The sequence below is a fragment of the Pseudomonas sp. fls2-241-R2A-110 genome (assembly GCF_030209165.1).
Classification (GTDB): domain Bacteria; phylum Pseudomonadota; class Gammaproteobacteria; order Pseudomonadales; family Pseudomonadaceae; genus Aquipseudomonas.
The window spans coordinates 1-57671 of sequence record NZ_JARVSN010000008.1; the positions used below are offsets into that span (position 1 = coordinate 1).

Here is a 57671-nt window from a genome sequence, read left to right on the forward strand (position 1 = left end):
AAGCGCTTGGTTACTTGGCGCTTCTCCAAGTGACCCGCTGTAAGAGCGGAACCAATAGCCGCCGTTACCGCAAAAACGGATATACCCCCAATCCCAATCCCAATCCCAATCCCAATCCCAATCCCAATCCCAATCCCAATCCCACCAAGACCGACCCGTGACCGATGGTCGATGAACCCGTCTCCCCCGGCATTTTGCGCTTAGCTGTATGGATAACCCAAGCGCGCATCGCCCACTTCATCACCACAGCGACGCCCCTCCAGAACACCGTGAGTCTGAGGAAATTCACAATGCTGACCCTGAACATCAACGGCAAGGACCAAGAACTCGATGTCCCCGCAGACATGCCATTGCTCTGGGTCCTGCGCGATGTCGCGCACCTCACCGGGACCAAATTCGGTTGCGGCATGGCCCAGTGCGGCGCCTGCACCGTACATGTCGACGGCGCACCACTGCGCTCCTGCATCACCCCCGCTACGGCAGTCGCCCACGGCCAAAAAATCCTCACCATCGAAGGCCTCTCCTCCGACGGCTCGCACCCAGTGCAGCAAGCCTGGGCCGAACTCGACGTGGTGCAGTGCGGTTACTGCCAGTCCGGGCAAATCATGTCCGCCGCCGCGTTGCTGGCCAAGATCCCCAAACCCACCGACAGCGACATCGATCAGGCGCTCTCCGGCAACATCTGCCGCTGCGGCACCTACCCAAGGATCCGTGCGGCGGTCAAACGCGCCGCCGAGATCGGTTGATGCCACGTTGAAGGGAGTCTGAACATGAACAGCATCAATCCTGTATCACGACGTAGTTTCCTCAAAGGCAGCGCCGCCTTGGGCGCGGGTCTGGTGGTGGCGTTCGTCATCCCCGGCGCTCACCGCTTTGCCCTGGGTGCGGAGAATGAAGGCAATGTTTTTGCGCCGAATGCGTTCCTGCGCATCGGTAATGACAACACCGTCACCGTGCTGCTCGGCCATTCGGAAATGGGCCAAGGCATCTGGACCGGCCTGACCATGTTGATCGCCGAAGAACTGGACGCTGACTGGTCGAAGATCCGCGTCGAGCATTCACCTGCCTCGGCGGCGGACTACGGGATGCCGGGGTTCGGCGGGATGCAGATCACCGGCGGCTCGACCTCGACCTGGATGGAATTCGACCGCTATCGGCAAGCCGGCGCGGCGGCGCGCTTGATGCTGATCCAGGCGGCGGCCAAACGCTTCAACGTCGCGCCCTCCGAGATTCATACCGAATCAGGCGTGGCGTTTGCCGGCGACAAGCGCGCGACCTACGGCGAGCTCGCGGATGACGCCGGCAAGCTGCCCGTGCCGGATCCAGCGTCGATCACGTTCAAAGACGCCAAGGACTGGAAAGTCATCGGCAAACCCACCAAACGCCTGGACACCCCGGAGAAAATCACCGGCCGCGCCAAGTTCGGCATGGACGTGCAGTTCGACGGCTTGATGACGGCCATGGTGGCCCGTTCGCCGGTGTTCGGTGGCAGCGTCAAGTCTTTCGAAGGGGCCGAAGCGCTGGCGGTGCCGGGGGTGCATAAAGTGGTGCAAGTGCCCACGGGCGTGGCGGTGATTGCCGATCATTACTGGGCTGCGAAGCTTGGGCGCGATGCGTTGAAGGTCGAGTGGGACCTGGGGCCGAACACCGGCCTCGACAGCCAGCAACTGCTGGAAAGCTTCCGCAAGCTCGCGGCCACTCCCGGCACCTCGGCCAGCAAGGCCGGCGATACGGCCGCCGCATTGGGCAAAGCGGTCAAGACCATCGACGTCGAGTACAGCGTGCCGTACCTGGCCCACGCACCGATGGAACCGCTCAATTGCACGGTGAAAATCAGCAAGGACAAGTGCGAGATCTGGACCGGCACGCAATTCCAGACGCTGGATCAGATGATCGCGGGCAAGATCACCGGGCTCAAGCCGGAACAGGTGGAAATCCACACCGAATTTCTCGGCGGCGGTTTCGGCCGCCGGGCCAATCCGACCTCGGATTTTGTCGCTGAAGCCGTGCAAGTGGCCAAGGCCGCAGGTGAACCGGTGAAAACCGTGTGGTCGCGGGAGGACGACATTCGCGGCGGCTATTACCGCTCGGCGTTTTTGCATCAGGCGCGAATCGGGCTGGACGCCGACGGCATGCCCCTGGCCTGGAAGCATGTGATGGTCGGCCAGTCGATCATGGCCGGCACCATGCTTGAAGCAACTATGGTCAAGGACGGCATCGACAAGACCTCGGTCGAAGGCGTCGCTGACAGTCCGTACCTTGAAGGCCTGGCCAATCACCAAGTGGAACTGCATTCGCCGAAAACCGGCATCAACGTGCTCTGGCTGCGTTCGGTGGGGCACAGCCACACGGCGTTCGTCATGGAATCGTTGATCGACGAAATGGCGGAGGCGGCCGGCAAGGACCCGGTGGAGTATCGACGCACCTTGCTCAAGGCGCATCCGAGGCATCTGGGCGTGCTCAACCTTGCCGTCGAAAAAGCCAACTGGGCGGCGCCTCTGCCGGACGGCCACGCCTTGGGTGTGGCGGTGCATGAGTCCTTTGGCAGTTACGTGGCGCAGGTGGCTGAAGTGTCCCAGGACAACCTGGCGATTCGAGTGCATCGGGTGGTCTGCGCAGTGGATTGCGGGATTGCCGTCAACCCGATGAGCATCGCCGCACAGATGGAATCCTGCATCACCTTCGGCCTCGGGTTCACCTTGCACAGCAAGCTGACCCTGAAGAACGGGCAGGTCGTGCAGTCCAATTACCATGACTATCAAGTGCTGCGGCTGAACGAAATGCCGGTGGTCGAAGTGCACATCGTACCGAGCACCGAAAGGTCCGGAGGGATCGGCGAGGCCGGCGTCCCACCCACGGCGCCAGCGGTGGCCAACGCGGTGTTCGCCCTGACCGGGCAACGCCTGCGGGAACTGCCGTTGCAACTGTCGGGGGTGTGACATGAGACGACATCTGATTCTGGGCGCGGTGATGCTGGTCGGTCTGGTCAGCTACGCCGAGGACCTGTTCGCCGATGACAAGGAAGCCATCAAGGCCTTCGAAACGGTGCAGAAAGTGTTCCAGAGCCCGCGCTGCCAGAACTGCCATATTCCGGGGGACTCACCGATGCAGTTCGACGCGGGCACCCCGCATGCGATGAATGTCGTGCGCGGGATGGACGGCAAGGGCGCGGCCGGCTTGCCCTGTGCGACGTGCCATGCCGATAGCAACCCGCCCGCCAGTTACGGGCCCCATGCTCCACCGGGAGCGCCGCATTGGAGCTTGCCGCCTGCGGCGCACAAAATGGCCTGGATCGGGCTGCCGGCCGACCGCTTGTGCGCAATGATCAAGGATCGCGCCAGCAATGGTGATCGGGATTTCGCCGCGCTGATCAAGCATGTCAGCGACGACAAACTGGTGCTGTGGGGCTGGAATCCGGGAGAAGGAAGGGCACCGGTGCCGGTGCCGCACGACATTTTCGTCACCCAGTTCAAGCTCTGGGCGGAGGCGGGAGGGCCATGTCCGGTGGTGGGCAGCTGACCGGCGGTCCGTTATCAGGGAGTCATACCGGGTATGCACCACTCTAAAGTACATACCCGTCACTGGAGTGAGTCATGCTGATCCCAGGCAAACCGGTCAAAAACGGCGCGTGCGCAGACACATTGCGTTCGCCACAACAGGAACGCCAACAGCTGCGTGACCTGGCCCGTAAGGCCGAGCAGGAATTGATGGGCGTGCAGATGGCGAGCATGGACGAGTTGACGCTGCTGCCCAACCGTCACGGCTTCACCGTGCTGGCCGAACAAGGGCTGAACGCCTGCCAGCAGTTGGGCAGGCCGGCCACGCTGCTGCTGTTCAATCTCGATGACTTCAAGCACATCAACTACCTCTACGGACGCGCCGAGGGCGACAATGCGCTCAAGACCTTCGCGGATGTGCTGCGGATCGCCTTTCGCGAAAGCGATGTGATCGGCCGGCTCGGCAGCGACAAATTCGTGGCCTTGCTGACCGGCTCGAGTGCCGTGGAAACAGCAGCTATCAGGGCGCGCCTGGAAGAAATACTCGAAGAGCGCAACGCCACGGTGCACCGCGCTTATGACCTGCACTTCAGAATCGGCCAGATCGAGGTCGACCCGTTGCTGCATGACACGGTGGATCAACTCCTGGCCGCGGCCGATGCGTTCACTTGGCAAACAGTTGGCTGATGTCTTTGAATGCCTTGAATTCCAGCGCATTGCCGCACGGGTCGAACAGAAACATTGTCGCTTGCTCGCCCACCAATCCCTGAAAGCGAATGCCCGGTTCGATCACGAATCGGGTGTCGAGGGCTTTCAATCGCTGCGCCAGGGCTTCCCACTCTTTCATACCCAGCACAACGCCGAAATGCGGCACGGGCACGTCGTGACCGTCCACGGCATTGGTGTGCGCCGCTTCCTGAGAAGCGTTTTTCGGCGCTAGGTGAATCACCAGTTGATGGCCAAAAAAGTTGAAGTCGACCCAATGGTCACTGGAGCGGCCTTCTTCGAGTCCAAATACTTCGGCGTAAAAATGCCGGGCGGCGGCCAGGTCATAGACCGGAATGGCCAGGTGAAAAGGGGAGAGCTGCATCGGTTTTGCCTCGGATGTGTCTGGAGTGAAGCTGAGTTTAGCGCTGTGCTTTTTGATTGAAAGACGATAGTTTTTGCGTCGAGCTCAAATTATTTCGATCAATCGAGAACGCCATGCTGCGCGAACTGAAAACTTTCATCGCCGTGACGCGCTTCGGCACGTTCGCGGCGGCCGGAATGCACATCGGGCTGACGCAGTCGGCGGTCAGTGCGCAGATGCGCAATCTTGAACAGGCGCTGGGCATTCGTCTGTTCGATCGCACCGGGCGCCAGGCGATCCTCAACGCGGCAGGGCAGCGGGCGTTACCGATGGCGCGGGAGATCCTCGAAACGTTCAGTCGGATGGCGGTCAGTGATGATGTCAGTGAATACCGAGGCGAATTGAAAATAGGCGCGGTGGCCACGGCGCAGACCGGCTTGTTGCCGCAGGCATTGTTGCGGTTGCGTCAGCAGGCGCCGTTGCTGGAGCCCAAGCTGGTGCCGGGTGTCTCGTTGAATTTGTTGAGCCAGGTGGACACCGGAGAGGTGGACCTGGCGATTCTGATCAAGCCCCCGTTCGACTTGCCCAAAGAGCTGTCCGCGCAGGTGATCCGCCGGGAAGCCTTTGTGTTAATCGTGCCGCCGGACCTCGAAGGCGATGACCCGTTGCAGATGCTCGCCAGTCATCCTCATGTGCGTTACGACCGCAATTCGTTTGGTGGGCGCCTGGTCACGCGGTTTCTGCGTGAACAGCAGATTGATGTGCAGGTGGCGCTGGAACTGGATGAGCTGGAAGCCATTGTGAAAATGGTCGAATGCGGGCTCGGCGTTTCGCTGCTGCCCGAAGCGGGGTTGTGGCTGGACTATGGCGCGAAGGTCAGGATCATCCCGCTGGGCGATTTGACGTTCTATCGCGAAATCGTCCTGTTGCAGCGCTACAGCCAGCGCACACAGCCGATCCAGCAGCTGTTCGCCGAGTGCCTGAATGCTGCGTCAGTCAACCATGATGCTGCCATCGGCCTGCTGACGGTAGAGGGTGTAGGGCAGCAGTAATGTATCGAACGCACCGGATAGAACGACGTCGATCAGCACAATGGCCGGAGCGTTGTCATGTACTTCGGCATCCCGGCCTTTTTCCAGGGGCGCATTCAGTATGCAGAAATCGTAAGTCACACCGCTGTAGATTCGCGGAACGGCGCCGCAGTAGCTTTTGCGTTCCTTGAGACTCTTCGCCGCCACTTCGTCACCGCGCATCACTGTTTGTACCGTACCGCAACCCGCGAGCATCAATGCCGCGAGTAAAACCGCCTGAGTTTTCATACCGCCAATCCTTCGCCGGAAAACCGTCAATCTACGCGTATCACATCAAAACTTCACTCACGCCATCGGCGGCAAGCGGCGTTTGACCGGGGTCTTTTTGACGATAGCAGTGTTGGTTTCAGCATGGGTGTTGAGGCGGTCGAGCAGGGTGTCCAGTTGCTCCATCGAACGCACATGCAGGCGCGCGATGAAGCAGTCGTCGCCGGTGACTTTGTCGCATTCGGTGAATTCGGGGATCGCCTGGATTTGCCGTTCCACTTCCTGCAACTGGCCCGGCAGTGGGCGGATGCGCACGATGGCCTGGAGTTGATAACCAAAGCATTTGGGATCGATCTCGACGGTGTAGCCCTTGAGCACGCCACGTTCTTCAAGACGGCGCAGACGCTCGGCAACGCTGGGCGATGACAGGCCGCTAAGGTGGGCCAAGGCCTTGAGCGAGCGGCGTGAGTCTTCCATCAAGGCGCTGATCAGCACTTGGTCGATGTCGTCGGTCATGGCAAAACCCCTGTTAGGCGATTGGCTGAATATGCCTTGATAAAAAAGGCAGAAACCGAGTTTAGCCTGCTTTTTGCGCTGGAGAAGCCCTCCGCCGGATTGGCATACTTTGGCCTCAAACAGAGGAGTCTGATGATGGACAAAACAATACGTCGCGGTTCATTTGAAATGACCGCCGCCATGCTGATTTCCGGGACCATCGGCTGGTTTGTGCTGGTGTCCGGGCAACCGGTGCTGGACGTGGTGTTCTGGCGTTGCGTGTTCGGCGCCGGCACGCTGTTGCTGATCTGCGCGGCATTCGGCTTCCTGCGTCCAGGCATCCTGACCCGCACCACATTCTGGCTGGCGGTGCTCAGCGGCGTCGCGATTGTCGGCAACTGGCTGCTGCTGTTCGCCTCTTATTCCCGTGCCTCGATTGCCATCGGTACGGCGGTTTATAACGTTCAGCCGTTCATGCTGGTCGGGTTGGCCGCGCTGTTCCTCGGCGAGAAGATCACCTTGCAGAAACTGTTCTGGCTGGGCGTTTCGTTTCTGGGAATGCTGGCGATTGTCAGTGCTCATGGCGAGCAGGGCGCGGGCGGCAACGATTACCTGATGGGGATCGGTCTGGCACTGGGGGCGGCGTTTCTTTACGCGATTGCAGCACTGATCATCAAGCGCCTGACCGGCACGCCACCGCATTTGATCGCGCTGATCCAGGTCAGCACCGGCGTGCTGTTGCTGGCGCCATTCGCGCACTTCTCAGCGTTACCGCAAACACCTAGTGCCTGGGGCAGCCTGGTGACGCTGGGCATTTTCCACACCGGCGTGATGTATGTGCTGTTGTACGGTGCGATTCAGAAACTGCCGACGGCACTGACCGGAGCGCTGTCGTTCATCTACCCGATTGCGGCGATTTTCGTCGACTGGTTTGCCTTCGGCCACCGCCTCGATCCGCTGCAATGGATCGGCGTCGCGGCGATTCTGCTGGCCGCTGCCGGCATGCAGCAGGGCTGGGGCCTGAAGGTTCGCCGGACGGTCACCTCATAAGCAGGCATCAGATGCTCCAGCGCGGCGCAGTCTTCGCCAGGCGCTGGCGCATCTCGCCGATATTCAAGGCGAACTGACGGATCAGTAACCGATAGCCATCCAGCGGGTTGTACACCGGTGCTTCGAGACTTGAATTAACCGGCAAATCGATAGGGCGATTCAGTCGCTGTGACGCGCCGGTTTTCAGTGCCCGGGCCATGCCGATCAACTGCACCCGAATCTGCCGGTGTTCGGCTTTCAATGACGATTGCAGGTGCGCCATGGCGTCCGGGTCATTGGCATCCGGTCGGGTGTTGCCGAGGATTTCCAGGGTGCTGACGCACATCCGCAAGTTACGCTGGATCGCATCGAGTTCGGTCATGGAAATCTTCACTTCCTTGGACACCGACGGCATCAGCGAGCGCAGTTGCACCATCACCGTGTTCAAGCGATTCATCAGTTTGAGGTGTTCGTCGTCACTGACCGGTTGGCCATTGATGATGCGCCCGTAAATCGTCGCGCAATCACGCAGCGAATCGGCCAGGTTGTAGCGCCAGGAATAGACCGCATACAGGGGCAGGGCGAAGGAGAATGCCAGGGCCAGGGCAATGCCGATCAGAATATCTACCCCGCGCCACAGGCCATCGGTGACAGGGTTATCACCGTGCCCGGCGACGATAAACACGGTAATCGCCGACAGCAGCGCCGTGTAACCGCCCTTGCCAATGGCGTGGTACGAGAAGAACCCGCACACCACCGACATCGCAAAATAGGTCAGCCACGGCATGCCAAGCCAGGCCTGTTGCGCCACCAGCAAAAGCCCGACGCCCGCGCCGATCAAGGTGCCGATGGCGCGTTCGGCGGCTTTCTTGCCGATGTTGCCGTGGTGCTGCAAGCCGCCGATCACCACCAGCATCGTCACCGACGCCCACTCACCGTGGGGCAGGTGGATGCCAGTGGTCAGCAGGATCGTCGCCAGCAACCCGAGTGAAACGCGCACCGCGTGGATCAGTTTCGCGTGGCGATAGCGCCGATACGGGTCCAGCAACGGACGTAGTAAACGGCGCAGCAGCGGTGGGAATCGGTTGGCTCTGAACGTGCTCAGGCTAGGTGTCCTCAGAAAATGTAATCGGTGGTCAGGAAGCTTGAGCTGCGTCCGCTGATGATCTCGCTGATGAGTTCCTTGTTGGTTTCCTGGAACTTGGTGGCTACCAGCGTGCGGATCGAGAACACCCGCAGCGCATCATGTACCGACAGCGTGCCTTCGGCGGAGTTCTTGCGGCCGTTGAACGGGTAGGTGTCCGGGCCGCGCTGGCACTGGGCGTTGAGGTTGATCCGCCCGACCTGGTTGGCAAAGGTGTCCACCAGGCGCCCGACGGCCACCGGGTTGGTGCCGAAGATGCTCAGCTGCTGGCCGAAGTCAGATTCCAGGACGTAGTCGATTACCGTGTCCAGATGGCGGTAAGGCACGATGGGCACCACCGGGCCGAATTGTTCTTCCTGATAGACGCGCATCTGCGGCGTCACCGGAAACAGGACGGCCGGATAGAAGAACGACGCCCGGGCCTGGCCGCCGTTTGGATTCACCACGGTGGCGCCTTTGCTCACCGCATCCGCCACCAGCGAATGCAGGTAATCGACCTTGCTCGCTTCCGGCAATGGCGTCAGGGCCACGCCGCTGTCCCAGGGCATTCCCGGCTTCAGGGTGGCGAGTTTGGCGTTGAATTTCTCGATGAACGACTCGACCACATCTTCATGGACAAAGAGGATTTTCAGCGCCGTGCAACGCTGGCCGTTGAACGACAGCGAGCCGGTCACCGCTTCGCTGACCGCGTTGTCGAGGTCAACCTCCGGCAACACGATGCCCGGGTTCTTCGCATCCAGCCCCAATGCCGCGCGCAAACGGTGCGGTTTGGGGTGGAGTTTTTTCAAGTCGCTGGCGGCTTTGTTGGTGCCGATGAACGCGAAGATATCGATCTTGCCGCTGGCCATTAGCGCGCTGACGGTCTCGCGACCACTGCCGTAGATCACGTTGATCACGCCTGCCGGGAAGCTGTCACGGAAGGCTTCCAGCAAGGGCCGAATCAGCAGCACGCCGAGTTTCGCCGGTTTGAACACCACGGTATTGCCCATGATCAGCGCCGGGATCAACGTGGTGAAGGTTTCATTCAGCGGATAGTTGTAAGGCCCCATGCACAGCGCCACACCCAACGGTACGCGGCGGATCTGCCCGAGGGTATCCTGCTCCAGCTCGAAACGGCTGGAGCGGCGGTCGAGTTCTTTCAGGGCGTTGATGGTGTCGACGATGTAATCACAGGTGCGGTCGAACTCTTTTTCCGAGTCCTTGAGGTTCTTGCCGATCTCCCACATCAGCAGCTTGACCACGGCCTCGCGTTGTTCACGCATCCGGCTGAGGAAGGTTTCGACGTGCTGGATGCGTTCGGCCACCCGCATGGTCGGCCACAGACCCTGGCCACGGTCATAGGCGCGGACGGCGGCATCGAGTGCGGTCAGTGCGGTCTCGGCGTCTAGCAGCGGCGTGCTGCCGAGGATCACTTGTTCGTCGCCATTGGCTCCGGTCAGGTAAACCGGGCTGCGAACCTGGGCGAGGGGCCCGGACCAGGTTTTCAGTTCGCCATCGACCAGGTATTCACGTTGCTCGGTCTGGCCGTCGAGGCGGTATTTTTCCGGAATGTCGGCGTGGCTCGGAAACAGGTTGTCGAGAATATTGGCTGTGCTCATGTCGCTACCCCGTCTGGATTGGGTGACTGATGAATCGTTTTAGCAGACCTCGGCCCCGCTTGTCATGACTCATCTCATCGTTTTGCGGCTCAGAGTTCCAACCCTCAACCCACTCGCGTCGGTGCCTTCGTGTTGACCTGTGCTTGAGCACAATGAAAAAGGTGGCCCCGTCGAGGGATGCCGTCAACCTGCAAATCCCCTATGGGTGCACACAAATGCTCATCCCCCGGTTAAACTCAGCGCTCTTTTTAAGGAGTTCATATGAGTAATTACCAGCCGGGCATTCTCGCCACCCCTGTTCCGCCACAAGCCCGTCATATGTTCTTCGCCCTCGAATCCGCCGAAGCCTTGCCGGCCGCGCTCGATAACCTGACGCAACTGGTGGACGGTAAATCGGCGGTGGTCGGCTTCGGTGAGTCCCTGGTCAAGGCGCTGCACGCTGAAGTCGAAGGCCTGCGGGCGTTCCCGGCGCTGGCCGGTGTCGGTGTCGATAACCCGTCGACCCAGCACGCGCTCTGGTGCTGGTTGCACGGCGTCGACCGGGGTGAATTGCTCAATCGCAGCAACGCCATCGAAGCCGCGCTGGCACCGGCCTTGCGCCTGGTGCAGATGAACGAAACCTTCCGCCACCAGACCGGCCACGATTTGACCGGTTACGAAGACGGCACTGAAAATCCCCACGATGAAGCGGCTGTGGCTGCCGCGCTGTTGGGCGAAGGTGCAGAAGGCCTGGTCGGTGGCAGCTTTGCCGCGATCCAGCAGTGGCAGCATGACCTCAAGGGCTTTCACGCCATGCCGCCCCATGAGAAGGACAACATCATGGGCCGCCGCCTGATCGACAACGAGGAAATCGACGACGCGCCGATTTCGGCTCACGTCAAACGCACCGCCCAGGAAAGCTTTGCCCCCGAGGCGTTTGTGGTCCGTCGTTCGATGCCGTGGATCGAAGGTGATCGCGCCGGCCTGATGTTCCTGGCATTCGGTTTTTCCCTCGACGCCTTCGAAGCCCAATTGCGCCGCATGAGCGGCCTGGAAGACGGCATCACCGACGGCTTGTACCGTATCAGTCGCCCCATCACCGGCGGCTACTACTGGTGCCCGCCGCTCAAGGACGGTCATCTGGACCTGCGCGCGCTGCGCATCGGCTAACCATGCTCGGCATGTTGAAACCGATTGGGTGATGGACCAGATCCTCAAACGCACCTGAACCTGTGGGAGCGAGCCTGCTCGCGATGAGGCCCAGACAGTCAGCACGCCAAGTTGCCTGTTATGACGCCATCGCGAGCAGGCTCACTCCCACAGGGGATGTCCGCGCGAATCTAACCTTATGCTTAATCAGTATTTCTCAATCGCCGTACCGGCTCACTAAGATCACGTCATAACTCGTTATAACAAGTGATCTTCATGACCGATAACGTTCTATCCCTCAGCCCGCTGTCCCACAGCAGTATTCCTCTTCACACCCAACTGCGTGATGTGCTGCGCGCCCGTATCCTCGATGGCGAATACCCGCAAGACAGCCAGATGCCCTCCGAAAGCGAGCTTGGCACGCTGTTCAAAGTCAGCCGCATCACCGTGCGCCAGGCCTTGGGCGATCTGCAAAAGGAAGGGCTGATCTTCAAGATCCACGGCAAGGGCACTTTCGTCGCCAAGCCCAAAACCTTCCAGAACGTCAGCACCTTGCAAGGCCTGGCCGAGTCCATGACCGGTCGCGGTTACGAGGTGATCAACCGCCTGCGCAGTTTCAAATTCATTGCCGCCGACAAACTGGTCGCCGAGCGTTTGCATGTCGCCGAAGGTGAAACCGTGGCGCAGATCAAACGGGTGCGGCTGATCAATCGCGAGCCGATTTCGCTGGAAATCACCTACCTGCCCAAAGCCATCGGTGAGCGGCTGGAGAAGGCTGATCTGGTGACCCGCGACATCTTTCTGATCCTCGAAAACGACTGCGGCCTGGCCCTCGGCCACGCCGATCTGGCTATCGACGCGGTGCTGGCCGACAGCGACCTGACCCAGGCGCTGAACGTCGAACCCGGTTCGCCGATCATGCGCATCGAGCGCCTGACCCACGACGCCAGCGGTCAACCCGTGGACTTTGAACACCTTTACTACCGCGGCGATGCCTTCCAGTACCGCTTGCGGATCGACCGGCAAAAAGGGGATCAGGCATGACCCACAGCTCTATCACCAGAAGCACTCTTGAGCAGGAATACGACATCGTCGTGATTGGCGGCGGCACCGCTGGCCCGATGGCGGCGATCAAGGCCAAGGAACGCAACCGCGATCTGCGCGTGTTGCTGATCGACAAGGCCAACGTCAAACGCAGCGGCGCGATCAGCATGGGCATGGACGGCCTCAACAACGCGATCATTCCCGGCCATTCGACGCCGGAGCAGTACACCAAGGAAATCACCATTGCCAACGACGGCATCGTCAATCAGGCGGCGGTCTATGCCTATGCGACCCACAGCTTCGAAACTATCGAGCAACTGGACCGCTGGGGCGTCAAGTTCGAGAAGGATGAGACCGGCGACTACGCGGTGAAAAAGGTCCACCACATGGGCGCCTACGTGTTGCCGATGCCGGAAGGGCATGACATCAAGAAAGTCCTGTACCGCCAGTTGAAGCGGGCGCGGGTAAATATCACCAATCGCCTGGTCTGCACGCGATTGCTGACGGATGAAGAGGGCGCAGTCAACGGCGTGATGGGCTTCGATTGCCGCACCGCCGACTTCCATGTGATCAAGGCCAAAGCCGTGATCCTGTGCTGCGGCGCGGCCGGGCGCCTGGGGCTGCCAGCCTCCGGCTACCTGATGGGCACCTACGAAAACCCCACCAATGCCGGCGACGGCTATGCCATGGCCTATCACGCCGGGGCCGAACTTTCGAACCTCGAGTGCTTCCAGATCAACCCGTTGATCAAGGACTACAACGGTCCGGCCTGCGCCTACGTCACCGGCCCGCTGGGTGGCTACACGGCGAACAATAAAGGCGAGCGCTTCATCGAATGCGACTACTGGAGCGGCCAGATGATGTGGGAGTTCCACCAGGAGCTCGAGAGCGGCAACGGCCCGGTGTTCCTCAAGCTTGATCACCTGGCCGAGGAAACCATCCAGAACATCGAAGAGATCCTGCACAGCAACGAACGCCCGAGCCGGGGCCAGTTCCACGCCAATCGCGGCACCGATTACCGCACGCAAATGGTCGAGATGCACATCTCGGAAATCGGCTTTTGCAGTGGGCACTCGGCGTCCGGCGTGTGGGTCAACGAGAAGGCCGAGACCTCGGTCAAGGGCTTGTACTCGGCGGGGGACATGGCGGCGGTGCCGCACAACTACATGCTCGGCGCGTTCACGTATGGCTGGTTTGCCGGCACCAACGCGGCGGATTTTGTCGCTGGGCGCGAGTTTTCGGCGGTCGATGCCGAGCAGGTCGAAACGGAAAAACAACGGGTCTACGCACCACTGGACCGAGAACACGGACTGCCGCCCGCGCAGGTCGAATACAAGCTGCGGCGTTTTGTGAACGACTACCTGCAACCGCCGAAAGTGACCAAGAAGATGCAGATCGGCCTGCAACGCTTCAGCGATATCCAGCGCGATCTCGATCAGATCAAGGCCCACAACGCCCACGAACTGATGCGCGCCATGGAAGTCAGCATGATCCGCGACTGCGCTGAAATGGCCGCCCGCGCGTCCTTGTTCCGCGCCGAAAGTCGCTGGGGGCTTTACCACTATCGCGTTGATCACCCGCAACGCAACGACAGCGACTGGTTCTGCCATTGCCACCTGAAGAAGGATGAAAACGGCTTGATGACCAGCTTCAAGAAAGCCGTCGAGCCTTACATCATTGCCCTCGATGCCGAAGAAATGCAGGCCTATGACCGGCTGCGGGTCGGTGCCTTCGCGGCCTGAGCATCACTAAAAGAGAGACCGCCAAATGGCCTATCAACCCCAGGAAATCTTCTTCCGCTCCAACGCGCCGGTCACGGTCGATGAAGACCTTTGCATCGCCCATAAAGGCTGCACCGTGTGTGTCGACGTCTGCCCCATGGACCTGCTGGCCATCAACCCGGCCACGCAAAAAGCCTACATGGCCTTCGATGAATGCTGGTACTGCATGCCCTGCGAAAAGGACTGCCCGACCGGGGCGGTGAAAGTCGAAATACCGTATTTGCTTCGCTAACTGAAAGGACGCTATCGCTGGCAGGCCAGCTCCCACAGGAATTTGCAGTGGGACACAGATTTCGCTGGCGACAGAGAACCTTGTGGGAGCTGGCCTGCCAGCGATGAGGCCCGCCCAGACAACTAAAAGCCATCCGGAAACACCGGACGCTGGATTCACCCAACACCCCTCGTTTCCCACCACGCTCTGATCGTGGCGGAGACGAACATCCTATAAATGATTCGAGGGGATTCACTATGCTATTGCGAGCAGCATTTGCCGGTCTGGTACTGGCTTCATTCACCTTGTCGGCCTCGGCCGAGACCATCCGCATCGCCATCGGCACCCAGGACACCACAATCAATTGCGCCGCCGGCGGTCTGTTGATTCGCGAACTCGGCCTGCTCGACAAATACCTGCCCCACGACGGCCCCTACAAGGACGCCAACTATGAAGTGGAGTGGAAGAACTTCACCAGCGGCGCGCCCCTGACCAATGAGATGGTTGCCGGCAAACTCGACTTCGGCGCCATGGCCGACTTCCCCGGTTCGTTCAACGGTGTGGCTTTCGAGACCGCCGGCAAGCACAGCCTGTTTATCAGCGTGTTGTCGGGCAGCATCAAGGGCAGCGGCAACGGCATCGTGGTGCCAAGCGCTTCAGGCGTGCAGTCGCTGGCCGAGTTGAAGGGCAAGACCATTTCCGTGCCGTTTGCGTCCACTGCCCACGGCATGTTGTTGCGGGCCGTGGCTACGCAAGGCTGGGATCCGCTCAAAGACGTGAACATCATCGCCCAACCGCCGGAGGTGGCCGGTTCCGCATTGCAGGCCGGGAAGATCGACGCCCACGCCGACTTCGTGCCCTTCGCCGAACTGTTCCCGAGCCGAGGTTTCGCACGCAAGATTTATGACGGTTCACAGGCCAACACACCGACATTCCATGGCGCCTTGGTCGATCAGGCCTATGCGAAGAAGTACCCGGAAATCGTCGTTGCCTACCTGCGAGCGAGCATCGAGGCCAATCAACTGCTGGCGGCCGAGCCGGAGAAATACAGCGAGCTGATTGCCAAGGTCTCCGGGGTCGACGCCGAGGTCAATTACCTGTTCCACGGTCCGCTGGGCGTGCAAACCCGCGACCTGAGCTGGAAGCCGGAATACCGCCAGGCCGTCGGCACCGCCATCGATACGCTCAAGCTGTTGAAGAAGGCGGATCGCGGTCTGGATCTGAATACCTTCATCGACGACCAGTACATCCGTGCCGCGTTCAAGGCCTCGAACCTGGACTACACCGCGCAATTGGCCAATTACGGGCAGACGCCGCTCAACGCGGTGGATGCGGCCAGTGGCAAAGCCATCACCGATTTTAGTCATGTGGCCGAAATCTGGGTGCGCGGTGAACCGAAAGTCCGTCAATACGCCTCGGCCGAATCGGCGTTCACCGCATTGGCCAGTTTGAAGCAGGAAGGCAAAAACATTCGCGCGGTGTATGCCCAGGCGAGCGACAGCGGGATCAAGTTGCTGGCGGATCAGGCGTGGTTTGCCAGTGATGCGAAAGGCCGCTTGAGTGCCTTCCTGCTCAAAGGCCAGGCCCAGCAATTCGCCACGGCCCAAGGTGGAAAAGTCTTCGACTTCACCGACGCCACCACCCAGGCAGTCGCCATCCGCTGATTTTTAGATATAGATCGTTCCCACGCTCCGCGTGGGAATGCCTCAATGGACGCTCTGCGTCCGCTTTAGATGTGACGCGGAGCGTCACGGGATGCATTCCCACGCGGAGCGTGGGAACGATCAGAGGTGATATATGTTTTTGCGCTGGATACCAAGAGCCGCCTCGCTGCTGCTCTGCCTTTTATTCTGGCAATTCGCCGCCAGCCACCACTGGAACCTCGGGCTGGTGACCTTTGCCAACGTGCCTACGCCGCTGGCGGTTATCCAGGCTGCCTTGGGCCTGGGCGACTCCGGCAAGCTTGCCCAACACCTGAGCAGCAGCCTCGGCCGGGTCTTCGCCGGTTACCTGGTGGCGATGATCATCGGCATCGCTTTGGGCCTGGCCATCGGACGCTCGAAATGGGCCGAAGATGTATTGCTGCCACCGCTGGAAGTCCTGCGCCCGATCCCGGCCGTCGCCTGGATCCCCCTGGCCATCCTGATGTTTCCGTCCTCGGAATTGTCGATGGTTTTCATCACCTTTACGGGCGCACTGTTCCCGATCCTGCTCAACACCGTGCACGGCGTCGAAGGCGTCGACCCGCGCCTGATCGCCTCGGCGAAAAGCCTCGGGGCAGGGCGTCGGGCGATGCTGTGGGAGGTGATTGTGCCGGGCGCCGCGCCGAGCATCATCACCGGCCTCGCCATCGGCATGGGCACCTCGTGGTTCTGCCTGGTGACCGCCGAAATGATCTCCGGCCAGTACGGCATCGGCTATTACACCTGGGAGTCCTACACCCTCCAGAACTACGCCGACATCGTCGTCGGCATGTTGCTGATCGGTGTCCTCGGGATGGGCAGCAGCCTGCTGATCAAACGTCTCGGCGGGCTGTTCACGCCATGGCACCGACCACGAGGAAAAGCCTGATGAGCATGCTGCAAACCCCTGAAGGGCGGATCGACATCCGCCAGTTGTCCATTGTGCTCGGCGAAGCGCAGCACGCCTTCGAAGCCGTGCAAGGCCTCGACTGCCAGATCGAACCGGGGCAATTCGTGTGCATTCTCGGGCCGTCCGGTTGTGGCAAATCGACCTTGCTCGGCGCGCTGGCCGGGCACTTGCAGCCGAGCGCCGGCAGCCTGAAAGTCGATGGCGCGCACGTCAGCGGCCCATCGCCGCAACGGGGCATGGTGTTCCAGCACCACACGCTGTTCCCATGGCGAACCGTGCGCGACAACGTGGCGTTCGGTTTGAAAATGCGCGGCATCGGCAAAGTCGAACGCCATCAGGCCGCCGAGGACATCCTCGCGCTGGTGGGCCTTGAAGGCTTCGCCGAGCGTTGGCCGGATCAGCTCTCCGGTGGCATGCAGCAACGGGTGGAGATCGCCCGGGTGCTGGTCAACCGTCCGCGCCTGTTGCTGATGGACGAGCCTTTCGGCGCCCTCGATGCGTTGACCCGGTTGAACATGCAGGAGCTGCTGCTGGACATCTGGACGCGGATTCGCACCACCGTGGTGTTCGTCACCCACGACATCGACGAAGCGCTGTTCCTCGCCGACCGCCTGTTGGTCATGAGTTCACGGCCCGGTCGAATCATCGAGGACCTGCGCCTGGACTTCCCTCGGCCACGCACCACCGAATTGGTCACCAGCCCTGAGTTTTCCCGCTTGAAACGCCATTGCCTCGAATTACTGCGTCACGAAGACGGTCGGCAGTTGCCACGCCTGAACCCTCTCGGACTGCCTCCTGAAAACAAACTGCCGCGATTTGCCCTATGACCTCTCTATTCGATGTAACCGACAACGACGACATTCTCGCCCTGCAACCGCGCTTGACCGATGACGACCCCGGCATGCGCCGGATCGCCCTGATCGAACTGGCCGACCTTGAAGAACCGGACGGTCTGCTGTGGCTGGTCAATCGACTGGCTGAAGACCCGACCGAAGAAGTCCGCGCCGAGGCCGCGCGCCTGCTCGAAGCCTGGGAGGACACGCCGGTGGTCGAGGCGCTGTGCCAGGCCCTGACCGATCCCTCTTTGGCCGTGCAAGCGGCCGCCGCGCAAAGCCTGAGCCTGCTCAAGAGCGAGGCGGCGGGCAGGGTGGTTCTGCCGTGGACCGGGCATGCTGACGCCAATGTGCGCATCGCCGCGTTCAGGGCGCTGCGTGAATTGCGTTTCCCGGGTGCCGCAGGCGCTGCTGCAGCGGCATTGAACGATGAAAACGCCAGTGTCCGGCGTGAAGCTGTGGGCGTACTCGGCTGGCTCAAGCAACTCGATGCCTTGCCCGCCCTGGCCAAACGGGTCAGCAATGACCCGGACACCGAAGTCCGCCGCGCCGCCACCGGGGCCTTGGGCCTGGCTTGCGATGCTCAAGTGCTGCCAGCGTTGCGCCAGGCGTTGCAGGACCCGGCCTGGCAAGTGCGTGAAGAAGCCGCTACCACCCTGGGCAAAGTCGGCCACGCTGAGGCCGGTCCCGCCTTGGTCGAAGCTTTGAGCGATGATTACTGGCAAGTCCGCCTGCGCGCCACCCGCAGCCTCGGTCGTTTACGTTACGTCCCGGCGCTCGACGCGCTCATCGACACCCTCGGCCACCGCATCAGCAACCTGCGCAAGGAAGCCGCGCTGGCCCTTGGCGAATTGAACGATAAAGGCGCCATCGCCCCCTTGCAGGCCGCGCAAGACGACGGCGACCCGGAAGTGCGCAAAGCCGTGCGCATCGCGTTGAGTCAACTGCAATGAGTCCGGTGGCGGTGGGCAACTCCCAAAGCAAACAGCAGCTGCGATTGAGCTGGCCGGATGGTCGTGAGCAGCGGCTGGATCATGTTGAGTTGCGACGCCAGTGCCCATGCTCGCAGTGCCGGGCGTTTCGGCTGCAAGGGTTGACGGTCAAAATCGACGAGCGCATCCGCGTCATTGAACTCAACCCCCAGGGCTACGGCCTGCAACTGATCTTCAGCGACGGCCATGAGCGCGGTATTTATCCATGGCCCTACCTGGCACAACTTGCCGGTGAGATCGGCTGAACCCCTGTGGGAGAGAGTCTGCTCGCGAAGGGCCTTCGGATCCGTCGCGGTTTATTTCAACGCAGGGTCTCCCATGTTCATTTTCTTCCAGGCCTGCAACAACACTTGCGCCTTCGGTTCCTGCCCGCTGTCGAGGTAGTACTGGATCAGTGACAACCGCGCATTGCGATTGGCAGGTTGTACTTTCAGCAGTCGTTCCAACTCTGCGCACGCTTCATCAACCTTGCCGCTGTCATGCAACGCCACCGCCAGCACATAGCCGTACTGGCCGTTTTGCGGCTCCAGTTGCGCCGCTTTGCGCAAGGCCGGCATGGCTTGGGCCGATTTCCCCGCACGTACCAGTGACAAGCCTTGGGTATGTTGCAACAGGGCGGCGTCGGGATGTTCCTTGAGGCTCTGCGCCAACAGCGTTTGTGCCTCTTGACCGCGTCCGTTGGCCTCCAGCCATTGCACCAGCGTGACGAGGGCCGGGTAGAAATCCGGATCACGCTTGAGTGCGCTACGCAGCAGCGGTTCCACTTCGCCAGTGCGTCCGCTGGCCTGATACAGCATCGCCAGATTGAGGTTGGCCTCGGCGCGTTCCAGCAGGCTTGTTTGCACCGCCTCGTACTCGGCGATGGCCGCTTCCCAGTTCGCCTGGGCGCTGCCAAGACCGTTGCGGGCGGCGCCAAGCAGATCCCGAGCCGCGCCAATGCGCACAGCCTTCACCGGGTCTTTCAGCAAGGGTGTCAGCAACGGTGCACGCTCAGGTGGCGGCAGCAATGCGCTGATCGCCCGCACCGCGCTCTCACGTACTTGCGGTGCGGAGTTGCCAAGGTCTTTGGTCGCCAGTTTCAGCGCTTGCTCGCTCGGATACAGCGGCAGTTCACCGAGCAGGGTCGCCCGTTGGATCGCCGGCAAATTGCTGCGCTGCAGTTGCTCGTACAAGGCTTGCGCGGCACCGGGCTGGCCGTTGCGAATCAACCACAGGCTTTCGTCGTAGCGCGGGGCGGCTGGCGCCGACGAGCTGCTGCTCCACAGCTTGAACTGCTCGGTGACCTTATCGCCGGCCTTGCCCTGGTGACAGGTCAGGCAAGCGTCCGGCGTGCCGAGTTTTTTCGCCCGCTCCGGATTGGGAATGCTGAAGCTGTGGTCATGCCGAAAGTCGTTGCCCATGTAGAACTTGCCGGGCATGTGGCAATCCACGCATTGCGAACCCGGCTGGCCCATGGTGTGGCGGGTGTGTTCGATCGAGTCGTAGTTCTTCGCTTGCAAGCCCTTGCCGTCGACACCGGCCACCGAGGTCTTGCCGGCGCTGTTGTGGCATTGCAGGCAAACGCCGTTGCCCGGCGCCTTGAGCTCGGTGCTGTGGGGGTTGTGGCAGTTGCTGCAGCGCACGCCTTTGTCGAACATTTTGCTTTGAGCGAAGGAGCCGTGCTCGAACACCTCGTCCTTGATCTTGCCGTCCAGCGCGTACAGCTCGCGGGTCAAGGTGCTTGGCAGGTAGTCGTCCATCAGGCGTTTGCCGACGGTGTAACCATCGTCCAGCGGCGCGCGGCGGGAGTGGCAGCGGGCGCAGGTTTCGATTTCGACGGTGGCGTCCTTGTCCTTGAGGTCCACCGCAAAACCCGCGTGGATCAAGTCAGTCTTTTTCGCCGTCCATTCCAGGTGATTGGAGGCCGGGCCGTGGCATGCCTGACAGCCAACACCGAGGCTGTTCCATTGACTGTCAAAGGAGTTTTTGGCGGCATCGAAATTGCGCTTGTAACCGGTGGTATGGCATTCGACGCACATGAAGTTGGCGTTCTGGCTCGGTTTGCTCCAGTGCAGAGGATTCTTGAAATTCACGCCCTGGCCCGGATAGAGGTGAAACCAGTGGTGTTTCTCGGTATCCCAGGCCACGCCCAGCGCTTGCAAGCGCCCGTCGCCGACCTCGATCAGGTATTGCTGCAACGGCGCGATACCGAAGGTATAGGCGACCTTGAAGTCGGCATTCTTGCCATCGATGCCCGGCGTGTTGACCCAGAATCCGTCGTCCTTGCGCGAGAAACGGCTGGTTTCGTTTTCTGCCTTGAACGTGACGTTATTGAAATCACCCAGCATTGTTTCGGCATTGGCCGGCTGCATCGCCAATTGGTGATGGGAGCCTTGCCAGTCTTTCGTCTGCTCGCTGTGGCAGCCTTGGCATTGTTGCTCGTCGACCATCTTCGCCGGCGCCAGGCCGACGGGTTGTGGCTTGGCCGGCTTTGCGGCCGGCGCGCTGACGGGCACGGGTTTGGGCAGCACTGGCGAACTGCTGAACAGGAACCAGCCGATCGCCGCCACCGCCACCAGCAATAGGCCGATGGTGACGGGAAACAGATAACGATGGATCAGGGATTTTGGCGAATCAGGGGTTGGCTGTGCTGCTTTATTTTTATGAGTCGGCATTACGACTTCCGTAGTCCAGGTGCGTTTGCCGTCAGGCGCGCGTTCAAGCATGTTGCAGCTTTGCCGCAGGATCGGCGTCTGTCAAATGGCGGCTGTGAGCGAAACTGCAGCGAGCAATGAATTTTGTGTGTTTTCAACAACTGCTCCAGTGTCGATAGACCCAATCCTCAATACTCAGCCCGCCCCAGTCGGTTGTAATAGCTGATCAGCGAGTCATACGCTCGCGTCACCGCAAAAAAGTCATCGCTCAATCGCTGTGGTTCAGCCTTGTTCTGCCAGTCCTGGTGCAGAGCATTCAAGGTATCCAGATACGTCTGGGTCGGCCGGGCAATGTGTGACCAGAGATAACTGGGGACTTCGTTACGTTTTTCCGTTTCCGGCAACTGACTGTGGTTGAACTGCTGCCGATAGTCCCAGGCCAGTTGCAGTTCAGCGGTGGTTCTGGCCAGGGCCTGGGGTGTCAGGGTTCGATTTTTAACGCCCTCGGTGATCAGGTTCAGGGTATCTCTGGCCTGGATCATGTAAGCCAGCAAATACCAGTGAATGTCCTTGCCCAGACGCGCTTCGATCAGATTGAGCTGCGCGCGTCGCTGTTCAAGGTCCAGCGCTTCGACGTGCTGTCTGAGCAGCGCCGACGCCGCGAGGTAGTCCTCGGCCTTGGGTCTGAACTGGTCGGCAAACGCAGGCTGCACCTCATTGATGACGGTCGAAAAGCGCGCCTGCCGGTAAAAAGTGATTTGCTGCGTCAGGGGCATCACTTGCTGTAACGCCTGCGCGTAGGCATCGGCTTGTAACGCCAGCGGTGGGTCGTATTCGAGCAGCTTGAGTTTTTCGCTGATTTTTGCCGAGCAGATGTCCCTTTGGAGGTAGGACGCATCACTGGCACCGTTGTCGTCGAAGTCATGCTGGCGGGTGATCCAGTCAAGCACCGGTTGCGCAGATTGCTGCGGCGATTTGTACAGTTCGTAGGCCACTCGCCAATGCACGTCGACGCGATTGATGCAGTCGATCACCGGGCTTAGCGCATTGGCCTGGGCGGTGAGCGGCGCGTCGTGTTTATCCAGCCACAAGTCGATGCGGGCGACGAATGTCGAGGAGCCGGCCAGCCCCATCAAGATAAGCATCACGACAGTGGCGATGGGGAACAGCCATTTCGGGTTCATGGCTGTTTCTCCTGGCCGTACCACTGCTCGACGGTGGCCGGTGCGTTGCATTCGCTGGTGGTAACCGGCATGCGGCTGCACAAGCGTTCGGTCCATTGTTGCAGGCCCTGGTTGCGATTGACCGTGCCTTGGCTCGAGATCACTTTGAACACGCCGAGTATCAAGACCAGAACCAAAATGCCCGCGCCCATCAAACAGCGTTTGAACAAGGGGCTGGCGTGCTGCCAGGAAACGCGCGGCTTGACCTCTCTGCGGCGTATCAGCCCGACGGTTGCCAGCGTGCTCACGTAAACGAGGCTGCCAACCACGCCATAAACACTGCCGATGCCTGCTGTCATGACTGCACAGGGAATCAGGTCGCGCAGCACGCCAAACGGCAGGGGGCCGCGCCAGGGCGAAAGGCGCGCACTCAATCGATCGTCCAGCAGCCAGAAGCGATGGGCGACTTGCCCTGTCATCCAGTTGAGTACCCAGCCGCCAGCGGCGAATATCATCGACCAGAACACCGTGACGCCAATCAATGCGCCCAGCCGTGTGCCTAACGGCGCGAATTGGATAAAGGAGCCGACCAGACAGGCGAGGACAATGGCCAGGTACATCGGCCAACTGTCGTAGACGAATTCCCAGTCCCGCCAGAAGAACGGCGTGCCGCCGGGCAGATTTGCGCAGATATCAGGGTGGTGGGCATGCAGCGCAGAACTCAGCTTGCGGCATTGCACCCAGTCTTCGTTGCGCAAGCGTCGAGCCAGGGCGCGGCGTTGACTGAACCCCAGGGGGGCCAATAACAGGCGTGCGGCGCGATGTTGCGGCGTGGCGGCGGGTTCTGTCGCCAGGCACTGGTGCCAGGCCAGAAAGATCGGTGCTTCACGACGCTCGGCGATGCGCTGGCGCTGCTGCTGCAACTGTTCGATCAGGACTTCATCCAGCTCCAGCCGCTGCTGATAGCTGAACCAGTGAAAGGTCTCGATCGCCCACTCGATCAGGTCTTCGCAGGTGGCAGCGTGCTCGACGCAATGCCTTAGCACCGCGTCCTCCATGACATCGACGGCGCCATGCGCTACGGCGGTGGCATGCCGTTGTTCGAACTCTGCACGGCTAACGTTGTGCAATGAGCGCGTGACCACGTGCAGTGCATCAACCTCGACCACTGACAGGCCGCTCAAGTCCCACGACTCTTCAACGCTGGAGTCTTCCTCGCGCAAGCGCTCCCATTGCTTGATGTTCAGCGCTTGTTCGTAGGCCTCACGCAGACGCTGGAAACCTTCCGGGTCTTCGTCTGGACGTGTCTGTTTGAGCAGTGCCGCATATTGGCGTTTGATTTGGCGCGCATCGGCGTCGGCCGGCAGGCCAAGGACGGTCCAGCAACTCATTGCGTGTGCAACTCCATGAAAACCTGCGACGCGGCAACATCCCTGTAAACGGGGCGTAGTGGCAATTTGATTTTGCGCACACTACCTGTTTCGCGTCGAAAAGTCCTCGGGTCTCACCGTCAATCGCCGACAAACCAGCGGTAATACGGATTGCCACCGTCGCCACGCATCACTTCGCGTACGTCCCTGGCCCAGGCATCGCGGTCACCGTCATAGGCATGCAGGCTCGCCCGATAGAACTGCATCAGACGCTGCTGATGGGCGTTCATGCGTTCGATGAACGCGGCATCGGCATTCAACAGCAACGGCGGCTGGCGCAGGTCGAGCAGGGTCGGCAACACGCGACTGATTTCCCCTGCGCGCACCCATGGCGCGTACTCGATACGCGGCTGATCGTCGGTCACCGGCAGCGCATCGGCGGCGAACCGTTCCAGGCCGGCACGATCGGTTACCCAGGTCGCGAGCAGTGCGGCGGCCGAGCCGATGCCGACGTCCTGCAAGGTGCTGCGTACGCTGTCCTGCTGGAAGCGTTGGCTGATTTTCGCCGCATCCAGTTCGATCGGTTCCAGCGAACCCACCAACAGCATTTCGTGGAACTCGCTGGTCCACAACGTCGCGTAGGGAAAGACCTCTAGGAAGCTGCGCACCAGCGAACGTGAGTCGTCGATGTTCTGTGTCGGCAACGGTAGCCACTGTGCGACCAGGCCTTTTTTCTCCAGGCGGTTGGCGGCGAGCTGGTAGAAGTCGCGCGAATAAAGATTCACCACGCCAGCGGCGGAGGGCGGTGGTGGTTCGAGGGTGATCAGGTCGTAATGTTGCGGGCTGCGCAGCAGCTCCTGGCGACCGTCACGCAGGCGGACGTCGACAGCCGGGTCGGCGGCAGCATTGAAGTTACCCTTGAACAACGGTGCGGCTTTGATCACTGACGGCAGCAGTTCGGCGACCACCCGATGTTCCAGCCCCGGATAGCGGGTCAGGGCACCGGCGGTGATGCCCGTGCCGAAACCGATGACCAGCGCCGAGCGCGGCTCGCCGTTATGGATCAACAATGGCAACAACGCCTGAACACGCATGTAACGCAGCGATGGCATGGCGTCGCCGGTGTTGGAAACGCCCTGGATATACAAGCGTTGAAAGGTCTTCTGGCCCTTGCCCTGGGTGACCACGGCCACGGTGCCGCCGCGTCCTTCTTCGTAGAACGCCAGCGTGCCGTTACGGGCGCCGGGGAGCAGGCTGGCCAGTTTGTCGACCGGGGTGAAAATCGCCACCATTACCGACAGCAAGCCGATGGCGACGACGCCCTGACGCCGGCCTTTCTTGACGTGATGCCCTTTGCGCACGGCGAAATAACCAATCCCGGCGGCGATGATCGCCAGCAGACCCAAGGTGCGCACCAGCCCCAGCAGCGGGATCAGCAAGAAGCCGCAGAGCATCACGCCGATAATCCCGCCCAGGGTGTTGAAGGCGACCACGGCGCCGACATCCTGACCGATTCGCTCACGGCCCACGCTCAAGCGCAGCGCCAACGGGAACGCCGCACCCAGGAGCAGGGTCGGCACGAACACCATGCTCAATGCAGCCACCGCAAAGCGTGCGCTCATGCCCATCAACTCGCTGCCACCCATGGCCAATGCCACGGTCTCAGCCTGGGATTGCAAGAACACCAGCCAGCGCCCGAGAAAGGCGACTTCCAGCAGCGCGATCAGCCCGGCACCGGCAATCAGCAAACCAAACACGCCCCAGGGATCTCGAATACGGTCAACCCGACGGGCCAGTAGCGCACTGCCGAGGAACAGTCCGGTGAGGTACGTCGCCAGGACCACGGCAAAGGCATAGGTGCGGGTGCTCATGAATTGCACGATGGACTGCGACCAGACCACTTCGTAACCCAGCGCCACGCCGCCCGCGACGGAATACAACCACAGCGCCAGGCGATCCGGGGCTTTCTCGGCGTGGTGTTTCACCGGCGTATCGATGGGCGATACACGGTGGCGTTGAAACCACAGCGCACCCGCGGCCGCCAGCAGGTTGAGCATTGCCGCCGCCAAGGCACTGCCGCGCACACCGAGGGTGGCAATCAGCACGAATGCGGCGAGCAGGGTGCCCGCGATAGCACCGGCGGTATTCGCGGCATAGAGTTGGCCGCCAGCCTTGCCTGAGTGCTGCGGGTCCGCGGCCAATGAGCGAACCAGCACCGGCAGCGTGCCGCCCATCAGCAGCGCCGGGATACCGACCAGTGCAAACGGCAGCACCCAGGCAACCAGGCCGACGTGCTGTTCCAGCCAGGCGAACGGGCTGGCGGCGAGGCTCATGGCGAAGGTCGCGCCGACTCCGAGCACGGCCACCAGCACTTCCAGCCCGGCATACAGCAAAACCGGTTGCTGCAAGCGATCGGCCCAGCGCCCGAACAGCCATCCACCCAAGGCCAGGCCGGCAAAAAACGCGCTGATGCCGGTGGTGATGGCATACACCTCGACGCCGACCACCAGCGACAGCTGCTTGATCCACAGCACCTGATACACCAGTGCTGCAGCACCGGAGACGAACAGCAGCAGGGCGGGGATCAGCAGCGCCGGGGACGCAGCGGCGTGGGAAGAAGGGAGGGCCGACGACTTGCTGGCGACACGTGAGGACATTGCGGATTGCCTTGTTCCAGTTCAAAAAAGCCTGTGACGACACTGGCCTCATCGCGGGCAAGCCCGCTCCCACAATGGATCTGCGGTGCGACACAAATCCCTGTGGGAACGGGCTTGCCCGCGATTGGATCGACGCGGTCTCAAGCCCAAAATAAGTCCGCTCGCCGGTGAGGGCGAGCGGCGGTCAAGCCGTCTTACTGTGCAGGCTGGTTTTTCATTTTCTCGGCGATTTTTGCATCCACGGCAGCACGGACCTGGTCAATGCTGAAGCTGGCCGGTTTCTGGCTAGGTGGGTACTCGACGAAGGTTTCCAGGAATTTCGCGGCCTGGAAAGACGCTAGCGAGATGAGATACGCATTCTTGCTTGTCCAGTCGTAGTACTGGTCGGAAACCACGTCGGCGCGTTCGTACGGATCCATGCGCAAGTTGAAAATTTTCGGCACGCGCAGGCAAACGAAGGGCTCGGCCCACACCTCGAAACCACCCGGCTTGCGCTGTTCGCAGAACACCGCTTTCCAGTTTCCGGAGCGCATGGACACCAGCACGCCATCATCGTTGAAGTAAAAGAACTCCTTACGCTCACTCTTAGGTGACTGGCCCATCAAGTACGGCAGTTGGTTGTAGCCATCCAGATGCACCTTGAAACTGGTGCCGCCCGACGTCGGTGCCCAGCCTTTGAGCAGCTTGTCTTTCACGCTGGTGTCGCCAGCGGCGGCCAGCAGCGTCGGGAACCAGTCCAGCCCCGAGAACAACTCGTTGGAAACCTCGCCCGGTTTGATCTTGCCCGGCCAGCGCACCATCGCAGGCACGCGGTAAGCGCCTTCCCAGTTGGAGTTTTTCTCGTTGCGGAACGGGGTGGTCGCCGCGTCCGGCCAGGACCATTGGTTCGGACCGTTGTCGGTGGTGTAGACGACGATGGTGTTGTCGGTGATTTTCAGGTCATCAAGGGTTTTCAGCAGTTTGCCGACGTCACCGTCGTGTTCAAGCATGCCATCGGCGTACTCGTTGCCCGGCATGCCGCTCTGGCCTTGCATGGATTCACGCACGTGTGTGAAGGCGTGCATGCGCGTGGTGTTCATCCAGACGAAGAACGGTTTATCCGCCTTGGCTTGTTTCTCGATGAACGCTTGCGCGGCAGCAGTGGTTTCGTCGTCGATGGTTTCCATGCGTTTTTTCGTCAACGCACCCGTGTCCTCGATCTTGCCGTCGGCGAAGCTGTGGATCACGCCGCGCGGGGAGTTGGCCTTGACCCAGTCGGGATCATCCTTGGGCCAGTACGGACGCTCGGGCTCTTCTTCGGCGTTGAGGTGGTAGAGGTTGCCGAAGAACTCGTCGAAACCGTGGTTGGTCGGCAGGTACTCGTCTTTGTCGCCCAAGTGGTTTTTGCCAAATTGTCCTGTCGCATAGCCTTGGGATTTAAGCGCCTGTGCAATGGTGATGTCTCGTTTCTGAATGCCGACAGGTGCGCCCGGAACGCCGACCTTCGACAGACCGGTACGCAACGGTGTCTGGCCGGTAATGAACGACGAGCGTCCCGCCGTGCAGCTGTTCTCCGCGTAATAGTCGGTGAACATCATGCCTTCCTTGGCAATCCGGTCGATGTTGGGAGTCTTGTAGCCGACCACCCCCATCGAATAGGCACTGATATTGGTCTGGCCGATGTCGTCGCCAAAGATCACCAGAATGTTGGGTTTTTCAGCGGCCCCGGCTGTTGCCGAAATCGCCATCACCGAGGCTGCCACCAGGGCAAATTTCGGTAGCCACTTGTGCATGCGAGTCATCTGACTTGCTCCTTTGCTCTCTAGCGTCGCTCATGCGCGACAAACGTTTATCGCAATCCTGCATTACGCTTTCTTACTGCACTTGCTCGGGTGTGGTGGCATCGAACGGGTAGATCCGGCGCCATTCGGCGGCCATATCCACGATAGTCCAGCCACGGGATTTTGCTTCGTCCAGGGCCTTGTCCAGACGACCGATGTCGGATTGGCGGTCATAGGCCCATTCGCGTTTGGCGTCGGTGTGATGCACCAGCCCCATGAATCGTTTGCCCGGCCCTGCGGCCGTCCACTGCAGCATTTGCAGATCGCCATCGGAATTGCCGAAGGCGAGGATCGGCCGCTTGCCGATGACGGCATCGATGCTTTCCGGTTTGCCAGGGCCGTCGTCGTTGTGCGCCAGTTTCGGCGAGCGAATGATCGAGGCTTTGCCGTCCTTGTACTGAAACGCTGTGACGAACGTGGTGCCGATGACCTGCTCCGGCGGGATGCCGTAGACCTTCTCGGCGAAGGCGCGCATGAAGCCGGTTTCGCCGCCGGAGACGATGTAAGTCTTGAAATCCTGGCTGCGCAGGTAGTCGAGCATTTCCAGCATCGGCTGGAAGATCATCTCGGTGTACAGCTTTCCGGTCTTGGGGTGTTTGGCCTGGCTCAACCAGGTTTTTGCGTAGTCATCGAAGGTCTCGGTGGTCATGCCGGTGTGGGTGGCAGCGAAGATTTTCATGATCCCGCCCATGCCGGAGGCCGCCAGCGCCTTGTGATCGTTTTCCAGTACGGCCTGGAACGGCTGGGTGGTTTTCCATTCCGGGTGTTGCGGCGCGGTGCGCTTGACTTCTTCCAGGGCAAACAGCAATTCGAAGTACATCGGCTGTTCACTCCAGAGGGTGCCGTCGTTGTCGAACACGGCAATGCGGTCCTCGGCTTTGACGAAGTCCTTGCTGTTCTGGTCGGTGACAGCCTGGACGAACTCGATGATGTTTTTCTTCGATGGCCCGTCGTTCCAAGACGGCAGGGGCTCGGCGGCCAGCGCCAGCAGCGGCAGGCTGAAGGCCAGTGCAAACAGCAGTTTCCACCCGTGGCGTTGGCGGATCGATATCGGACTCGTCATGGGAAATCCTTCTCTCGGACAGGGTTGAGTGGTCGTAATGCTGGAGGGCAGGCCGCATTGCGAGGTTCGGCCTGCTTTTGCAGCGTAGCCAAGGATTTCTTCAGTTGGCGCAGCGCCTGATCTTCGGTTGATTGCCGGCTGTAACAGCCGCGCAACAGGTCGTGCAGGCGCGGGTCGAGATTGCCCAGTTTCAGGCCCAGTCGACGGCGTCTGGCCCAGAGGTACAGCGCGCTGAGTTGCGCCGGTTTGCCTTCGATCTGCGCCGGTATCTGGCGCCAGGCGCAGTCGGCGGATTGCAGCCAGGCTGTATGGCGGGCGCGGCGTCGGGTCTGTGCGGCGAGGTAGGCACGCTGGATGAACGGACGGCTAAACCAGCCCGCCAACCCCACGAGCAACAGCAGCGCCAACAGCCCCAGCCGGTGCCCGGAAAGATGCAGCCGGCTTTGCTGGCCAAGCTTTTTCAAATCATCGGTGATCGAGAACACGGGTTTGTAAGCACTGTTAGCCGCCGCCTCGAAGGTCACGGCCGGGACTTGGGCAGTGCGGGTTTGCTGGCTGCTGGCATCCCACCATTTCAGGGTGATTGGCGGCAGCTCATGGTGCCCTTCGGTGTCAATCCGATAGGTCACGGTGTCGATCCGTTGGCCGCCGATGAAATTACCGCGACCATCGTCCAGAGTGCTGATGTGCGGGTTTTTCGGGTAACGACTCAGCCCGGTGACATCGGCCAATGAGGGTGCAGGCAATGCCATGGCCAGCGCCCCGTCAGCCTGAAGTGTGAGCTGGCGGGTGATGCTGTCGCCAACCTTCAGGGGCGTCGCCGAGTTGACGACGGTTTGGGTGAAGCGCAGCCCTTGGGCCACCAGCACCGGTTCCCCCGGGTTGAACCCCGGCGGCTGCGCGGCGGTGAAGTGCAACGGCTGGCTCTGCGCGCTCAGCTGAGTGCTGGCCTGCCCGGGGGTGGCCTGCACCGTCAGCGGCGGAATGTCGAAACCCTGGGCCAGATTCGGGGTGATCCGATAGCTATAGCGCATGCCGTTGAACGACTTGCCATCGAGCGTCTGGTTGATGTGCTCGGCATGACCGTCCGGTGGCAGCACCAGTGCACCGGGCAGTTTCAGGACGGGCAGGGTGGGGGCGTCGGTGAACCAGCTGTCGGTGAGGACGTCGAGTTGCAGTTCGAGAATGCCGCCGACCATGACTGAATCTGTGGGTTGCAAGCGGCTCTGGATACGCAGATCGGGCTCGGCGGCCAGGGTTGTTGTGGTGATCAGGCAGAGGAGCAGGCCTGTGAGTGTTGTCGTGGATGATCTGTCGCTATCGCGGGCAAGCCCGCTCCCACAGGGGATTTGTGGTGTGCGCAAACTCAATGTGGGAGCCAGCCTGCTGGCGATGGCCGCGACTCGGTTCATGGCTGTCCCCCCGCCTGATCCTGCAGACTGAATTTCTGCTTCAAGAACTTCGCTGGCGATGTACTCAAATTCTGCAGCCATTGCGCATCCGAAGCCGCTTGCTCGGTCTGGACCGATTTGCTCCGACCCTTGCCCGGCGCCTTGTCCATTTTGATTTCGTCTGGCTTGACCTTGGGCGCGTTCTGTTCGGCGCTTTCGGTGTCTTTCTGCAAGGCAATCGCCAGGGCCAGATTGGCCGTGGCCTGCGGGAACTGCGGCTGCAACTTCAAGGCCTGCGTGTAGGCGGCTATCGCCTGATCAAACTTGAAGCGACGCACGTAAATATTGCCCAGGTAGAAATACGCCTGCGGCGTTTCCAGGCGCGCAAAACTCGCGAGCGCCAAGTCGAAATCGGCCGCATTGTAGGCGGCAATACCTTTCCAGTACGGGTCGGAAAAGCGCGCCGCCGCCTGCGGAAAATACTCATGCTCGAAGGCCCAGCGACCTTGCTGGTCGGGGGTGAAAAACGCATCGGTCAATCCATTGGCTTCGGCGGGCATCGGTTGAAAGCCGAGCCCCATCGCCAGCAACAGCCCGGCCATCCAGTTCAGGCTCCAGCCCTTGCGCACGCTGAAGAAGGTGAGCAGAAGCAACGGCCAGCACAGCCAGTAACCGGCGTCTTTCCAGTGCAGTTCGCGCTGTTCGTCGCTGGCACTCTGGAAGTGTTGCTGGGCGTGCAGTTCGATCCAGTCCAGATCGTCGTCATTGAGGGTCAGGCTGCCCAACGGTGCATCAACCGCCGATGCCAGTTGCTTGAGCGCCGCCGGGTCGAAACTGCCAAGCGCGGGGCGTCCGTTGCTGTCCGTGCGCGGCTGACCATTGGCATTGCGGATGATCCCGCCGTCCTCGCTGCCGACCGCCAGAATCAACACTTGCAGCTCACTGTCGGCCAGTTGTTTGTCCAGCGCGGCGAGCTGGGTCGTGTCGGCGCCGTCGGTGATCAACAGCAGCGTCCCCGGAGTTTTCTCGGCGGCCAGCAGGCGTTTGGCTTGATCTATGACCGCCGCAACATTTTTCCCCTGCCTGGCGATCAGGTCGGTGCTCAGGGCCTGAATGAACGTGTCGAGCAGGGTCGGGTCGTCGGTGGGCGGCAACACTAGATGGGCGCTGCCGGCATACGCGATCAAGCCGCTGCGCGCACCGGAGCGCCGTGCGATCAGGTCGTGCAGCTTGTGTTTGGCGGCTTCCAGACGACTCGGTTGCACGTCGCTGGCGTCCATGGACGGCGACAGGTCGACGGCAATAATCAACGGCGCGCGGTTTTCCAGGAAGTCCGGGCGATCCTGTTCCCAGGTCGGGCCGGCGGCGGCAATGGCGCCCAGAATCAACACGGCACAGACCAGGTGCACCGGCCGCAAACGCTGGTCGTCCTGCGGGGTAATCAGCAAGTGCGGCAGCAAGTGCTCGGCAATGTTACTGCGCAAGCGCCGTTGCAGGTCGCGGCTGTGTCGCCAAAGCATCGGCAGCAACGCGGCGAAGGGCGTCAGCAACAGCCACAGCGGACGCAGGAAATGCAGGTCACTGACATTGATCTCCATCTCAAGCCTCCTGCCGCTGGCGCGCAAGTGCCAGGTGCGGACGCAGCAGGGCGCTCAAATGGTAGAGCGCGAGCAACGCGATGGCGGCGCCCAGCGGCCACCAGAACAGGTCCTTCTTCGGCTGATGACTGAGGGTTTTGACTTGATGCGGGGTCAGTGTGTCGAGGGTGCTGTAGACCTGATCCAGCGCCGTGCGGTCTTCGGCGCGGAAGAATTTGCCGCCGGTGGTGTCGGCAATCTGCTGCAAGCCTTGGAGGTTGACCCTGGCTTCACCTTCGGCGCTCGGATCGCCGATGCCGATGGTGTGAATAACCACCCCTTTGGCTGCGGCCATTTCGGCAGCGTGATCCGGGGTGATTGCACTGCTGGTGTCATTGCCGTCGGTGAGCAGGATCAGCACTTTCTCTTGCTCGTGGGCCTGGTCGAGCAGCTTGAGGCTCAGGCCAATCGCATCGCCAATCGCGGTATTGGGGCCGGCCATGCCGATGCCGGTGTCGTCGAGCAACAGTGACAGGCTGGCGTGGTCCAGGGTCAGCGGCGCCTGCGGATACGCACCGCTGCCGAACACGATCAGTCCGAGGCGATCGTCTTTGCGTTTGTCGATAAAGCCCTGCACGACGTCCTTGACCGCTGCCAGACGATTGATCTTCTGACCTTTGGCGTCGGTGAAATCGGTGGTCTCCATGGATTGGGAAAGGTCGATGGCGAGCATCAGGTCACGCACCGGTTGCTGGCGTTCGATGGGTTTTTCCACCAGCACCGGGCGAGCGGCGGCCACCAGCAACAGGCCCCAGACCAGCAGGTTCAAGGCCAGCTGCCAGCGATTGCTGCGGGTCCCGGCCTGACTCGGTGCCTGCCCGACCGCGCGGCTCATGGCACCGAAGAATGGCACCCGCACGGCGCTACGAGCCTCGCGGTATTCGGGCAGAAAGCGGTAGCCCAACCACGGCAACGGCAAGAGCACCAGCAGCCAGGGGTAATCAAGCTGCCACATGGTGATGCTCCACCCAATGTTTGCAGGTGTTGAACAGTTGCTCGCGTTGATCGGCGGGCAATGCCTGCACTGTCGCGTCGGGTGCGTAAGCCAGCAGTGCCAGTTGTTGACTGAAGTCCGCCGGCAACGGCTGCGCACTGTGCCGCACCAGAAACGCTTGCCAGTCTTCGCCCCCAAGCGCCCCGACAGTCCCCTGTGGGATCGCGGTGGGCATGGAGAGGGCGACTCGTTTGAGTAACTCCGGAAGTTCTCGCAGGGCGCCAAGTTGATCCGCGCTGCTTTGCAACTGTGCCAACCGCACCAACGCCTCACGCCGATACCGATCCCGCCGCCACTGCCAATACCGCCGCGCGCCGACCAGCAACACGGCCATCAACACGACACCGAGCAGCACCCACCAACCCCATGTCTGCGGCGCGTAACTGACCGGCGCCGGCAACGCGATTTCCTGGAGTTGATCGATGCTCGGGATATTCGGATTCATCGCCGCCCCCTGCCCAGTTCGGTGCGCAGCTGTTCCTGGGCATCGGTTGCGGTGCTGAACATCATCAGTGGCACCTGACTGCGCCGCAGCAACGTGGCGACATCCTTGAGCCGACCACTGAGAAAATCCCCCAAGGGCTGATGAACGCTGCGTTGCTCGACCGCCAGTTCCACCTGCAACTGGCCCTGAGTGATCAACAAACGGCCATTTTTCGGCACATTCAACGCCAGCGGGTCATACACCTGCATGGCGATCACATCGTTGTGCGCCGCCAACCTTCGCATCAGCTGCAAAGTGCGCTCGCCGGCACCGGCAAAGTCGCTGACGATACAAATCAAATGATCGTGCCCGGCTACCGCCAGGCAATGTTGCAACACTTTGTCGAGTTGATCCTCACCTTCAGCGTCTGGATTGGCCGCATTGAGTTGCTGGTTCTGCTCGGCAATGCGGCTGCAAAACGCTTCGATCCGCTTACGGCTGCGCAGCGGGGCGATGCTGTCGATCCTCTGATCGTTGAACACCAGGCCGCCGACCCGATCACCGGCGTTGAACACCATCCACGCCGCCAGGGCGCCGAGTTCGGCTGCGATGGCCGATTTGAAGCTGCGCTGGGAGCCAAAGAACATCGACATGCGCTGGTCGACCAGAATCAATGCCGGGCGGTCGCGTTCTTCGGTAAAGGTGCGCACCACGGGTTTGCCGGTGCGCAAGGAGGCACGCCAGTCCAGGTGGCGCAAATCGTCCCCCGGTTGATAGCGGCGCAGCTCATCGAAGTTCAGCCCTCGGCCACGCAGGCGCGAGGCGTGGTTGCCGGCAAGGATGCTTCCTTGCGGCTGACGCGCCACAAAACTCAGGTCATGGGCCTTGAACTCCAGCGCCATCAATTGCGCCAGAGAGACATAGACCAGACCGTCGGCATTCATGCGGGAATGGCCACTTTATCAAGCAGGCGATCAAGCACCTGATCCGCCGTCACACCATCGGCCACCGCGTCATAGCTCAGTTGCAAACGATGACGCAGCACCGGATGCACCACGGTGCGAACATTGTCGGGCGAGACGAAATCCTGCCCCTGCAGCCAGGCATCGGCACGGGCGCAACGGTCAAGGCCAATGCCACCCCGAGGACTGGCACCGAGGGCGATCCAGCGGCCCAGGTCGGCGTCGTAGTCGGCGGGATGGCGGGTTGCGTTGATCAGGTCGATCAGGTAACGGTCGATGGCTGGCGACACATGCACGGCGCTGACTTCCCGGCGCGCGGCGAAGATCACGTCTTGAGACAGTGAAAACCCTTGGACCGCTGCCGTTTTGGCGCCCAGGGCAAACTCTTCTTCACGCAACAGCCGCAGCACCTGGCTCTCATTGTCGGCGCTGGGGTAATCGAGCAGGACCTTCATCAGAAAGCGGTCCATCTGCGCTTCCGGCAGCGGATACGTGCCTTCTTGTTCAATCGGGTTCTGAGTCGCGACGACGATGAACAATTCCGGCAGCATATGGCTGTTACCGGCCACGGTGATTTGTCGTTCTTCCATCGCCTCCAGCAAGGCGGCCTGGACCTTGGCCGGGGCGCGATTGATTTCATCCGCCAGGATCAGGTTGCCGAACAGCGGGCCGGGCTGGAACTGGATTTGGTTCTTGCCATCGACCTGGTGCAGCACCTCGGCGCCGGTAATGTCCGACGGCAGCAGGTCAGGGGTGAACTGGATGCGGCTCATCTTCGCGTCCAGGTGCCTGGCCAGCGCCTTGACCGTGCGAGTCTTGGCGAGCCCGGGCAGGCTTTCGAGCAACAAGTGCCCGTTGGCCAACAAGCCGAGGAGGATTTGCCGGATCACCTGGTGCTGGCCGAGCACTGCTTCAGCGATGCTGGCTTGCAGGGCGTTGAGGTCTTGGAGCGCAGTCATGGGATGTTCCTTTTCTCAAAGGCATGCTCAAAGGCATCCTCAAAACATGAAAGTCGGAATCACGGGGATGAACGACAAACGAAAACTCCAGCGGCTGCTGATCAGGTCGTCCGGGTGAATGGCCGAGTACTGGATTTCCCCTGAGATACGCACCGGCCGCTAGAAAAATGCCAATGTCAGGCTGATAGCAACACCGTTGCCTTCCGGGCGGTTCCTGGTGTCGAATTCCGGCACCCAGCGTGCGCTGACGCTGGCCTGTGCATCGTTGAATTTGCCGGCCCATCCCACTACTGGCCCGGCACCCACGGAGCGGCCGCGAAAACCATTCAGCGAATCAGCGGTCTGGCCTTTGTCGTCGGTAATCTGCTGCACGTAGCCGCCGACCAGACCGGCGCTCCAGCCATTGCCGAAGCCATGGGTCCACATCGCGTCGAAGGTGAATATGTTGCCGTTGCGATAATCCGTGGCGTCGTTCTCGGTGTAGAACTCCAGGCCGCTCGACAGGGTGAATTCACCGCCTTTTCCGTCCAGGTGAGTGAACGCGACGGTGGGCATGAAGGTGTAGGTGTTCTGGCCGGGATTGGCCAGACGATCGACGTTGTAAGCACCGGTCGGCACGTAGATCGGCAGTGACAACGAGAGGTGGTTGACCTCGTCGAAGTGATAGCCCGCCGCGATTGGCGTGATCAACATGTCGGCGAACTGTGTGCCGGTATCTCCGGTGCCCAGCGTTCGGCCACGCGGGCCGGTGATGCTGATGTTGACGTCGGTGTACTGCACCGGCACGCCGATGGCCGAGGCGTAGTTCCAGGAGCCTTTGCCGGTGTCCCAGACATGCGTGAAGTTGGCCATGGTGTACGAGACTTTCATGTCCAGGTCGGCGCCGATCTCGCCGGAAATCGGCACCCCCTTGCTGCCCTTGAGAGCGCCGTCATACCAGATGCTGCTGAAGGACATGACCCAGCCCGGTTCAGGCGGCACGATCCCCGCATTGGAAAACACCAGTTGCCCGGTGATCGGCCGACCGACGCCGCCCTCGGCCGCCAGGACCAGAGGGCTGGTGCCGATGACACAGAGCGCCAGTAAAGGACGTATTACAAAAAACCTGACCATGGGCGGCTCCGCTTATTGTTTTTGCAGGTTGACGGGTGTCAGCGGCGGAATTTGCCACTGGCCACTGCTCACTTCCGGTTTTGGCAGGTACAGGCGCAAGACGCCATAGAACGGACCATCGGGTGCCGGCAGCCAATTGCTTCGCAGGTCGTTGGCCGGTGCCTTGTTCTGCAGGTACAGCGTCAGGCCGCCGTCGGCGTCGCGCTTGAGATCGGGCAACATCCGCGAGTTGATCAGGTAGCGATTCAGCGGGTTGGCCACCAGCAATTTGTTCTTGCCGTCGTACATCGTCAGCGACCAGAACGCGTCGGCCGGGGGCAGGGCGCCCTTGTCGAAATGCAGGGTGTAATCGTGTTTTGCAGCGTCGACCGGCTGGCCGTCCTTGTCGACGAAATAGCCGATGTAATTCGCCTCTTCGGCGGAGTTGCCGAAAATCCCCATGTTGGCACCGGCATAGCGGTACAGGTAATTGCCGTTGAGGTGATCGCGGCTGCCGAAGAAATCGCCGCTGGTGACCTGATGGGTATCGACCTTGTCTTTTTTGAACTGGGCGAATTCGGCCTTGGCATCGCTGATGCCGTCTTCCAGGGCCTGGCGCTGTTCAGCGGTGTAGTTGTGCAGTTTGAAAGGCTTGCCGGCTTCAATGCCGATTTTCTTGAAGCGCGCGAGCAGGTCCTTTTCGGCGTCCTGCGCCGGGGCGAACGCCAGCATGAAGTTCAGGTAGCGGAACAGGTCCGGAGTGTCGCTCATGGTCGGCGTCGGTTTCGGCCAGGCGATCTTCGGCGCCGGCGGCGGGGCCTTGTGTTTGACGTAGTGGCTAAGCGTCTCGACCTTGTAGCCTTTCTGGATCCGCTTGACCTTGTCCAGGTCCTTTTCATCGAACAGCTGCGTGCGATACAGGGCATAGGCGATGTTGGTTTCGCTGCGCAGCAATCGATCCATGTTCACCGGTTGCTGACCTTGCCAGTTGGGGCCGGCGATCATGAAATGGCCGCCGTTATTGCCCGTGCTGCGGGTGCCCAGATAGGCAAAGTTCTGCGTGTAGGCGTCGATCAATTGCACTGAGTAGTAACGGTTTTCGTCGATTTTCGGCAGGGTCAGTACCAGCGGTTCAGCGCGCAGGTCCATCCAGATGAACGAGTAGGGGGTGTCGGCATTGGGCGTGACGAAGGCGCTGTCCTTGGCGGTGAACGCCTTGGCGGTGTTGCCGATTTTGTTGAACGGCGCTTTGAAGTTCGAACCCTTCTTGTCCACGGCCTGGGTGTACAGGGTCTTGTACATCTCCACCACCGGGAAACCGTACAGGTAGGCTTCCTTGGCGATACCCCGGGCTTCTTCGGGGGTGGCGGTGAAGTCGGCCCAGGCGCTGGTGCTCAGGGTCAGTGAGAGTGCGGTGAGCATCAGGCGTTTATTCATAGAACATCCTTATTGAATCCTGAACGTCATTCCACGGCCGTGATGCCGTCAAGCGTCGCGCGTTTGTCAAAGTGAGCTGCGGTCGGGACGGATTGCTTCACAGAAATGTCGTTATTGTTTTTCAAATCCTGAGCCCCGACGCCGCAGCTGGCGAACATCGTCATCAGGCTGAAACCGGCTACACGAATGAGAAGACGCATGGGAAACTCCTTATTTACCTAAGGTGAAGTTGGTCGCGCAAAATAATGGAAAGCGCGGCAGGCCGTCGCCTGTGTGCTCCACGTTGCGCAGCGGTTCGATAGAGGGGTTGAGCGTATTTAAGCTGAAAGCCTGGGCGTTGCCGCCACCCGAATCGAGTGGTACTCAACGGGCCTCGTTTGGTGGTGCAGTCGTCATGAAGGTTGGCACGGGGGGGCAGGTTCTGGGGGCTGTTACTCGTGTTGGCTGCCTCGGCGTTATCCGCAAAGGCACAAACGGCAGGCGCAAACCATGCCGCCGGCAAAAAGGCGCGCACTCCTGGATTCTTCGACATGATTCCCCGGTTCCTTCGTGGCTCATTGGACGACTCGGCACTTGGCGGCCGTTACTGCGTAATCTCTTTCCTATCAAGCCTGTAGGACACGTCTGATGAAGTTAGCAGCTAACGCCGGGTTCGCCAGTCGAAGCGGGCGATTCCTTGGTTTTTGTACAAGTTTTTGTTTTTCTCTGTGTACTAAAAAGTTAATACGGATCAGGGGGTTGTCCGTTGAAGCTGATAGTCGGTTGAACATTCCCGCGCACGCACGTGGGAATGTTCGGCTGTTCAGCTCTTCTTCATTTGCGACCGCACCCACTCTTCCTGCTCGCGCAACTGCGGGGTGAACTCCGCGCCGAAATCATCGGCCTCGAAGACCTGGCGTATCTCGATTTCAGCTTCGGTGCCCGGCATCGGGTTGGGGCAGCGCTTGACCCATTCGATCGCTTCCTCCCTGGACTTCACTTGCCAGATCCAGTAGCCGGCAATCAGCTCCTTGGTTTCGGCGAACGGGCCGTCGATGACGGTGCGCTTGTCGCCCGAAAAGCGTACTCGCGCGCCTTTGCTGCTCGGTTGCAGGCCGTCGCAATCGATCAGGATGCCGGCCTTGGCCAGTTCCTCGTTGTAGTTGCCCATCGCGCTCAGCAGTTCTTCGCTGGGCATCACGCCGGCCTCGGAGTCCTGGCTGGCTTTAACAATGATCATGAATCGCATGGTCTTATCTCCGCTGTAGGGTGGGTGATTCATTGTGTAGTCGAATGACCGAGTGCCGAATCGACAACGTTGCTAAAGAAAGCCTTCGAATGTGCAGATTAGTATTCAGCTCACCGTTCAGATAGCGGCCCACCTTGGCTGGAAACCCCACCCGATAACTATGTACCGCACCAGACCACTGCTGCGTCGACATGCTGTGCCCTACAGACAAGGAGTGACTGTATGGCACCACAAATATTCAACGATGGATCGTCGGGAAGTGTCGTCATCAGGTCGGGCCCGCCCGCTTCAAGCGGTGGTTCAGGTGGAGGGACTGGCGGCGGAGGGGTTTCAGGCGGGTTTGGCGCGACCAACAAGAAAAAGCAAAGGGCCCGAAAGCGCGCCATAGAGGCCGCTCGTCAGGCAAAGGAAAAAGAGCGTGTACAGGCTGGGGCCCAAGCCCAAGCGGCAGCACAAGCACAAGAAAAAACCCAGGCTCAAGCCGACGCGGCGCAGGCTCAAGAGTTGTCTCGTCTCCAGGCCTTGCAGCAGTTTCTCGCTGGGCTGACGCAGCGCCAGGACACCATCAGAGCTGAGGTTGACCGCCATTTTGCGGCCAAGATCGGTCAACTCGCGCCATCCCTTGAACATGAGATATCGGGCGCTCGAAGACCGCCGAACAGCGGTTCGAGCGAGCGTTGGCAGCTCTACACCATCACCAAGGAAAAAAACGAAATCGACGGGCTCATCGCCCGTAAAGCCGCAGAGCGCAATGCAAAGAATGCGGTTGCCCGATCCTTCGACGGGCACGATCCATTTACCCGTACTTCGAGCGATTACCTGACACGACTGGGGGCGTTCGGCCAAGCGCTCAATGACGGTCATCAGATTTGGGAAAACGCCTATAACGCGGCCCACGAAGCCAGGCACCTGTCCGCGCAGATAAATACGCTCACCGATCAATCCAACTCCCTGGCCAGGCATCATGCCGAGCAGACCGTTGTCTGGCGTGAAAGGGAAGCCGTCTGGGAGCGTAACCGGCAGTATGCCGAGCAGCGTGAGGCGCGAGTTCGATTCAAGCAGCAGGCCGATGAAGACGCGCGCGTCGAGCGGGTCAGGCGGGCCAACACGCTGACTGTGCCCGTATCGACAGCGGCTGCCGGCGGGATGTTGTTGACCCGCGAGGGTGTACTCGTTGCTCAGGATGTAGCGGCGGTGATTGAGGCCGCTTCGCGAGCTGCAGGCAGGCTCCTTGGCGATTTTGTTCGTATCGGAGCCAGAACGGCGCCGGTATTCGTTACCGCCATGGTCTACTCGCCGACGCTAGGCAATGGCGAGCTGACACCCGACCAACGCAGGCGACTGTTCCATTCAGTTGGCGTTCCGGCGCAAGCGATGGGGCTTTCTGACAGTAGCGTTCTGCAAACGATCGCTGATGCGGGTGGGTCGGTGGAAGTGGCCTATCGGCTCAAGCCCGAAACGGTGCCGGAAGGCACCGCGATCATTGCCGTCAGCACCGGCGGCGAAATTGGCGCACAGGTTCCGGTTGTCAATGCAGCACTCGATCCACTGACCGGAACCTATAACGCCCAAATTCCGGGATACCCCGGCAGGCAATTGCAGTTTGTTCCGGAGGCGCCGGCGCTGGCTGCGATGGTGAGTCAGGGCGGGTTGGCGGTGATCACGCCGCAGATCCAGAACATCCCGGCAGGCGTCGATCTACGCATTCAGGATTGCATCGTGTGCGTGCCGGACCTGCCACCGACTTATTTCTCATTCGGCTTGCCCGCGATGGGTTCTGGCGTCGTCACCGGCACCGGTCAGCCCGCTGGCCTCGATTGGTGGAAAATCGCCAGCCAGGCAAGCCGGGTGGCTATTCCAGTACAGATCGGCGATCAGTTGCGAGGCCGGCAGATCAACACGTTCGGGGCCTTCGATGAAGCGCTTTGGCGAACGGTCGGCGAGTCCCCGGCGCTTGTCTCCGAATTTGATGAGGTGAACAAAAAGCGCATCGAACAAGGCTTTGCACCCTATGCGCCCAAAAGTACCTGGGTGGAGGACAGGCGTGAATTTGAACTGCGTTATCAAGAGTCCGCAGCGCTCGGTGAAAACCCCTTCAACCTCGACAAAATCAGTATCACCACGCCGCAAAGCGCTTTCGGACAACAAGGGATTCTGCCTGCCATTGAGGCCTGGCCGATTCGTCCTGTTGGCGTGGGTACCTGGACACCCCTCGTTCCGCCGGGTATCGACCACCTCGGTCCTACAACATTACCGCTCACTCCGCCGATTCCAGCAGTTTACCCCGGCACTCCGGTCATCCCGGTCCTACCGCAAAACGAGACGTTTCCGGCTGTTGACCAAGGGCAGATCGGTGCCAGTATTCCTGGGTATCCGGCGGATATGGAATTGCCTTCGCCGGATGTGCTGTTTCTTGATCGGCGGGATGATCCGGGTGCCGCAACCGGGACTGGGCAGTCGGTGTCAGGAGTGTGGCTCGGTGAAGCCGCTAGAGGGGAGGGAGCGCCTATTCCTTCACAGATTGCAGACCAGTTAAGAGGAAGGGAGTTTGCTAATTTTCATCGATTCAGAGAGGCGTTTTGGAAGGCAATTGCGGCTGACTTAACTTTAAGCACTCAATTCAATGCCACAAATATAAGGTTTCTGCGCAAAGGTACCGCGCCTTTTCCTATTGAAAATGATCAGTACGGAGGACGAGTTAAATACGAGCTCCATCATCAATTGGAGATTGCCCAAGGAGGTCCGGTGTATGACATGGACAACATTGTTGTAATGACACCGAGACGACATGTTCTAGTGCATAAAGGAGGTCAGCAGCTATGAAAAGTTATTCACGTATCGAAGATTACACAGAGTCTGAGTTTCTGGAGTTTCTTCGAGAACTTTTTGAGGGCGGAGAGGATTTGACGGCTGATGAGTTTGATCAATACATGATCGAGCGCGTAAATCATTTCGAGGAGATCACCGAACACCCCGGCGGTTCCGACGTCATCTTCTACCCCAAGGAAGGTCAGGAAGACAGCCCGGAAGGCATCCTTAAGGAAGTCAAGGAATGGCGAGCACTCAATAACAAACCCGGCTTCAAACCGGATTAATGTCCGGCCATTTATACAAAGGATGAACAAGGCGCGCGCATCTGCCGAAATCAAATGAACAGATGCGCTGTGCTGGAAGTTTTCAAGTGGTCAAAAGGAAGCATTAAAGATGGATCTTAAATCGACACTCAAGGATTACACCGAGCCGGAATTCCAGTCCTTGGTAAACAGGATTTGGGCAGTTGATCTGCCTAAGCGTACTCACGATCAACTGATCAATCATTTCGACCGTATCGTTGGCCATCCTGACGGTGCCGACCTGCTGTTTTACTCAAAGGATGAGTACAACATGAATTCCCCTGAGTGGGTCGTCGGCTATGTGATCGAGTGGTGGCAAAAACAGGGTTTGGCCGCGTTCAAGGGCCAAGGTGTGTCTGTGAGAACGCCAACGCCGTATGTGCCGCTGAATCCCGCGCAAATGGAGCAGCAACGAGCGACTTTGAGTCTGGCAAGTGTTCAAAGAGTCGTCGCTGGAGTGTTAGCGTCCGAGCAAACGGTTGAAGTGTCTCTTGCTCTTCTTGACCAACGGACCAAACACCTGCATGACCAACAGGCTGAAGCAGTGAACATCATCGAGCGCGAGGCGAGTCTCCGAGCGCTGGAAGCGGCCGAGTACGAGGCGCGGACCTCCGTGCGCCAGTATGAATTCTGGAAATCGAGCATCGAGTTGACCAGGAGCGCGGTCATGCGTGACAAGACCGGCGCTCGGTCAGAGCAGGTGCTGTGGCAAAGTATCGCGCAACAGATCAACACCGCCCATGAACGGTACGCAGGGAGTTTGATCGCCATCAACCAGCGTCTGCTTCGCTTGCAAGTTCAGGCAGAAGCATTGCTGGTCCTCACACAATCGCGACTTGTCCGTCAGCGCCATAAAGAGGGTATCGGCCCGACCCAGACGCCAGGTCTGCTTCTCGCAGACCTTGCCTTTGCCAAGGTACGCCCGAGTATCTTGCTCAACGGTGCGTTGTCGCAGCCACTGGATACTCATTGGATGGCTCTGCAAAAATCCATACGTTCGGTTATGGCAGAGTTCACCTGGCAGCTCACTGCTGCAACCGAGGCTCATACAGGTCAGTACGCAGCGGTCCTGCAACTGGAGTTTGTCAGTCGTGCGGAAACCGGGATGTTTGGATTGAGTGTGCCCCTTGCCGAGCTTCACCCTGTCGAGGGGCAGGACTGGCAAGCTCTGGCGAAGTCTCAATCCGGGGTCGAGATGCGCTTCAGAATGAACAGCGGCAGCTATTTCGTTCCACCCGGCACCTTGTCTCGGGGATTGAAACGGATAGAAACGCTGCTTCAGATAGCCATTACCCCGACCAATGGAACGAAGGTACGAGTGCGCGAGGCCGTTTGGGATGAGCGTCTGGAAGCTTTCTGCTTCACTACTGACGCAAAAGTACCGGTTACCGTTAACTGGCATTCGCCGGACGTACTTCAAACCACTTCGGACCTGGCACCAGACTCCGCGAGCAGGTTGGGATTCCTCATCTCGTCACCCGCGCCCTCGCTCGAGGTGATCGACGATATTGCAGGCATTCGGTTTGATGACTATGTCGTAGTCTTTCCGGCAGATTCCGGGATGGGGCCCCTTTATGTCATGTTCAGGGATTCGCGCGAATATCCCGACATGTCGATCGCTGAGATCGCGTCATGACAGGACTTCGTTCACGACCTGCTAATCCACCCTCCGGCCAGACAAAGGAATGTTGCCCCCTATGCCTGTTTTGCAACTGACGACCCTGATCCCAAACCGTACACCGGACTTTGTTCTCGACTTTTGTCTGGAAGGCCTCAATTTTCCGAATATCTTCCCGGAGCGAATCACGCTGCTGAGCGATATCGACTTGAGCAACCTGCGCATTGAAGCCGGGCGCCAGTTCCGTTTTCGACACTGGATGTTCAATGTCATTCCGGCGAACTGGACCGTGGTGATCCGCGAAGTGGGCGAGCAGCATTTCATCGATGAAATGCTCGAGGGGCCGATGGCTGCCTTTCGTCATGAACATCGGGTGGAGGCTGGGGAGGGCGGTACGCTATACACCGACCGGGTCACTTACGCGGCCATCGGTGGCGCGTTTACGGAAACGCTGTTGGTGAACGCGTATATGCGCCGGATTTTTGCGGCACGGCACCGCAATATGTTGCGGTTATTGGCTTGAACACGACCTTGTGGGAGCGGGCTTGCCCGCGATAGCGGTGTGTCAGCCGACATTTATTTTGAATGTCAGTCCGCAATCGCGAGCAGGCTCGCTCCGACAAAGATTTATGTTGTATACAAGTTTTGTATCGGGGATAGGTCGAAGGCCTCGTTTCGTGGTTAACTTCGGCCTCTTCAAAATTCTCTACAACAACGTTCAGAAGGACTCCGTTCATGGCTCAAGTCACTCTTAAAGGCAACCCGGTTCAAGTCAACGGCCAACTGCCACAAGCCGGTTCCAAGGCGCCAGCCTTTTCCCTGGTTGCTGGCAATCTGTCCGACGTGACCCTGGCGAGCTTCGCCGGCAAGCGCAAAGTGCTGAACATCTTCCCAAGCGTCGACACCCCGACCTGCGCAACGTCGGTTCGCAAGTTCAACGCCCAGGCCAACGATGTCGCCAACACCGTTGTGTTGTGCATCTCCGCTGACCTGCCGTTCGCCCAGGCACGCTTCTGCGGCGCCGAAGGCCTGGAAAACGTGCAGAATCTGTCGACCCTGCGCGGTGCCGAGTTCATCGAGAACTACGGCGTGGCCATCGCTGACGGCCCGCTCAAAGGCCTGACCGCCCGTGCGGTTGTTGTGCTGGACGAAAACGACAACGTGCTGCACAGCGAACTGGTCAAGGAAATCGCTGAAGAACCGAACTACGAAGCGGCACTTGCTGTTCTGAAATAAGCTTACTTTTTACAATTGTTAACGGCCTGGCCCTGTCCAGGCCGTTTTCATTTGTGCTTCAGTGTCTTAGATAAATCTCCTGTTACGTAAGCCAAAGGTAAATTGCCGGTAAAGGCGCTTTGCTTAATACCCGCCAGTGCTTATCGTTCAGCCTCCCGTAGAAAAAAGCTCACGCGCCCAATGGTTGATCATTCCATGCAATCCTCTGCTTCCCGTAATCCTCGTCGCTGGCTGCTCGGCCTGCTTGTCCTGTTGGTCATCGCTGGGCTGTGCTGGAAATTCTGGCCTGCCGGCAGTCACCAGAAGGAAAGTGCAGCTCCGAAAGCCGTCGCCGGGCACACCGGCAAGTCGGGAGGCATGCGTCCGGGCTTCGGCGGGGCGACCGGGCCGATCCCGGTGCGTGTAGCGCCGGCGGTCAAAGGTGATTTCCCGCTGTACTACAGGGCGTTGGGCACGGTCACCGCACTCAACACCATTAATGTGCGCAGCCGCGTTGGCGGCGAGTTGATGAGGATTGCCTTCGAAGAAGGGCAGATGGTCAAGGCCGGCGACCTGCTGGCTGAAATCGACCCGCGTCCTTACCAGAATGCCTTGCTCCAGGCCGAAGGCACGTTGCTGCAGAACCAGGCGCAATTGAAAAACGCCCAGGTCGATGTCGAGCGTTATCGGGGTCTGTTCAAGGAAGACAGCATCGCCAAGCAAACCCTGGACACCGCCGAAGCGCTGGTCGGCCAGTACCAGGGCACGGTCAAGACCAATCAGGCGGCAGTCAACGACGCCAAACTCAATCTGGAATTCACCAAGATCCGCGCCCCGATTGCCGGGCGTGTGGGCCTGCGGCAGCTGGACGTCGGTAACCTGGTGGCCGCCAACGACACCACGGCGCTGGCGATCATCACCCAGACCCAACCGATCAGCGTCGCCTTCACTTTGCCGGAGAACAGCCTTGACGTCGTATTGGCGCGCTATCGCACCGGCGCCAAATTGATCGCCGAAGCCTGGGACCGTGGTGACACGCAGTTACAGGCCACGGGCGTGTTGCAGAGCCTGGACAACCAGATCAACGTCACCACCGGCACCCTGAAATTCAAGGCGCGCTATGAGAACCGCGATCAGGTGTTATTCCCCAACCAGTTCGTCAACGTCCACCTGCTGGCCGACACCCTGAAAGGCGTGGTGCTCGCACCGTCGGCGGCGATTCAGTTCGGCACCAACGGCACGTTCGTCTATGCAATGGACGGCGACAAGAAGGTCACGATCCGCCAGTTGAAAGTCGGCGCCAGTGACGGTCAGAACACCGTGGTCACCGAAGGCCTCGCTCCGGGGGATCGCGTGGTCCTGGAAGGCACCGACCGCCTGAAGGAAGGCAGCGAAGTCGAAGTGGTCAACGACACCAAGGACGTACCGACCACCCCGACCGGCCACTTGCAGGGCAAATCGGCGGCCAGCTCGACTGAGCCTGAGACCACCACCGACAAGGCGAAAAAGGACGGCGCATGAACATCTCGCGGCTGTTCATCCTTCGCCCGGTCGCCACGACCCTGAGCATGTTGGCGATTATCCTGGCCGGGATCATCGCTTATCGGCTATTGCCGGTGTCGGCATTGCCGCAAGTCGATTACCCGACCATTCGGGTGATGACGCTGTACCCCGGCGCCAGCCCGGACGTCATGACCAGTGCCGTCACCGCGCCGCTGGAGCGTCAATTCGGGCAGATGCCCGGCCTGACCCAGATGGCGTCGACCAGCTCCGGCGGCGCCTCGGTGCTGACCCTGCGTTTCAGCCTCGACATCAACATGGACGTTGCCGAGCAGCAGGTGCAGGCCGCGATCAACGCCGCCACCAATTTGCTGCCCAAGGACCTGCCGGCACCGCCGGTGTACAACAAGGTCAACCCGGCGGACACCCCGGTGCTGACCCTCGCGATCACCTCAAAGACCATGCTGTTGCCCAAGCTCAATGACCTGGTCGACACCCGCATGGCGCAAAAAATCGCCCAGATCAGCGGGGTCGGCATGGTCAGCATTGCCGGCGGCCAGCGTCAGGCAGTGCGGATCAAGGTTAACCCGGAGGCCCTGGCGGCCAATGGTTTGAACCTGTCCGATGTACGCACCTTGATCGGCGCGTCCAACGTCAACCAGCCCAAGGGCAACTTCGACGGCCCGACCCGGGTCTCGATGCTCGATGCAAACGATCAACTGACGTCGCCCAAGGACTACGCCAACCTGATTCTGGCCTACGCCAACGGCGCGCCGTTGCGGCTCAAGGACGTCGCGGAAATCGTCGACGGCGCCGAGAACGAGCGGCTGGCGGCGTGGGCCAATGAAAACCAGGCAGTGCTGCTGAACATTCAGCGCCAGCCCGGCGCCAACGTCATCGAAGTGGTCGACCGGATCAAGGCGTTGCTGCCGAGCATCACCGACAATCTGCCGGCGGGCCTCGACGTCACGGTCCTCACCGACCGCACCCAGACCATTCGCGCCTCGGTCACTGACGTGCAACACGAGTTGCTGATCGCCATCGCGCTGGTGGTGATGGTGACGTTCCTGTTCCTGCGTCGAGCCAGTGCCACGATCATCCCGACGGTGGCCGTGCCGCTGTCGCTGATCGGTACGTTCGGCGTGATGTACCTGGCCGGGTTCTCGGTCAACAACCTGACCTTGATGGCCCTGACCATCGCCACCGGTTTCGTGGTGGACGATGCCATCGTGATGCTGGAGAACATCTCCCGGTTCATCGAAGAAGGCGACACGCCTCTGAATGCCGCGCTCAAGGGCGCCAAGCAGATCGGTTTCACCCTGATTTCCCTGACCCTGTCGCTGATCGCGGTGCTGATCCCGCTGCTGTTCATGGCCGACGTGGTGGGGCGGTTGTTCCGCGAGTTTGCGATCACCCTGGCGGTGGCAATCCTGATTTCCCTGGTTGTCTCCCTGACCCTGACGCCGATGATGTGCGCGCGCTTGCTCAAGCGTGAGCCGAAGGAAGAAGAGCAGGGCCGCTTCTACCGCGCCAGTGGCGCAGCAATTGACTGGATGATCGCAGGCTATGGGCGCAGGTTGCAGTGGGTGCTCAAGCACCAGCCACTGACCTTGCTGGTGGCCATCGGCACGCTGGCGCTGACCGTGTTCCTTTACATGGTCGTGCCCAAAGGCTTCTTCCCGGTGCAGGACACGGGCGTTATCCAGGGCATTTCCGAAGCACCGCAATCGATTTCCTTTGCGGCGATGAGCGAGCGCCAGCAGGAACTGGCCAAGGTGATCCTGGCCGATCCGGCGGTCGAAAGCCTGTCGTCCTACATCGGCGTCGACGGTGACAACTCGACATTGAACAGCGGTCGCCTGCTGATCAACCTCAAACCCCACAGCAACCGCGATTTGGGCGCGACCCAGGTGATCGCGCGCCTGCAACCGGAATTGGACAAACTGGTCGGTATCCGGCTGTTCATGCAACCGGTGCAGGACTTGACCATCGAAGACCGTGTCAGCCGCACGCAATACCAGTTCAGCATGTCATCGCCGGATTCGGAGTTGCTCAGCCTGTGGAGCGGGCGTCTGGTGCAAGCCCTGGCGCAACGGCCAGAACTGACTGACGTCGCCAGTGATTTGCAGGACAAGGGGTTGCAGGTTTACCTGGTGATCGACCGCGATGCGGCGTCACGGGTCGGGGTGTCGGTGTCGAACATTACCGACGCGCTGTACGACGCCTTCGGCCAGCGGCAGATTTCCACCATTTATACCCAGGCCAGCCAGTACCGCGTGGTGCTGCAATCGCAGTCCGGCGAGAAGATCGGCCCGGATGCTTTGAACCAGATTCACGTCAAGACCACCGACGGCGGGCAAGTGCGCCTGTCCAGCCTGGCGCACATCGAGGAGCGACAGGCGCAACTGGCGATCACCCACATCGGCCAGTTCCCGGCGGTGATGATGTCGTTCAACCTGGCGCCCGGCGTGGCGCTGGGGCATGCGGTCGAGATTATCGATCAGGTACAGAAAGACATCGGCATGCCGATTGGCGTGCAGACGCAGTTCCAGGGCGCCGCCGAGGCGTTCCAGGCTTCCTTGTCGAGCACCTTGCTGCTGATTCTGGCGGCGGTGGTGACGATGTACATCGTGCTTGGTGTGTTGTACGAGAGCTATATTCACCCGATCACCATTCTCTCGACCTTGCCCTCGGCGGCGGTCGGCGCCTTGCTGGCGCTGCTGTTGAGTGGCAATGACCTGGGGATGATCGCGATCATCGGCATCATTCTGCTGATCGGCATCGTGAAGAAGAACGCGATCATGATGATCGACTTCGCCCTCGACGCTGAGCGCAATCAGGGCATGGACCCGCAGACTGCGATTTATCAGGCGGCGTTGTTGCGCTTCCGGCCCATTTTGATGACCACGCTCGCTGCGTTGTTCGGCGCCGTGCCCTTGATGCTGGCCACCGGTTCCGGCGCGGAATTGCGTCAGCCTTTGGGTCTGGTGATGGTCGGCGGTTTGCTGGTGAGTCAGGTCCTGACGCTGTTCACCACGCCTGTCATCTATCTGTATTTCGACCGCCTCGGCCGGCGCTGGGGTCGCAAGCCTCAGTCCGTGGAAGCGGTAGAGCAGCCATGAACCTGTCCGGACCTTTCATCAAGCGCCCGGTCGCGACCATGTTGCTGAGCCTGGCGATCATGCTGCTGGGCGGTGTGTGCTTCGGCCTGTTGCCGGTGGCGCCATTGCCGCAGATGGATTTCCCGGTGATCGTGGTCCAGGCCAGCCTGCCTGGCGCGAGTCCTGAAGTGATGGCCTCGACCGTCGCCACGCCACTGGAGCGCTCGTTCGGCGCGATTGCCGGCGTCAACACCATGAGCAGCCGCTCCAGCCAGGGCTCGACCCGGGTGATTTTGCAGTTTGACCTCGACCGCGACATCAACGGCGCGGCCCGGGAAGTGCAAGCGGCGATCAACGCCTCGCGCAACCTGCTGCCCAGCGGGATGCGCAGCATGCCGACCTACAAGAAGGTCAACCCGTCCCAGGCGCCGATCATGGTGCTATCACTGACCTCCGATGTGCTGGAAAAAGGCCAGCTCTACGACCTGGCGTCGACGATTCTGTCCCAGAGCTTGTCCCAGGTGCAGGGCGTGGGTGAAGTGCAGATTGGCGGCAGCTCGTTGCCGGCCGTACGTATCGAACTCGAACCCCAGGCGCTCAACCAGTATGGCGTGGCCCTGGACGATGTGCGCAACACCATCGCCAACGCCAACGTGCGCAGGCCCAAAGGCTCGGTCGAAGACAGCCAGCGGCTGTGGCAGGTTCAGGCCAATGATCAGCTGGAAAAAGCCAAGGATTACGAGTCGCTGATCATCCACTACGCGGACGGCGCAGCGTTGCGCCTCAAGGACGTGGCCAAGGTCAGCGACGGCGTCGAGGACCGCTACAACAGCGGTTTCTTCAATAACGACGCGGCGGTACTGCTGGTGATCAACCGCCAGGCCGGCGCCAACATCATCGAGACGGTCAACGATATCAAGGCCCAGCTCCCGGCATTGCAAGCCGTGCTGCCGGCCAGCGTCAAACTGAACCTGGCGATGGACCGTTCGCCAGTGATCAAGGCGACCCTGCACGAAGCGGAAATGACCCTGCTGATCGCCGTGGCGCTGGTGATTCTGGTGGTGTTCCTGTTTCTCGGCAATTTCCGCGCTTCGCTGATTCCGACCCTGGCGGTGCCGGTGTCGCTGGTCGGCACCTTTGCGGTGATGTACCTCTACGGGTTCTCGCTGAACAACTTGTCGCTGATGGCGCTGATCCTGGCCACCGGGCTGGTGGTGGACGATGCGATCGTGGTGCTGGAAAACATCTCCCGGCACATCGATGAGGGCGTGCCGCCGATGAAGGCCGCATACCTTGGGGCGCAGGAAGTCGGCTTCACCTTGCTGTCGATGAACGTCTCGCTGGTGGCGGTGTTCCTGTCGATCCTGTTCATGGGCGGGATCATTGAAAGCCTGTTTCGCGAGTTTTCCATCACGCTGGCGGCGTCCATCGTTGTGTCGCTGGTGGTGTCCCTGACGCTGACGCCGATGCTCTGTGCGCGTTGGTTGAAGCCGCACACGCCGGGCCAGGAAAACCGTTTGCAGCGCTGGAGCCAGCGCGCCAATGAGTGGATGGTCGGTAAATACGCGACCAGTCTCGACTGGGTGCTGCGTCATCGTCGACTGACGTTGCTCAGTTTGTTTTTGACAGTCGGCGTTAATATTGCGCTGTATATCGTTGTTCCTAAAACCTTTATGCCTCAGCAGGATACCGGTCAGCTGATCGGTTTCGTGCGCGGCGATGACGGTTTGTCGTTCAGCGTCATGCAGCCGAAAATGGAAATTTTCCGCCGCGCCGTTCTCAAAGACGATGCGGTGGAAAGTGTCGCCGGCTTCATTGGCGGCACCAACGGCACCAATAACGCGTTCATGCTGGTCCGCCTGAAACCGATCAAGGAACGCAACATTTCCGCGCAGAAGGTGATTGAACGCCTGCGCAAGGAAATGCCAAAGGTGCCTGGCGCGCAATTGATGCTGATGGCTGATCAGGATCTGCAGTTCGGCGGCGGTCGCGAGCAAACCACGTCGCAATATTCCTACATCCTGCAAAGCGCCGACCTCGGCAAGTTGCGCGAGTGGTATCCCAAAGTCGTGACAGCCTTGAAGGCGTTGCCGGAACTAACGGCGATTGACGCTCGCGAGGGACGCGGCGCGCAACAGGTGACGCTGATTGTTGATCGCGATCAGGCCAAGCGCCTGGGCGTCGACATGAACATGGTCACCGCGGTGCTGAACAACGCCTACAGCCAGCGGCAGATTTCGACGATTTACGACAGCCTCAACCAGTATCAGGTGGTGATGGAGGTCAATCCGAAATATGCCCAGGACCCGATCACCCTCAAGCAGGTGCAGGTGATCACTGCCGACGGTGCGCGGATTCCGCTTTCAACCATCGCCCATTACGAAAACAGCCTGGAAGACGACCGCGTCAGCCACGAAGGCCAATTCGCATCCGAAAGCATCGCCTTCGACATGGCCGAAGGCGTGACGGTGGAGCAGGGCACGGCGGCCATCGAGCGGGCGATTGCCCGGCTCGGCATGCCGGAAGACGTGATCGTGAAAATGGCCGGCACCGCCAACGCCTTCGCCGCCACCCAGAAGAGCCAGCCGTTCATGATTCTCGGCGCGCTGGTGGCGGTGTATCTGGTGTTGGGTGTGCTGTATGAAAGCTATATTCACCCGCTGACCATTCTGTCGACATTGCCGTCGGCCGGGGTCGGCGCGTTGCTGTCGATCTATGCGCTGGGTGGCGAGTTCAGTCTGATTTCGTTGCTCGGGCTGTTCTTGCTGATCGGCGTGGTAAAGAAAAACGCCATTTTGATGATCGACCTCGCATTGCAACTGGAACGGCACCAGGGCCTGACCCCGCTGGAGTCGATCCGCAGCGCCTGTCTGCAACGTCTGCGACCGATTTTGATGACCACCTTGGCGGCGATCCTCGGCGCGCTGCCATTGCTGCTGAGCCGTGCCGAAGGGGCGGAAATGCGGCAGCCGCTGGGCCTGACCATCATCGGCGGGCTGATTTTCAGCCAGGTGCTGACCCTTTACACCACCCCGGTGGTTTACCTCTACCTCGACAAACTGCGCCATCGCTTCAACAAATGGCGTGGAGTGCGTACCGATGCTGCTCTGGAAACTCCGCTATGACTGACCGATCGCTTATCAATCTGGCTACCCCGTTGGCGGCGGCCCGGGGCTCGCGTCTGCTGAGCCTGACGCTGTGCGTGGCGATGCTCAGCGCTTGCGCTGTCGGCCCGGACTACCAGCGTCCGCCCGCCGCGACGCCGGTGCAATACAAGGAAGCGGCAGGCTGGCGTCAGGCCAAGCCCAGCGATTCCCTGGCGCGCGGCGCCTGGTGGGAGTTATATGGCGACCAGCAGCTCAATGGCCTGATCGAAAAACTCAACAGTTCCAACCAGACCGTCGCCCAGTCCGAAGCCCAGTACCGTCAGGCCCAGGCGTTGGTGCGCAGTGCCCGGGGCGCGTTTTTTCCGACGGTGGACCTGACTGTCAGTAAAAGCCGCTCCAGCCAAGGCACCGGCAGCAGCAATTCGAGCCTGACCAGTTCCTCCAGCGGCATTCGTGACACCTACACCGCGCAGGCCGGTGTCAGTTGGGAAGCCGACATCTGGGGCAAGTTGCGCCGAGGGCTCGAAGCAGACACCGCCAACGCCCAGGCCAGTTTTGCCGACCTGGCGGCGATGCGCCTGAGCCAGCAATCGGAGCTGGTGCAGAATTACCTGCAATTGCGGGTGATCGACGAGCAGAAACGCCTGTTGGAAGCGACCGTCGAAGCTTATCAACGCTCGCTGAAAATGACCGAAAACCAATACCGCGCCGGTGTCTCCGGCAAGGACGCGGTTGCCCAGGCGCAGACACAACTCAAAAGCACCCAGGCGGACATGGTCGACCTGATCTGGCAGCGTGCCCAGTTCGAGAACGCCATTGCCGTACTGATCGGGCTGCCGCCTGCGGAGTTCACCCTGGTCGAGACCAAGGACATCCCGGCGTTGCCCGAAGTCCCGCTAAGCCTGCCTTCGCAGTTGCTTGAGCGCCGCCCGGACATCGCTTCCGCGGAGCGTTCGGTGATGGCGGCCAACGCCAACATCGGCGTGGCCAAGGCCGCGTACTACCCGGACCTGACCCTGAGCCTGAATGGCGGCTACAGCAGCAGCACCTTTTCCAACTGGATCAGCTTGCCGAACCGGTTCTGGTCGGTCGGGCCGCAGTTGGCCATGACCCTGTTCGACGGCGGCCAGCGTTCCGCTGAAGTCGATCGCAGCGAAGCGGCCTACGACGAAACCGTGGCCAAGTACCGCCAGACCGTGCTCGATGGTTTCCGCGAGGTGGAAAACTATCTGGTGCAGCTCAAGGTGCTGGAGGACGAAGCGGGCGTGCGTCAGGAAGCGCTGGATGCTGCGCGTGAATCATTGCGCCTGATCCAGAACCAGTACAAGGCCGGGTTGATTGCGTATCTGGATGTGGTGGTGGTTCAGGCCACGGCGTTGAATAACGAACGCAACGTGCTGAGTTTGTTGCAGAGCCGCCTGATCGCCAGTGTGCAGTTGATCGCAGCGCTGGGCGGTGGCTGGGACGGGGAGCTTCAGGTCAGCAATAAGGATTGATCCGGCTTGTTGCAGCGGGTCTTGATCGCTCCCACGCAGCGTTCTGGCATGGGACGCGGAGCGTCCTTGGCTGCATTCCCACGCAGAGCGTGGGAATGATCGGCAAGGGACGGCGAAGATTTATCAAACAAGCGTTTCATCGGCTTGATGGCCATTTGACCATTATTGTCAGTGCGTTCTTTTGCGTAATCAGTACAATCGCCGGATTTGCCCTGTCGAGAACGGAAGCAGTACGGTGGGGCGGTCGCGAGAAGTCACATGCTCATCGGTAGCTATTCACCCACGCTGGTCATCATTTCGCTTTGTGTGGCGATTCTCGCCTCCTATACCGCGCTCGACCTGACCGAGCGCATTGCCACGGCCAAAGGCCGGGCCGTGTTCCTATGGACCGCGGGTGGCGCCTTGGCCATGGGCGTTGGCGTCTGGTCGATGCACTTTATCGGCATGCTCGCGTTCACCTTACCCATCGATCTGGGGTACGACTTCGTCCTGACGGCCCTGTCGCTGTTGACTGCGATCCTGTCCTGCGGCTTTGCCTTGTGGCTGGTCAGCCAGCCACGCCTGCCTGCCTGGCAACTGGGGTTTGGCGCGTTGATCATGGGCGCGGGGATCAGCGCGATGCATTACACCGGCATGGCCGCCATGCGCATGCAACCGGGTATCGATTACGACCCGACGCTGTTCAGTGCTTCGTTGCTGATCGCTGTCGGTGCATCCGGCGCGGCGTTGTGGATTGCCTTCCGCCTGCGTCAGCACACACCGTACGTAGGCCTGTTGCGCGCGGGGGCCGCGGTCATCATGGGACTGGCCATCGTCGGCATGCACTACACCGCCATGGCCGCGGCGCGTTTCCCGGATGGCAGCTTCTGCGGCGCCGCGGTCACGGGCTTGAACGGCAAGGGCCTGGACAACCTGGTGCTGATCACCACGCTGGCGGTGTTGAGCATCGCCTTGTTGACGTCGGTGCTGGATGCGCGTCTTGAAGCACGCACCGCCGACCTCGCACGCTCCCTGACGGAAGCCAATCGCGAGCTGACCCAATTGGCCCTGCACGACACCCTTACCGGTTTGCCCAATCGCATGTTGCTCGCCGACCGCATCGAGCAAGCCATGTCCAAGGTGAACGAGCAGGGCGGTTGTTTTGCGCTGATGTTCATCGACCTGGATGGCTTCAAACCGGTCAACGACGCCTTCGGTCACCACATGGGCGATCAGTTGCTGCGTGAAGTCGGCCTGCGCCTGCGCGAGGATTTGCGCAGCCAGGACACCTTGGCGCGAATCGGTGGCGATGAGTTTGTGCTATTGGTGCGCCTCAGTGAGCCGAACGATGCATTGGACCTGGCGGCTCGGCAGGTCGCGTTGATCGGTAGTTCGTTCCGGGTCGCCGAACATGATCTGCAGATTTCCGCCAGTGTCGGCATTGCGCTGTTTCCGGGCAACGGCCAGACAGCCCAGGAATTGCTGATGAACGCCGACGCGGCGATGTACCACGCCAAGGGTGCCGGGAAAAACGGCTACAGTTTTTTCGATGCCTCGATGAACAGTAACGCGCGCATCCAGCTGCAATTGCTGCAGGACTTGCGCAACGCCCTCGATCAGCAACAGTTCAGCCTCTATTACCAACCCAAATTCGACGCCGGCAATGGTCGCCCGGTGGGCGCCGAGGCGCTGCTGCGCTGGGTGCACCCGACCCAGGGCATGCTGCTGCCGGACAGGTTCATCGACCTTGCGGAAAAAACCGGGTTGATCATTCCCATAGGTGAATGGGTGCTGAACGAAGCCTGCCGTCAGATGCGCGAGTGGTATGTGCTGGGCTACACCGACTGGCGCATCGCGGTGAATCTCTCGGCGTTACAGTTCTGCCACAAGGGCCTGGTCAATAGCGTCTCCAAAGCCTTGGCTACCCATCAGTTGCCGGCGAACAGCCTGACCCTGGAAATCACCGAAACCACCGCCATGAGTGATGCCGACGCGAGCATGACGGTTCTTCAGGAACTCTCGGAAATGGGCGTCGATCTGTCGATCGATGACTTTGGCACCGGCTACTCGAGTTTGATGTACCTCAAGCGCCTACCGGCCAACGAGTTGAAGATTGACCGTGGTTTTGTCCGCGATCTGGAACACGACAGTGACGATGCGGCCATTGTCTCGGCCATCGTCGCCCTCGGTCAGGCGTTGGGCCTGCGCATTGTTGCCGAAGGCGTGGAGACCGGTGTCCAGCAGGATTTCCTGACCCAGCTGGGCTGCGACTCGTTACAGGGTTACCTCTTGGGGCACCCGCTGCCCGCGGATCGCTTCATGATCGACATTCATCGCGGGGAGCAGCGGGCAGTCGGTTGAAACGACGTGTGATTGATGTGAGTCCATGCAAAAGCCGGCAATGGCGGTTATTCTTGGCCCCGACTGCTTAGGTTTGTTAGGGGACGCACGCATGGATAAAGTCATTCTCATCACTGGCGGCAGCCGTGGCATCGGCGCCGCAACCGCGCTGTTGGCCGCCGCGCAGGGCTATCGGATCTGCATCAATTACCAGGCCGACGAAGCGGCTGCGCAACGTGTACTGGAGCAAGTCCGCGCGTTGGGTGCACAAGCCATCGCGGTTCGCGCCGACGTCAGCATCGAAGACGAAGTCATCGGCTTGTTCCACCGGGTGGACACTGAACTGGGCCGGCTGACGGCGCTGGTGAACAATGCCGGCACGGTGGGGCAAAAGTCCCGTGTCGACGAAATGTCCGAATTCCGCATTCTCAGAACCCTTAAAACCAACGTCCTGGCACCGATCCTCTGCGCCAAGCACGCGGTCCTGCGCATGTCGCCCAAACATGGCGGGCAGGGTGGCAGCATCGTCAATGTGTCATCGGTGGCCTCGCGCCTGGGCTCGCCCAACGAATATGTGGATTACGCGGCATCGAAAGGCGCGCTGGACAGCTTCACCGTCGGCCTGTCCAAAGAGGTGGCGGGCGAGGGCATTCGCGTCAAC

At 60.5% G+C, this 57671-nt stretch carries 47 protein-coding genes (1 of these 47 running past the window's edge); 26 read left to right on the plus strand and 21 right to left on the minus strand.

Going from position 1 to position 57671, the window contains the following annotated elements; all coding sequences use genetic code 11:
- Positions 1-290 precede the first annotated feature (290 nt).
- The 4 genes from QRN31_RS06880 (at position 291) to QRN31_RS06895 (ending at position 4184) form a co-directional block, all read left to right on the plus strand.
- On the plus strand, positions 291-746 hold the full coding sequence (locus tag QRN31_RS06880) for a (2Fe-2S)-binding protein (RefSeq protein WP_007937751.1): 456 nt from the start codon (positions 291-293) through the stop codon (positions 744-746).
- 24 nt (positions 747-770) lie between these two features.
- A complete protein-coding gene (locus QRN31_RS06885) occupies positions 771-2939 on the plus strand; it encodes a xanthine dehydrogenase family protein molybdopterin-binding subunit (RefSeq protein ID WP_285430983.1) in 2169 nt (722 codons plus the stop codon).
- A gap of 1 nt (position 2940) precedes the next feature.
- Positions 2941-3519 (plus strand): hypothetical protein, encoded by a 579-nt coding sequence (locus QRN31_RS06890; protein WP_285430984.1) that lies wholly within the window; start codon positions 2941-2943, stop codon positions 3517-3519.
- A gap of 74 nt (positions 3520-3593) precedes the next feature.
- The gene (locus QRN31_RS06895) at positions 3594-4184 is read left to right on the plus strand and encodes a GGDEF domain-containing protein (RefSeq protein ID WP_285430985.1); all 591 of its coding nucleotides are present in this window, start codon (positions 3594-3596) and stop codon (positions 4182-4184) included.
- On the opposite strand, the gene QRN31_RS06900 is transcribed toward QRN31_RS06895, so the two are convergent.
- The gene (locus QRN31_RS06900; protein ID WP_285430986.1) at positions 4162-4587 is read right to left on the minus strand and encodes a VOC family protein; all 426 of its coding nucleotides are present in this window, start codon (positions 4585-4587) and stop codon (positions 4162-4164) included. The genes QRN31_RS06895 and QRN31_RS06900 overlap by 23 nt on opposite strands.
- Positions 4588-4700: 113 nt before the next feature.
- Here QRN31_RS06900 and QRN31_RS06905 point away from each other — a divergent pair, with 113 nt between their 5' ends.
- Positions 4701-5618 (plus strand): LysR family transcriptional regulator, encoded by a 918-nt coding sequence (locus tag QRN31_RS06905; protein ID WP_285430987.1) that lies wholly within the window; start codon positions 4701-4703, stop codon positions 5616-5618.
- Here the strand turns inward: QRN31_RS06905 and QRN31_RS06910 are convergent.
- Positions 5559-5885, minus strand: coding sequence for a YceK/YidQ family lipoprotein (locus tag QRN31_RS06910; RefSeq protein WP_285430988.1), 327 nt, complete (start codon positions 5883-5885; stop codon positions 5559-5561). The genes QRN31_RS06905 and QRN31_RS06910 overlap by 60 nt on opposite strands.
- Before the next feature lie 57 nt (positions 5886-5942).
- Entirely contained in the window at positions 5943-6380 is a 438-nt protein-coding gene (locus QRN31_RS06915) for an Lrp/AsnC family transcriptional regulator (RefSeq protein WP_059182827.1), read from the minus strand.
- Between the two features lie 135 nt (positions 6381-6515).
- Here QRN31_RS06915 and QRN31_RS06920 point away from each other — a divergent pair, with 135 nt between their 5' ends.
- Positions 6516-7409, plus strand: a complete 894-nt coding sequence (locus QRN31_RS06920; protein WP_285430990.1) for a DMT family transporter — start codon at positions 6516-6518, stop codon at positions 7407-7409.
- Positions 7410-7416: 7 nt separating this feature from the next.
- Here the strand turns inward: QRN31_RS06920 and QRN31_RS06925 are convergent, their stop codons facing one another.
- Positions 7417-8436 (minus strand): FUSC family protein, encoded by a 1020-nt coding sequence (locus tag QRN31_RS06925; RefSeq protein WP_197678957.1) that lies wholly within the window; start codon positions 8434-8436, stop codon positions 7417-7419.
- 68 nt (positions 8437-8504) lie between these two features.
- On the minus strand, positions 8505-10130 hold the full coding sequence (locus tag QRN31_RS06930) for an NADP-dependent glyceraldehyde-3-phosphate dehydrogenase (protein ID WP_285430992.1): 1626 nt from the start codon (positions 10128-10130) through the stop codon (positions 8505-8507).
- 261 nt (positions 10131-10391) lie between these two features.
- On the opposite strand from QRN31_RS06930, the gene QRN31_RS06935 reads away from it, so the two are divergent.
- From QRN31_RS06935 to QRN31_RS06975, 9 genes are all read left to right on the plus strand, one after another.
- A complete protein-coding gene (locus QRN31_RS06935; RefSeq protein ID WP_285430993.1) occupies positions 10392-11279 on the plus strand; it encodes a Dyp-type peroxidase in 888 nt (295 codons plus the stop codon).
- Positions 11280-11534: 255 nt separating this feature from the next.
- Positions 11535-12302: a GntR family transcriptional regulator gene (locus QRN31_RS06940; RefSeq protein WP_259157228.1), complete on the plus strand. Its 768-nt coding sequence runs from the start codon at positions 11535-11537 to the stop codon at positions 12300-12302.
- Positions 12299-14044 carry a fumarate reductase/succinate dehydrogenase flavoprotein subunit gene (locus QRN31_RS06945; RefSeq protein ID WP_285430994.1) on the plus strand — a complete coding sequence of 582 codons (1746 nt, stop codon included), beginning with the start codon at positions 12299-12301 and terminating at the stop codon, positions 14042-14044. Before QRN31_RS06940 ends, QRN31_RS06945 begins: the two co-directional genes overlap by 4 nt.
- 25 nt (positions 14045-14069) lie before the next feature.
- Positions 14070-14315: a 4Fe-4S dicluster domain-containing protein gene (locus tag QRN31_RS06950; RefSeq protein WP_007946457.1), complete on the plus strand. Its 246-nt coding sequence runs from the start codon at positions 14070-14072 to the stop codon at positions 14313-14315.
- A gap of 236 nt (positions 14316-14551) precedes the next feature.
- A complete protein-coding gene (locus QRN31_RS06955) occupies positions 14552-15958 on the plus strand; it encodes an ABC transporter substrate-binding protein (RefSeq protein ID WP_285430997.1) in 1407 nt (468 codons plus the stop codon).
- Positions 15959-16091: 133 nt separating this feature from the next.
- Positions 16092-16865 (plus strand): ABC transporter permease, encoded by a 774-nt coding sequence (locus QRN31_RS06960; RefSeq protein ID WP_285430998.1) that lies wholly within the window; start codon positions 16092-16094, stop codon positions 16863-16865.
- A complete protein-coding gene (locus QRN31_RS06965; protein ID WP_285430999.1) occupies positions 16865-17713 on the plus strand; it encodes an ABC transporter ATP-binding protein in 849 nt (282 codons plus the stop codon). The genes QRN31_RS06960 and QRN31_RS06965 overlap by 1 nt, the downstream gene beginning before the upstream one ends.
- Positions 17710-18672 carry a HEAT repeat domain-containing protein gene (locus QRN31_RS06970; protein ID WP_285431001.1) on the plus strand — a complete coding sequence of 321 codons (963 nt, stop codon included), beginning with the start codon at positions 17710-17712 and terminating at the stop codon, positions 18670-18672. The genes QRN31_RS06965 and QRN31_RS06970 overlap by 4 nt, the downstream gene beginning before the upstream one ends.
- Positions 18669-18956 (plus strand): DUF971 domain-containing protein, encoded by a 288-nt coding sequence (locus tag QRN31_RS06975; protein WP_285431002.1) that lies wholly within the window; start codon positions 18669-18671, stop codon positions 18954-18956. Before QRN31_RS06970 ends, QRN31_RS06975 begins: the two co-directional genes overlap by 4 nt.
- 51 nt (positions 18957-19007) lie before the next feature.
- Here the strand turns inward: QRN31_RS06975 and QRN31_RS06980 are convergent, their stop codons facing one another.
- From QRN31_RS06980 to QRN31_RS07055, 16 genes are all read right to left on the minus strand, one after another.
- Positions 19008-21365, minus strand: a complete 2358-nt coding sequence (locus QRN31_RS06980) for a tetratricopeptide repeat protein (RefSeq protein WP_285431003.1) — start codon at positions 21363-21365, stop codon at positions 19008-19010.
- Between the two features lie 167 nt (positions 21366-21532).
- Complete coding sequence (locus tag QRN31_RS06985) at positions 21533-22528, minus strand: DUF3829 domain-containing protein (RefSeq protein ID WP_285431004.1); 996 nt, start codon at positions 22526-22528, stop codon at positions 21533-21535.
- A complete protein-coding gene (locus tag QRN31_RS06990) occupies positions 22525-23898 on the minus strand; it encodes a J domain-containing protein (protein WP_285431005.1) in 1374 nt (457 codons plus the stop codon). Before QRN31_RS06990 ends, QRN31_RS06985 begins: the two co-directional genes overlap by 4 nt.
- A gap of 119 nt (positions 23899-24017) precedes the next feature.
- Positions 24018-26534 carry a fused MFS/spermidine synthase gene (locus QRN31_RS06995; protein ID WP_285431007.1) on the minus strand — a complete coding sequence of 839 codons (2517 nt, stop codon included), beginning with the start codon at positions 26532-26534 and terminating at the stop codon, positions 24018-24020.
- Positions 26535-26728: 194 nt separating this feature from the next.
- Entirely contained in the window at positions 26729-28315 is a 1587-nt protein-coding gene (locus QRN31_RS07000; RefSeq protein ID WP_259157219.1) for an arylsulfatase, read from the minus strand.
- Between the two features lie 73 nt (positions 28316-28388).
- Entirely contained in the window at positions 28389-29417 is a 1029-nt protein-coding gene (locus tag QRN31_RS07005) for an HAD family hydrolase (protein ID WP_285431008.1), read from the minus strand.
- Positions 29414-30829: a hypothetical protein gene (locus QRN31_RS07010; RefSeq protein ID WP_285431009.1), complete on the minus strand. Its 1416-nt coding sequence runs from the start codon at positions 30827-30829 to the stop codon at positions 29414-29416. The genes QRN31_RS07005 and QRN31_RS07010 overlap by 4 nt, the downstream gene beginning before the upstream one ends.
- A complete protein-coding gene (locus tag QRN31_RS07015) occupies positions 30826-32406 on the minus strand; it encodes a VWA domain-containing protein (protein ID WP_285431011.1) in 1581 nt (526 codons plus the stop codon). Before QRN31_RS07015 ends, QRN31_RS07010 begins: the two co-directional genes overlap by 4 nt.
- A 1-nt stretch (position 32407) precedes the next feature.
- Positions 32408-33400 carry a vWA domain-containing protein gene (locus QRN31_RS07020; protein WP_285431013.1) on the minus strand — a complete coding sequence of 331 codons (993 nt, stop codon included), beginning with the start codon at positions 33398-33400 and terminating at the stop codon, positions 32408-32410.
- Entirely contained in the window at positions 33387-33884 is a 498-nt protein-coding gene (locus tag QRN31_RS07025; RefSeq protein WP_285431015.1) for a DUF4381 domain-containing protein, read from the minus strand. Before QRN31_RS07025 ends, QRN31_RS07020 begins: the two co-directional genes overlap by 14 nt.
- The gene (locus QRN31_RS07030) at positions 33881-34807 is read right to left on the minus strand and encodes a DUF58 domain-containing protein (protein ID WP_285431017.1); all 927 of its coding nucleotides are present in this window, start codon (positions 34805-34807) and stop codon (positions 33881-33883) included. The genes QRN31_RS07025 and QRN31_RS07030 overlap by 4 nt, the downstream gene beginning before the upstream one ends.
- Positions 34804-35784 (minus strand): AAA family ATPase, encoded by a 981-nt coding sequence (locus QRN31_RS07035; RefSeq protein ID WP_285431019.1) that lies wholly within the window; start codon positions 35782-35784, stop codon positions 34804-34806. The genes QRN31_RS07030 and QRN31_RS07035 overlap by 4 nt, the downstream gene beginning before the upstream one ends.
- Before the next feature lie 159 nt (positions 35785-35943).
- The gene (locus QRN31_RS07040) at positions 35944-36897 is read right to left on the minus strand and encodes a SphA family protein (protein WP_285431020.1); all 954 of its coding nucleotides are present in this window, start codon (positions 36895-36897) and stop codon (positions 35944-35946) included.
- Between the two features lie 12 nt (positions 36898-36909).
- The gene (locus tag QRN31_RS07045; RefSeq protein ID WP_285431021.1) at positions 36910-38313 is read right to left on the minus strand and encodes a DUF1254 domain-containing protein; all 1404 of its coding nucleotides are present in this window, start codon (positions 38311-38313) and stop codon (positions 36910-36912) included.
- 26 nt (positions 38314-38339) lie between these two features.
- Positions 38340-38513: a hypothetical protein gene (locus QRN31_RS07050; protein WP_259157210.1), complete on the minus strand. Its 174-nt coding sequence runs from the start codon at positions 38511-38513 to the stop codon at positions 38340-38342.
- Positions 38514-39115: 602 nt separating this feature from the next.
- Complete coding sequence (locus QRN31_RS07055; protein ID WP_285431022.1) at positions 39116-39541, minus strand: YciI family protein; 426 nt, start codon at positions 39539-39541, stop codon at positions 39116-39118.
- A gap of 222 nt (positions 39542-39763) precedes the next feature.
- Between QRN31_RS07055 and QRN31_RS07060 the strand changes: the two genes are divergently transcribed.
- The 11 genes from QRN31_RS07060 to QRN31_RS07110 form a co-directional block, all read left to right on the plus strand.
- On the plus strand, positions 39764-42364 hold the full coding sequence (locus QRN31_RS07060) for a pyocin-S2/colicin E7-DNase domain-containing protein (RefSeq protein ID WP_285431023.1): 2601 nt from the start codon (positions 39764-39766) through the stop codon (positions 42362-42364).
- Positions 42361-42636, plus strand: coding sequence for a bacteriocin immunity protein (locus QRN31_RS07065; RefSeq protein ID WP_285431025.1), 276 nt, complete (start codon positions 42361-42363; stop codon positions 42634-42636). The genes QRN31_RS07060 and QRN31_RS07065 overlap by 4 nt, the downstream gene beginning before the upstream one ends.
- 109 nt (positions 42637-42745) lie before the next feature.
- Complete coding sequence (locus tag QRN31_RS07070) at positions 42746-44290, plus strand: bacteriocin immunity protein (protein WP_285431026.1); 1545 nt, start codon at positions 42746-42748, stop codon at positions 44288-44290.
- Between the two features lie 61 nt (positions 44291-44351).
- On the plus strand, positions 44352-44795 hold the full coding sequence (locus QRN31_RS07075; protein WP_285431027.1) for an SRPBCC family protein: 444 nt from the start codon (positions 44352-44354) through the stop codon (positions 44793-44795).
- Between the two features lie 212 nt (positions 44796-45007).
- The gene (gene tpx / locus QRN31_RS07080) at positions 45008-45508 is read left to right on the plus strand and encodes a thiol peroxidase (protein ID WP_008030203.1); all 501 of its coding nucleotides are present in this window, start codon (positions 45008-45010) and stop codon (positions 45506-45508) included.
- A gap of 180 nt (positions 45509-45688) precedes the next feature.
- Complete coding sequence (locus tag QRN31_RS07085) at positions 45689-47008, plus strand: MdtA/MuxA family multidrug efflux RND transporter periplasmic adaptor subunit (RefSeq protein WP_285431028.1); 1320 nt, start codon at positions 45689-45691, stop codon at positions 47006-47008.
- A complete protein-coding gene (locus QRN31_RS07090; RefSeq protein ID WP_285431029.1) occupies positions 47005-50109 on the plus strand; it encodes an MdtB/MuxB family multidrug efflux RND transporter permease subunit in 3105 nt (1034 codons plus the stop codon). Before QRN31_RS07085 ends, QRN31_RS07090 begins: the two co-directional genes overlap by 4 nt.
- Entirely contained in the window at positions 50106-53213 is a 3108-nt protein-coding gene (locus QRN31_RS07095; RefSeq protein WP_285431030.1) for an efflux RND transporter permease subunit, read from the plus strand. Before QRN31_RS07090 ends, QRN31_RS07095 begins: the two co-directional genes overlap by 4 nt.
- Positions 53210-54691, plus strand: a complete 1482-nt coding sequence (locus QRN31_RS07100; protein ID WP_285431032.1) for an efflux transporter outer membrane subunit — start codon at positions 53210-53212, stop codon at positions 54689-54691. Before QRN31_RS07095 ends, QRN31_RS07100 begins: the two co-directional genes overlap by 4 nt.
- Before the next feature lie 258 nt (positions 54692-54949).
- Entirely contained in the window at positions 54950-57031 is a 2082-nt protein-coding gene (locus QRN31_RS07105; RefSeq protein WP_285431033.1) for a putative bifunctional diguanylate cyclase/phosphodiesterase, read from the plus strand.
- 91 nt (positions 57032-57122) lie between these two features.
- Positions 57123-57671, plus strand: the 5' portion of a protein-coding gene (locus QRN31_RS07110) for an SDR family oxidoreductase (protein WP_285431034.1). Its footprint extends 198 nt past the window's final position; the window shows 549 of its 747 coding nt (coding positions 1-549); it begins with the start codon at positions 57123-57125; the stop codon falls past the right edge of the window.

Excerpts from the sequence above, each read along its gene's own strand:
- QRN31_RS06880 (WP_007937751.1), top strand. The coding sequence starts at position 291 with ATGCTGACCCTGAACATCAACGGCAAGGACCAAGAACTCGATGTCCCC.
- QRN31_RS06885 (WP_285430983.1), top strand. The coding sequence starts at position 771 with ATGAACAGCATCAATCCTGTATCACGACGTAGTTTCCTCAAAGGCAGC.
- QRN31_RS06890 (WP_285430984.1), top strand. The coding sequence starts at position 2,941 with ATGAGACGACATCTGATTCTGGGCGCGGTGATGCTGGTCGGTCTGGTC.
- QRN31_RS06895 (WP_285430985.1), top strand. The coding sequence starts at position 3,594 with ATGCTGATCCCAGGCAAACCGGTCAAAAACGGCGCGTGCGCAGACACA.
- QRN31_RS06900 (WP_285430986.1), bottom strand. The coding sequence starts at position 4,587 with ATGCAGCTCTCCCCTTTTCACCTGGCCATTCCGGTCTATGACCTGGCC.
- QRN31_RS06905 (WP_285430987.1), top strand. The coding sequence starts at position 4,701 with ATGCTGCGCGAACTGAAAACTTTCATCGCCGTGACGCGCTTCGGCACG.
- QRN31_RS06910 (WP_285430988.1), bottom strand. The coding sequence starts at position 5,885 with ATGAAAACTCAGGCGGTTTTACTCGCGGCATTGATGCTCGCGGGTTGC.
- QRN31_RS06915 (WP_059182827.1), bottom strand. The coding sequence starts at position 6,380 with ATGACCGACGACATCGACCAAGTGCTGATCAGCGCCTTGATGGAAGAC.
- QRN31_RS06920 (WP_285430990.1), top strand. The coding sequence starts at position 6,516 with ATGGACAAAACAATACGTCGCGGTTCATTTGAAATGACCGCCGCCATG.
- QRN31_RS06930 (WP_285430992.1), bottom strand. The coding sequence starts at position 10,130 with ATGAGCACAGCCAATATTCTCGACAACCTGTTTCCGAGCCACGCCGAC.
- QRN31_RS06935 (WP_285430993.1), top strand. The coding sequence starts at position 10,392 with ATGAGTAATTACCAGCCGGGCATTCTCGCCACCCCTGTTCCGCCACAA.
- QRN31_RS06940 (WP_259157228.1), top strand. The coding sequence starts at position 11,535 with ATGACCGATAACGTTCTATCCCTCAGCCCGCTGTCCCACAGCAGTATT.
- QRN31_RS06945 (WP_285430994.1), top strand. The coding sequence starts at position 12,299 with ATGACCCACAGCTCTATCACCAGAAGCACTCTTGAGCAGGAATACGAC.
- QRN31_RS06950 (WP_007946457.1), top strand. The coding sequence starts at position 14,070 with ATGGCCTATCAACCCCAGGAAATCTTCTTCCGCTCCAACGCGCCGGTC.
- QRN31_RS06955 (WP_285430997.1), top strand. The coding sequence starts at position 14,552 with ATGCTATTGCGAGCAGCATTTGCCGGTCTGGTACTGGCTTCATTCACC.
- QRN31_RS06960 (WP_285430998.1), top strand. The coding sequence starts at position 16,092 with ATGTTTTTGCGCTGGATACCAAGAGCCGCCTCGCTGCTGCTCTGCCTT.
- QRN31_RS06965 (WP_285430999.1), top strand. The coding sequence starts at position 16,865 with ATGAGCATGCTGCAAACCCCTGAAGGGCGGATCGACATCCGCCAGTTG.
- QRN31_RS06970 (WP_285431001.1), top strand. The coding sequence starts at position 17,710 with ATGACCTCTCTATTCGATGTAACCGACAACGACGACATTCTCGCCCTG.
- QRN31_RS06975 (WP_285431002.1), top strand. The coding sequence starts at position 18,669 with ATGAGTCCGGTGGCGGTGGGCAACTCCCAAAGCAAACAGCAGCTGCGA.
- QRN31_RS06980 (WP_285431003.1), bottom strand. The coding sequence starts at position 21,365 with ATGCCGACTCATAAAAATAAAGCAGCACAGCCAACCCCTGATTCGCCA.
- QRN31_RS06985 (WP_285431004.1), bottom strand. The coding sequence starts at position 22,528 with ATGAACCCGAAATGGCTGTTCCCCATCGCCACTGTCGTGATGCTTATC.
- QRN31_RS06990 (WP_285431005.1), bottom strand. The coding sequence starts at position 23,898 with ATGAGTTGCTGGACCGTCCTTGGCCTGCCGGCCGACGCCGATGCGCGC.
- QRN31_RS06995 (WP_285431007.1), bottom strand. The coding sequence starts at position 26,534 with ATGTCCTCACGTGTCGCCAGCAAGTCGTCGGCCCTCCCTTCTTCCCAC.
- QRN31_RS07000 (WP_259157219.1), bottom strand. The coding sequence starts at position 28,315 with ATGACTCGCATGCACAAGTGGCTACCGAAATTTGCCCTGGTGGCAGCC.
- QRN31_RS07005 (WP_285431008.1), bottom strand. The coding sequence starts at position 29,417 with ATGACGAGTCCGATATCGATCCGCCAACGCCACGGGTGGAAACTGCTG.
- QRN31_RS07010 (WP_285431009.1), bottom strand. The coding sequence starts at position 30,829 with ATGAACCGAGTCGCGGCCATCGCCAGCAGGCTGGCTCCCACATTGAGT.
- QRN31_RS07015 (WP_285431011.1), bottom strand. The coding sequence starts at position 32,406 with ATGGAGATCAATGTCAGTGACCTGCATTTCCTGCGTCCGCTGTGGCTG.
- QRN31_RS07020 (WP_285431013.1), bottom strand. The coding sequence starts at position 33,400 with ATGTGGCAGCTTGATTACCCCTGGCTGCTGGTGCTCTTGCCGTTGCCG.
- QRN31_RS07025 (WP_285431015.1), bottom strand. The coding sequence starts at position 33,884 with ATGAATCCGAATATCCCGAGCATCGATCAACTCCAGGAAATCGCGTTG.
- QRN31_RS07030 (WP_285431017.1), bottom strand. The coding sequence starts at position 34,807 with ATGAATGCCGACGGTCTGGTCTATGTCTCTCTGGCGCAATTGATGGCG.
- QRN31_RS07035 (WP_285431019.1), bottom strand. The coding sequence starts at position 35,784 with ATGACTGCGCTCCAAGACCTCAACGCCCTGCAAGCCAGCATCGCTGAA.
- QRN31_RS07040 (WP_285431020.1), bottom strand. The coding sequence starts at position 36,897 with ATGGTCAGGTTTTTTGTAATACGTCCTTTACTGGCGCTCTGTGTCATC.
- QRN31_RS07045 (WP_285431021.1), bottom strand. The coding sequence starts at position 38,313 with ATGAATAAACGCCTGATGCTCACCGCACTCTCACTGACCCTGAGCACC.
- QRN31_RS07050 (WP_259157210.1), bottom strand. The coding sequence starts at position 38,513 with ATGCGTCTTCTCATTCGTGTAGCCGGTTTCAGCCTGATGACGATGTTC.
- QRN31_RS07055 (WP_285431022.1), bottom strand. The coding sequence starts at position 39,541 with ATGCGATTCATGATCATTGTTAAAGCCAGCCAGGACTCCGAGGCCGGC.
- QRN31_RS07060 (WP_285431023.1), top strand. The coding sequence starts at position 39,764 with ATGGCACCACAAATATTCAACGATGGATCGTCGGGAAGTGTCGTCATC.
- QRN31_RS07065 (WP_285431025.1), top strand. The coding sequence starts at position 42,361 with ATGAAAAGTTATTCACGTATCGAAGATTACACAGAGTCTGAGTTTCTG.
- QRN31_RS07070 (WP_285431026.1), top strand. The coding sequence starts at position 42,746 with ATGGATCTTAAATCGACACTCAAGGATTACACCGAGCCGGAATTCCAG.
- QRN31_RS07075 (WP_285431027.1), top strand. The coding sequence starts at position 44,352 with ATGCCTGTTTTGCAACTGACGACCCTGATCCCAAACCGTACACCGGAC.
- tpx (WP_008030203.1), top strand. The coding sequence starts at position 45,008 with ATGGCTCAAGTCACTCTTAAAGGCAACCCGGTTCAAGTCAACGGCCAA.
- QRN31_RS07085 (WP_285431028.1), top strand. The coding sequence starts at position 45,689 with ATGGTTGATCATTCCATGCAATCCTCTGCTTCCCGTAATCCTCGTCGC.
- QRN31_RS07090 (WP_285431029.1), top strand. The coding sequence starts at position 47,005 with ATGAACATCTCGCGGCTGTTCATCCTTCGCCCGGTCGCCACGACCCTG.
- QRN31_RS07095 (WP_285431030.1), top strand. The coding sequence starts at position 50,106 with ATGAACCTGTCCGGACCTTTCATCAAGCGCCCGGTCGCGACCATGTTG.
- QRN31_RS07100 (WP_285431032.1), top strand. The coding sequence starts at position 53,210 with ATGACTGACCGATCGCTTATCAATCTGGCTACCCCGTTGGCGGCGGCC.
- QRN31_RS07105 (WP_285431033.1), top strand. The coding sequence starts at position 54,950 with ATGCTCATCGGTAGCTATTCACCCACGCTGGTCATCATTTCGCTTTGT.